The following is a 45,805-nucleotide window of genomic DNA, read 5'->3' as shown; positions in this document are numbered from 1 at the left end:
GGGGGGTGCGCTGGCGTGCATGATCACGGACGGCGGGGGGTGCGCTGGCGTGCATGATCACGGGCGGGAGGGGCGCCGGTGCATCAAGGGCGGCCCACGGCGTGCCGATGATCAGACGTGGCCTCGCCCGACCTCGCACCGGCTCCCTCCTCGGCGACGGTGCTCGCTGCACGGAGCATGGTCGTCATCGGGGTGCTGTCGGGTGTCGCGACGTGGGGAACGTCGTTCGTGCCCTACCCCTCCGGCTTCGACGCCGCAGCCGTGCGCGCCGTGGGCCTGGGCACCGTCGCCGCCTCGCTGCTCGTGCTGCTCGTGCCGTGGCGCCGGCTGCCGCTGCGCGCCACCCTCGTGCTCGTGCCGGTGGCCCTCACCCTGATCAGCCTGCACAACACGGTGAGCAGCGGGGACGCCTACCGCTACGGCACCTTCTTCCTCGTGCTCTTCATGTGGATCGGCATCTGGCACCGGCGGGGCACCTCGCTGATGGTGTCGCCGTTCGCGGCCGCCGCGTACGTCGTCCCGCTGCTCATCACCCACCAGCCCACCTACGCCAGCTGGACCGTGCTCTACGCGCTGCCCGTCTTCGTGGTCGGCGGGGAGGTGCTGGCCTGGCGCTCGCAGGCCCTGGCCAGCGCGTTGGAGCGCGTCCGGACGGCGGCCGTCACCGACTCCCTCACCGGCCTGCCCGACCGCACCGTCTTCGAGCAGGCGGTGGCCGACGCCGCGGGCACGGACGCGCAGGTGCTGTTCCTCGACGTCGATGACTTCAAGGCCGTGAACGACCGCCACGGCCACGCCGCGGGTGACGCCGTGCTGGTCAAGGTGGCCGACGCCCTGCGGCGGTCGGTGCGCGAGGGTGACCTGGTGGCGCGCGTCGCTGGTGACGAGTTCGGTGCGGTGCTGCGCGGCCCCGTCACGCCCGAGGCCGGCGAGGCCGTGACACGCCGGCTGGCCGAGGCGCTGGCTGCGTCCGGCCCCGACGGCGCGCCCGTGCGCGTCAGCGTCGGCCTCGCGAGCACGGACGTCGGCAGCGCGCACGAGGTCGTTGCCGCCGCCGACGCCGCGATGTACCGCGAGAAGTGCGAGCGCCGGCGCGCCACCGCCTAGTCGCGGGGGAGCACCGGCATCTCCTGGGTGTCGACACCCAGGATCGCGGCCTCGTCGGGCTTGGCCGGCAGCACCGTGTGCACGTAGTCGTCGACCACCTCGCGCAGCGGGACGTCGCGCCCGCGCCGCTCTGACAGGTACCACCGGTGCTCGAGCACCTCGTGGAACACCTCGGCCGGCTCCAGCTTCTGCCCCAGCTGCTGCGGGACGGCGCGCACGACCGGCTCGAACACGTGCGCGAGCCAGTCGTGGGCCACGATCTCCTCGTCGTCGCCCTGGCGGTTGGTGGCCGCGCGGTAGGAGTCGAGGTCGTTGAGCAGCCGTCGGGCCTGGTTCTCGCCGACGTCCAGGCCGGTGAGGCGCAGCAGGCGGCGCGAGTGGTGCCCGGCGTCGACGACCTTGGGCTGGATCTGCACGGTCGCCCCCTCGATGTCGGTGACGATCGCCAGCTCGCCGACGTCGAAGCCGAGCTCGTTCAGCCGGCGGATGCGTGCGTCGACCCGCCAGCGCTCGCCCTGCTCGAACGACTCGGGCGCCGTGAGCTCGGCCCACAGGGAGCGGTAGCGGTGGATGATCCGCTCGCTCACCGCGACGGGGTCGGCCTCCTCCTCCAGCGCGCCACCGGCCTGCAGGTCCATCAGCTCGCCGGCGATGTTGACGCGCGCGATCTCGAGGTCGTGCTCGCGCTGGCCGTCGCTGAGCGTCTCGCGCAGCTCGCCGGTCTCGGCGTCGACGAGGTACGCCGCGAACGACCCGGCGTCGCGGCGGAACAGCGTGTTCGACAGCGACACGTCGCCCCAGAAGAACCCGGTGAGGTGCAGGCGTACGAGCAGCACCGCGAGGGCGTCGACGAGGCGTGCGGCGGTGTCGGGCCGCAGGGTCTGGCTGAACAGCGCGCGGTACGGCAGGGAGAACTGCAGGTGGCGCGTGACGAGCGCGGGGTCGAGCGGGTTGCCGTCGGCGTCCATGCGGCCCGTGACGACACCGACCGGCTCGACGGCCGGCACGTCGAGGCGGCGCAGCAGCCGCAGCAGGCCGTACTCGCGGCGCGCGAGGTCCTCGCCGATCTCCTTGACGGCGATCACGCGCCCCGACAGCCGCGCGAACCGCACGACGTGCCGGGAGATGCCGCGGGGCAGCGCGGCCAGCTGGCTGGCCGGCCAGTCCTCGAGCGGCAGGTCCCACGGGAGGTCGAGCAGGGCGGGGTCGGGTGAGGCCGCGGTGATCTGCAGGGACGAGTGCAGGGGTGGGGGCGGCATCAGCTTCCTCGAGGAACGTCGGGCGCAGACGCGGGCCGGGCCCGGACGCCGGGGCAGCGGGTCGAGCGCTGCGCCCGGCGTCCGGGGACGACGTCAGTCGCCGAGTCGCTCGCCGGTCTGGGTGTCGAACACGTGCACGTGGCCCGGGTTGGGCGCCAGGTACACCGTCTGACCCTTCTCGGGCGGGGTGCGGCCGTCGACGCGGGCGATGAACGGGCGCGCCTCGCCGAGCAGGTCGGGGTCCTGGTGCTGGTGCGCGGCGACCTCACCGTAGATGTAGGCGTCGGCGCCGAGCTCCTCGACGACGTCGACCGTGACGGGCAGGCCCTGGCCCTCGCCGGTGAGGGTGAGGTCCTCGGGGCGGATGCCGACGGTGACCGAGTCACCCGTGCCCGCGAGGTGCTCGCGCTCGACCGGGTAGGTGGTGCCTCCGAACTTCACGCCGCCCTCGGCCACCGGCAGGTCGAGCAGGTTCATCGCGGGCGAGCCGATGAAGCCGGCGACGAAGACGTTGTTCGGGTGGTCGTACATGCGCCGGGGGGTGTCGACCTGCTGCAGCAGACCGTCCTTGAGCACCGCCACGCGGTCACCCATCGTCATGGCCTCGACCTGGTCGTGGGTGACGTAGACGGTGGTGATGCCGAGGCGGCGCTGCAGCGAGGCGATCTGGGTGCGGGTCTGCACGCGCAGCTTCGCGTCGAGGTTCGACAGCGGCTCGTCCATGAGGAACACCTGCGGCTGGCGGACGATCGCGCGGCCCATGGCGACGCGCTGGCGCTGGCCACCGGAGAGCGCCTTGGGCTTGCGGTCGAGGTACTGCTCGAGGTCGAGGATCTTGGCCGCCTCCTCGACGCGCTGGCGGATCTCGGTCTTGTTGACGCCGGCGATCTTGAGCGCGAAGCCCATGTTGTCGGCCACCGTCATGTGCGGGTAGAGCGCGTAGTTCTGGAAGACCATCGCGATGTCGCGGTCCTTGGGCGCCTCGTGGGTGACGTCGCGGTCACCGATGAGGATGCGTCCTTCGTTGACGTCCTCCAGGCCGGCCAGCATGCGCAGCGAGGTCGTCTTGCCGCAGCCGGAGGGGCCGACCAGAACCAGGAACTCGCCGTCCTGGATGTCGAGGTTGAGCTTGTCGACCGCGGGCTTGTCGCCGCCGGGGTAGATCCGCGTGGCGTTGTCGTAGGTCACGGTGGCCATGAGGGTGTTCCTTCCACCGGCAGGTACGTGCCGGACGATCCGTTGTGGGAGGTGCTCTGTCGGTCGTGCTCTTCAGTTGTGCGCGCCGCTGGGTCAGCCGACCCGGTAGACGTGCGCCGCCGGCCCGCTGGAGGGGAAGGTGGCCTGCCCATCCTCGCTGACGATCGGCTCGCCGTACAGGGTCTGCACCGAATCGGGTCGATTTGTGCCCAGTGCCGAGAGCGGCACGGTGACCTGGGCGTGCGGCGTGCGTGCTGCGTGGACGACGACCGGGCCGTCGGGGTGGTCGCGCACGAAGGTCAGCGCGTCGGGCGTGATCGACAGCCAGCGCAGTCCGCCCCGGCGCAGCGCGACCTCGCTGCGGCGCAGGGCGAGCAGGCGCTGGTAGGCGCTGAGCGTCGTGGCGTCCCAGGCCTCTCGCCGCTGCCAGGGGAACGGCGTGCGGGCGTGCTCGCCGTCCAGCGCCTCGAGGCCGATCTCGTCGCCTGCGAAGAGCTGGGGGACGCCGGGGGAGGTCGCGAGCAGGGCGGCGGCCACGAGCTGCTTGGCGGCGCCGACGACCGTGCGGACGCGGGGGGTGTCGTGCGAGCCGAGCAGGTTGACGCTGCGCTCGCGGGCGCGCCACGGCATCGACGCCGTGAACTCGCGCATGGTGGCGGCGGTGGCCTGCCCGGTGAACGTCGGCACCTCGATCGGGATGCCCAGGTAGGTGCGTCCGTGTCCGGGGGTGTTGAGCCACGTCCACACCGGGCGGGTGAAGGCGGCGTAGGCCATGGTGCCGTCCCAGCCGTGGCCCATGAGGTCGCCGGAGGCGTCATGGCCGTGCTCGGCGAGCAGCCACGCGTCGGGTTCGACGTCGGTCATCGTGGAGCGGACGGCGCGTGCCACCTCGTGCGCGAGGTCGAGGTCGGCGTGCCGGCCGGTCATGTTCGCGACGTCGACGCGCCAGCCGTCGAGGCCGTGCGGCGGCCGCAGCCACTGCGCCACTACGGAGTCTGGGGCGGCGTAGAACCGTTGCCGCAGAGCAGCACTGCGGTGGTCGAGCTTGGGCAGCGAGGGCACGTCGAGCCACATCGCGTAGTCGCTCGGGTGCTCGCGGAAGTGGAAGTACGACGCCTCGTCCGACGTCGCGTCGCGCTGCGCGGCCTGGAACCACTCGTGCGTCACGCCGACGTGGTTGGTGGTGAGGTCGCCGATGACGCGGATGCCGTGACCGTGCGCGGTGTCGACGAGCCGAGCCAGCCCCTCGTCGCCACCGAGCACGGGGTCGACGTGGTCGAAGGTCTGGGCGTCGTAGCGGTGGTTGCTACCCGCGGGCCAGATGGGGGTGAGGTACAGGACGTCGGCGCTCAGCGAGGTGAGGTGGTCGAGGTGCTCGGCGATGCCCGGCAGGTCGCCGCCGTACCACTGGCGCTGCACGAGCGGCCCCTGGTGCACGACGGGGTCGTCCCAGTCGCAGCGCACGGCCCAGTCGGGTGTCTCGCGGCCCGCGTAGGCCTGCGAGCGCGCGAAGCGGTCGGGGAAGACCTGGTAGACCACGGCGTCCGCCGGCCAGTCCGGGGACGTGGGGTCGGCGACGACGCGGAAGTCACTCGCGTCCGTGACGTCCCGCGCGTGCAGGCCGGTGCCGTTGAGCCAGCCGACCGATCCGTCGTGCTGCTGCACGAGGAACCGGTAGGACGTCGTCGGGTTGCTGACGAGAAGGTCGGCACGCCACCAGACGGCGTGCTGGTCGTCGCGGTCGACACGCGCTGGGGCGACGAGCGGCTCGCCGTCCCGCACGCTGCGCAACCAGATGCCTTGCACGCCAGCGGCTCTCGGGGCGCGCACGAGCACCGGGACGACGTCGCCGAGGGCTGGCTCCTGCACCGGGACGTAGGTGACCGACCCGTCATGGTGCGGGAGGTCGTGCTGTGGCAGGTCGTGCAGCGCCGGACTCATCATCCCTTGACCGCGCCGGACGTCAGGCCGCCGACGATGAAGCGCTGCAGGAACTGGAAGAGCAGCACGATGGGCAGCGCCGTGAGCAGGGCGCCTGCGGCGAAGACGCCGAGGTTGTTGCTGCGGTCGCCGTCGATGATGCCGAACAGCCCCACCGCCAGCGTCTTGGAGTCTCCGGAGGTCAGGAAGATGTTGCCGATGATGAACTCGTTGACCACGCCCACGAAGGTCAGCAGGCCGGTCACCGCGAGGATCGGCACGATGAGCGGCAGCAGGATCCGGAAGAACACCGTGCTGGGCGAGCAGCCGTCGATGATGGCGGCCTCGTCGAGCTCGCGCGGCACGGAGTCGAAGAAGCCCTTGATGAGCCACACCTGACCGAGGGAGCCGCCGAGCAGGATGAGGGCGTAGCCGGGGATCGTCGAGAGCCCGATCCACGGGAACACGTCGCCGATCCGGCTGAACATGGCGAACAGCGCGATGATCGCCAGGAACTGCGGGAACATCTGGATCAGCAGGACGGCGAGCAGGCCGCCGCGGCGGCCGGCGAACCGGAAGCGCGAGAAGGCGTAGGCGGCGAAGGCGCTGAACAGCACCTGCAGCGCCGCGATGCCGACGGCCAGCCCGAGGGTGTTGACGTACCAGCGGCCGAAGGGTCGGTTGGGGTTCGCCAGCAGCTTGGAGAAGTTCTCGAGGCTCAGGTGCTGCGGGATGAGCCCGGTGCTGGCCACGGTGCCGAGCGGGTTGAACGCCGCGCTCACGATGTAGAGCGCGGGGAAGACCGCGAACACCACGGCCACGATGCCGACGGCGTGCCGCCAGCCGACCTCCTTCCACCATCGTGCGCCGGTGGGGCGCTCGATGCCGTCCTTGGTCGCCACGTCAGCTCACCTCCTCGAGCACTCGGGTCTGGCGGAACTGCGCGGCCGCGATCAGTCCGGTGAGGATGAAGAGCAGCACGGACACCGCGGCGGCGAAGCCGAACTGGGCACCCGAGCCGCCGAACGCCAACCGGAAGATGTAGCTGATGAGGATGTCGGTCGAGCCTGCCGTCGGGTTGTCAGCAGGGAAGGGCGAGCCGTCGGTGAGCAGCCGGATCGCGTTGAAGTTGTTGAAGTTGAAGGCGAAGGACGCGACCAGCAGCGGTGCGACGGCCACGAGCAGCAGCGGGAACACCACGCGCCGGAAGGCCGCGAACCCGCTGGCGCCGTCCATCGCGGCCGCCTCGCGCAGCTCGGACGGGATCGCCTGCAGCGCTCCGGTGCACACGAGCATCATGTACGGGAAGCCCATCCACAGGTTGGTCAGCAGGATCGCGCCGCGGGCGAACCACGGGTCACCGAACCAGTTGATGTGGATGTGCAGGATCTGGTTGATCAGCCCGAAGTCCCGGTTGTAGAAGCCGCGCCACACCAGCAGCGAGATGAAGCCCGGGATGGCGTACGGCAGGAGCAGCAGCGACCGGTAGACCTTGCGACCGCGCACGTGCGGGTCGTTGAGGACGTAGGCCAGTCCGAGGCCGAGCAGGAACGTCGTGGCCACCGACAGGAACGCGAAGGCGAGGGTCCAGGCGAAGATGCCGAGGAACCGTGAGCGGATCACGGGGTCGGTGAGCGCGCGCTCGTAGTTCGCCAGCCCCACGCCCTCCTTCCAGCCCTGGTCGAAGGCGCGCGTGCCGTCGTCCTTCACGAAGTACGAGCTCGAGCCGGTCTTGGCCACGTGGTACGTCTCGCCGGTGGCGGTGTTGCGGATCGTGTCGCTGCGCGCGTCGTACGCCAGCACCCGGCGTCCCTCGAACGCCGAGCCGACGCCCAGCGCGCGGATCGCGCCGCCGTCGACCGGCACGGCGACGTCGCGCACCGCCTTGGCGGCGTTGACCTGCTTGGCGTTCAGGACGGTGTAGCCGTCGGCGGCGCGGACGCGGTTGTTCTCGACGGTCACTGAGCCCGCGTCGACCGGCTGCAACCCGTCGGTGTCGCCGAGCTTGACGTCACCGGTGGGGTCGACGAGGAAGAACACGAACGGGCCCTGGGTGATCGACCCCTTGGTGGCCACGGTGAGGTTGTAGCGCTTGGAGTCCGGCACCTGCTGCACGGAGTTGTTGATGATCGTCTCGACGGTGTCCTGCTTGCTCGAGCGGTGACCGTCGCCGTAGTTCGTGGTGCTGATCGAGACGAGGAACAGGATCGGGTAGACCACGAACGACAGCAGGAAGACCGTGCCCGGCAGCAGGTACTTGGCCGGCTGGAACCGCGACGTCGAGTAGACCACCAGCAGCGCGGCCTCGATGAGCCACACCGCAACCAGGCCGGTCCACGCCTTCGCCTCGACCAGCGGCGGCGTCAGCGCGATCGCCACCGCGAGGCTCAGCCCCAGCAGCAGGATCTTCACGACCAGGCCCAGCGGCGTGGTGCTGGCGCCGTCCCGGGTGCGCGTCGTTCGGTGCACGGGTCTCCCTCAGCAGATGGTGCTCGCCGGCCCGGCGGGCTCGAGGCAGCGCCGGGCCGGCGAGGTCCTACTTGATCGACGAGCGGATCGTCTTGCCCGCGTTCTCGATCGTGGTGGTGGGGTTGGCGCCACCGATGATGGCGGCCTCCGCCTTGCCCAGCGGGTCCCACACGGCGGCCATGGCCGGGATCGCCGGCAGGATCTGGCCGTTCTTGCCCGCCGCAGCGAGCTTCTGGATGTCGGGGTCGCTCGCTGACACGCTCTGCAGGACCTGCGTCATGGCCGGCGGCCGCGGCTCGGCGTCGAAGAGCGCCTTCATCGTGTCGGGCGTGTTGACGGCGTTGAGAACGAACTCCTGCGCCAGCGAGGCGTTCTTGGCCTTGGACGCGATGTAGAAGGCCTGCACGCCGATGAACGGAGCGGCCGGCTTGCCACCCGCGAACGGCGGCACGGGCGAGATGTCGTACTTGATGCCGGCCTTCTTGATGTCGGCGATGGCCCACGGGCCCGACACCAGGTACGCGGCCTTCTTCTGCGTGAAGAGCGCGATGGAGTTGTCGCCGCTGATCGAGCGCTTGAGGACCTTGCTGCCCTTCTCGCCGAGGGCGGCGATCTTCTTCATGGCCGCTACCGACCCGGGCTTGCCCACCCCGACGTCGGTCGGGTCGTAGTCGCCGTTCGCCTTGGTGCCGAACAGGTAGCCGCCGCCGGAGGTGTAGAGCGGCTCCAGGTGGTACGCGTCGCCGTTCTGGCCGACCTGCAGGTTGAGGACGCCGGAGACCTTGCCGGCCTTGACCGCGGCCTGGCCGTCCTTGACCAGCTGCTCGATCGTCGCCGGGGCCTTCGGGGCGGCGTCGGTGTTGCGGAAGAGCGCGATGTTCTCGACCGCGTAGGGCAGGCCGTAGATCTGGCCGTTGTAGGTGACGCCCTTGATCGCGATGGGGGAGTACTTCGCCTGGTCGGCCTGCGACAGGGGCAGCGGCGAGATGGCGCCGTTCTGCACCATGTTGCCGATCCAGTCGTGGGCGCCGACGACGACGTCCGGGCCGTTGCCGGCCGCGTTCGCGGTGACGAAGTTGGTCTGCAGGTCCGTGGCGACGGTCTGCACCGCCACGGTGATGCCGTTGTCCTGGGCGAACTTGTCGGCCACGGCCTTCAGGGCGGTGGCGCGCTTCTCGTCGGCCCAGATCACCAGGTCGGCCTTGGCGTCGCGCACCGGCTTGGTCTCGGTGGGCGAGGCGGTGGCTGACGGCGTGGCGGTGGTGGTGGACGACGAGGTGGTGGTCGACGCGGACGTCGACGACCCGCCGCCGCCGCACGCGCCCATCAGCAGGGTGGCGCCGGCGACGCCGGCGACGACCAGTGGGCTCCTGCGCATGAGGGTCCTTTCGGCGAAGAGAGAGCTTCGTCCCGGGTCGTCCCGGCGACGTTGCGGGGTTGCTGCAAGGAACGTAGCAACATTTCTGCAAGTCGCCTAGATGGTTGCTGCATGATCTTGCAGCCGATAGCGTCTGCGCAGACCACTCGCGCACTCGGACGCCGGTGGCCCAGCACAGGAGGTCCGATGGCAGTGGCGCGGTTGGCTGACATCGCCCGTCAAGCAGGCGTCAGCGAGGCCACCGTCAGTCGGGTGCTCAACGGCAAGCCTGGCGTCGCCGACAGCACGCGCCAGGCGGTGCTGACGGCCCTCGACGTGCTGGGTTACGAGCGGCCGACGCGGCTGCGGCGCAAGAGCGCGGGCCTGGTCGGCCTGATCGTGCCCGAGCTGACGAACCCGATCTTCCCGGCCTTCGCGCAGGTGATCGAGACGGCCCTGTCGCGGCACGGCTTCACGCCGGTGCTCTGCACGCAGACGCCCGGCGGCGTGCACGAGGACGACTACACGCAGATGCTGCTCGAGCGCAGCGTCAGCGGCATCATCTTCGTCTCAGGCCTGCACGCGGACAGCCTCGCCGACCACGAGCGGTACCGCCAGCTCATCAAGCGTGGCTTGCCCATCGTGCTCGTCAACGGCTACGCCGACGACGTCGAGGCGCCGTATGTGTCGTGCGACGACATCGCCTCGAGCGAGCTGGCCGTGGCGCACCTCGTGGCGCTGGGGCACACCCGGATCGGACTCGCCGTGGGGCCTGAGCGGTTCGTGCCCGCGATCCGCAAGATCGCCGGCTTCCGGCAGGCCATGGCGTCCATCGCCCGCGCCGACGACGTCGAGGACCTCATCGAGCGCTCGCTGTTCACCGTCGAGGGCGGCCAGGCCGCCGCGCTGCGGTTGGTCGACAAGGGCTGCACGGCGCTGGTCTGCGGCTCGGACCTCATGGCACTCGGCGCGGTTCGCGCCGTCCGGTCACTCGGCCTGCGCGTGCCGGACGACGTGTCGATCGTGGGTTACGACGACTCCCCGCTCATCGCGTTCACCGACCCGCCGCTGACGACGCTGCGCCAGTCGGTGCAGTCGATGGGGGAGGCCGCCGTCCGGGCGCTCATCGACGAGATCTCCGGCCAGCCGGCTCCGCGGGCGGAGTACGTGTTCCGGCCTGAGCTCGTCGTCCGCGGCTCCACCGGCGCCGTCCCGCAGCACGTGCGCCGCCCCCGCCGCTGAGCACTGCCGCCCCCTCCGGAAGTTGATCACGTTATGTGGGCGACACTCCGCTTCTCGAGGGTTGCAAGCCTCGGGAAGCGGAGTGTCACCCCCCTAACGTGATCAACTTCGCGGGGGCCGGGAGAGGTGGGTGGCGAGGTGGCGCAGCAGGTCGCGCACGGCCTCGGGGTCGTCGACGCGTTGGGCCGCAGCGGTTTCGCCGTCACCCACCTTGATGCCGAGGTCAGTCTCGTCCAGCGAGCGGAAGACGGTCTCGTCGGTGACGTCGTCGCCGAGGTAGAGCACCGCGCGGGCGCCGACCTGGTCACGCAGCCACGCCAGCGCGGCGCCCTTGCTCGTCTCGATGACGGCCGCCTCGACGACCTCCTTGCCCCGGGTGACGTGCACGTCAGGAACCTCGGCCAGCGTCGCAAGTGCCTGTGCCGCAACGGTTTGCGAGTTGCCACTGACGAGCTGACGCGTGTGCAGGACGGCGGCCGTGGGCTTGTGCTCGACGTGCGAGCCAGGGTGCGCGGCGGCGACCGCCTCGAGCCGCGCCTGCACCTGCGCGAGTCGCTCGCGCGCGTCGTCGTCCAGCGCCGGGGGGTCGTCGCGCTCACCCTCCCGCGGCCAGCGGGGCCGCTCGGCGCCGTGGCTCCCGATCACGAGCACGTCGCCGTGGGGGTCGAGAGACGTCAGCGCGAGCAGGTCGTCGCGCGCGCGTCCGGACACCAGCACCACGGTGACGCCCGGCGCGGCCGCCAGGTCGCGCACGGCGTCCAGCGTGCCGGGCAGCGCGCGCGCGTCACCGGGCCGTTCGACGATGGGCGCGAGCACGCCGTCGAAATCCAAACCGATCAGCAACGGCCGCTGCGCCGCAACGGTTTCCGCCGCCGCCCAGGCCGCGTCGCGGCCGATCGACCCGGTCACGGGCGCTCGGGGGCCGCGGCGAGCGCCTGCAGGAAGTGGTCGGCCCAGCGCTGCACGTCGTATTCGCGCACCCGGCGGCGCATGGTGCGCATGCGCCGGGACTTCTCCCGCGGGTCGGTGTCGATGGCCTCGCGGATCGTCAGCTTGAGGCCGTCGATGTCGTGTGGGTTGCAGATGAACGCGCGGTCGAGCTCACCGGACGCGCCCGTGAACTCCGAGAGCACCAGTGCGCCGCCCTGGTCGTACCGGCAGGTGACGTACTCCTTGGCCACGAGGTTCATGCCGTCGCGCAGGGGCGTCACGAGCATAACGTCGGCGGCGAGGAACATCGCCGCCATCTCCTCTCGGGGGAACGACTGGTGCAGGTAGTGGATCGCGGGCTGACCCAGCTGCCCGTAGTCGCCGTTGGCGCGCCCGACGGTGACCTCGACCTGCTCGCGCAGCTGCTGATAGGCCTGCACGCGCTCGCGGCTGGGCGTCGCCACCTGCACGAGCACCGCCTTCGGGGGCGCCAGGACGCCGTCGGCCAGCAGCTCCTCGTACGCCTTGAGCCGGTGCCGGATGCCCTTGGTGTAGTCGAGGCGGTCGACGCCGAGCAGCACGATGTCCGGGTCGCCGAGATCGCGGCGGATCTGCCGGGCGCGCTCCAGCGTCTCGGGACGCCGGGCGAGCTCCTCCAGGCCGGCCGAGTCGATGGAGATCGGGAACGACGTCGCGCGCACGACGCGCTCACCGCCGTCGTGGTTGCGCACGGTCACCGTGTCGCCGCGGGTCTGCAGCGCCAGCAACCGGCGGCAGACGCGCAGGAAGTTCTCGGCGTCGGCGCGGCGCTGGAAGCCGAGCAGGTCGGCGCCCAGCAGGCCCTCGATGATCGCCCGCCGCCACGGCAGCTGGGCGAACAGCTCGACCGGGGGGAACGGGATGTGGTTGAACCACCCGATCCGCACGTCCGGCCGCAGGGCGCGCAGCATGGCGGGCACGAGCTGCAGCTGGTAGTCGTGCACCCACACGGTCGCGCCCGGCGCGGCCAGCCGCGCGGCCGCCTGGGCGAAGCGGCGGTTGACCGTGCGATAACCGTCGAACCAGCGCCGGCGGAACCGCGGCGGCACGATCACGTCGTGGTAGAGCGGCCAGAGGGTGTCGTTGCTCATGCCCTCGTAGTGGTCCTCGATCTCCTGGCGCGTGAGCCCCACGGCGTGCAGGTGCAGGCCATCGGCGTCGAACGGCTCGGGTGCCTCGCCCGGATCGCCCGACCAGCCCACCCACGCGCCGTCGCCGCCGGTCATCACCGACTGCATCGCGGTCACCAGGCCGCCGGGGCTCTGCTGCCAGGTCTCGTTGCCCTCGGCGTCGGTGGTGCGATCGACAGGCAGCCGGTTGGCCACGACGACGAGGTCGTACGTCGCCTGGTCGGGCGTCGGCTCGATCGTCAGCTCGTCGTCCGATGACGTGGGGGTGGCGGTGCTGCTCGGTGACGATGCGGCCGACGGGCTCACAGAGGGTCGCTCCTTGCGCTCGGGTGACGTTTCCCACCCTAAGGGGGGCTCGCGAACCTGTCGCCGCGACGATCGCTGCACTACGGTGAAGCGGGCGAGGACACTCCACGCGGCACCTCGATCGGGAGGCGATGTCATGCGGATCTCCGACGTCATCAGGCGCAAGGGCGCTGAGGTCGTGACCATCAAGCCGGACGACACCGTGCGCCAGCTGCTCGACCTGCTGGCCCAGCACCGGATCGGCGCCCTCGTGGTGTCACCCGACGGCAGCGCGGTGGCCGGCATCGTGAGCGAGCGCGACGTCGTCCGTCACCTCCAGAGGGCGGGCGCCGACGTCCTCGACTCGCCGGTGGCGCAGATCATGACCGCCGAGGTCACCACGTGCGGGCCGGACGACGGCGTCGAGCACCTCATGCGGCTCATGACCGACCAGCGCGTGCGGCACATCCCCGTGGTGATCGACGGCGTCCTGCACGGCATCGTGAGCATCGGGGACGTCGTCAAGCACCGCATCGACGAGCTGCAGTCCGAGCGCGACCAGCTCGTCGGTTACATCAACCAGTAGGGCTCGTCGCGTACCGTCTGGTGGCATGACCGCGATGGGGGGCCACGCCGAAGAGCTCACCGCGCTCGGGCCCTACCGGCTGCGCGGCAAGCTCGGCGAGGGCGGCATGGGTGTCGTGCACCTCGGGCTGGACGGCGCGGGCCGGGCCGTAGCGGTGAAGGTGCTGCGCGCCCACATCGCCCACGACCCCGAGGCCCGCGCGCGGCTCGCTCGCGAGGTCACGACCCTGCGACGCGTGCAGCACCCGCTCGTGGCCGAGGTGATCGACGCGGACGTCGACGGCGACCAGCCGTACATCGTGACGCGGTTCGTGCCGGGGCCCGGGCTCGACGAGGTCGTGCGCACCAAGGGAGCCCTGGCGCCGCCTGACCTGTTGCGCCTCGGACGCGGCCTGTCCGGTGCGCTGCAGGCGATCCACGCCGTGCACGTGGTGCACCGCGATCTCAAGCCCGCCAACGTGTTGCTCGCCGACGGCGACCCCGTCGTCATCGACTTCGGTATCGCGCACGTCGCGGACGACGTCCGGCTCACGTCGACGGGGCTGGTCATGGGCACGCCCGGCTACCTGTCGCCGGAGGTCATCGACGGCGGCCGGGTCAGCGAGGCCACTGACTGGTGGGGTTGGGCGGCGACGCTGGCCTTCGCTGCGAGCGGGCGGGCGCCGTTCGGGCGCGGGCCGATGGACGTCGTGATCGACCGGGTGCGGCGTGGTCAGTGCGACCTCGACGGCGTCGACGCGCGGTTGCGCCCGCTGCTGCTCGCGGCGCTCGCCGTCGACCCGCGCGGCCGGCCGGGCACGGGCGAGATCCTCGACGCGCTCGACCGCTACGCGCAGGGCGACCCGGCCACCGTGACCATCCCGGTGCAGCCGCTGGCGACCCGGGCCCTGCCGGCCGGGCGGTCGGTGCGCGCACCGGAGGGGGAGGCGTTCACGCCGTACTCGCCGGCGCGGGCGTACGCGCCGCCGCCGCAGGCGGACGAGGTGCCCGTGGCGTACGCGGCGCCGCTGGTGCAGTACGTGCCGATGGAGGAGCTGCTGCCGACGCCCGAGCCGGAGGACGTCCGACCGGCGCGCCCTGGGCGGCGCTCGGGCGTGGTGTGCGGCGTCCTGCTCGCGCTGGTGGCCGGGGCGCTCGCCTTCCCGGTCGTGGCAGCGGCGGTGGCGCTCGTGCTGGCGGTGGTGGCACGCACCGTCGACCGCAACCGGGTGGCGCTGGCCCGACGCCGCTTCGAGCGCGGGCCGCGGCGCAGCGACGGGTTCGTCGCGACGCTGAGCGCTCCGTGGCACCTGCTGTCGGCGGTGCTCGGCACGGCGCTGGCTGCGGTGCTGCCGCTCCTGCTCGGGCTGGCCACGGCGTTCTGCGCAGGGCTGCTCGTCCCCTCGGCGGACGGGTCGCCGTCGCCGGGGTCGCTGCCCGCCGTCGGTGCGGGCGCGTTCGTGGCCCTGCTCGCCGGGTGGTGGGGCGTGGGCGGCGGTTCGCTGCGCCGCGGTGCTCGCACGGTGCTGCGGCGTGCGGTGCCGGCGTCCCACCAGCTCACGTGGGTGCTGCTGCTCCTGCTCGTGGCGGTCGGTCTGGCCGCTTGGGCGGTGCGCACCGGCGCGCCGCAGTGGTGGCCGTTGCGGCAGCTGCCCTTCGGCCTGCCCGTCTGACCGCACCCGCGCAGATACCCGCATACTTCCGGCGGATCGGGGCCCGAATCCCCGGATTCGACCGGAAGAAGGCGGGTATCTGCGCGAAGAGGTCAGGGGTCAGGGGAGGCCGAGGAAGCGCAGGACGGCGGTTCCGTCGGCCTCGAGCGCGTCGGTGACGTCGTCGGCCAGCGGCTCGAGCGGGTCGATCGTGAGCGCTCCTGCCGCCAGCCGCCACGTGGCCACGACGCGCCCACCGGCCAGGGCGCACGCCCGGAACAGCCCGTTCGACGTCACCACGCCCTGGTGCGCGCCGACCAGCGGCGTGCGGTCGGCCCAGCCGTGCAGCACGGGGTCGAACGGCCCGAGCAGCCGCGGCGGCGGCAACGGCGCGGCGGCCTCGCGATCACGCAGGTCGACCAGCTCGGGCCCCTCACCCGCGACCGGCTCGATGACGTCACCCGCGGCGGTCAAGCCCTCGCGCGCCGCGCCCAGCGTGATGCCCGCCCACTTCGCCAGGTCGGTGGCGGACGCCGGCCCGTGCCCCTCGAGGTACCGGACGGCGAGTCGCGCCAGCGCCTGCGAACGCGCGATCGGCGGGGGTGGCGGCCCGAGCCACTGCGCGGCCGACACGAAGGCCTGCTGCCCGTCGACCACAGGGCCGCGCACGAGGTCGCCGTGGAGCGAGGCCGCCAGCAGCACGTGCACGAGCGCCTGCCGTGCGGTGGGGACGCCGGCGTCGTCGAGCCGCGCCCGCAGCTCCTCGCGGGTGCGCGGGCCGTGCGCCACGGCGTCCAGCACCACCTGCACGCCGTGCGCGGCGTGCACCTCGTCGACCCCCTCCTGGCGCAGCCGCCGCTGGTTGCTCGTGTGCAGCTGCGGGGTGGTGAGCGGGTGCAGCCACCAGTAGTCGTCGGCCCGGACCAGGTGCAGCGTGCCGCGTTGCAGCCAGCCCACGACGAGTGAACGGCGCTCGGTGAGCGCGGCGTCGACGTCCGCGGCGGTGAGTCCCGTGCTGCGACTGCGGACGGCGAGCCGGAAGCCGCGCGGATCCTGGGCCTGGACGGCGAGCAGCCGGGTGACCACGTCGTCAGCGGACGTGGCAGGGGGCCCGGCCAGCCGCTGCGCCGTCAGGCGCGCAGCGGTGGCACGGGCCCCCACGAGATCGGTCAGCGCCGCTTGCCGCCGCGCCCTGCAGCCTGCGGCTGCTCGACCTCGACGGTCTGCTGTGCCTCGGCCTGCTCACCTTCGGTCTGCTCACCCTCAGCCGGCTGCGCCTCGGTCTGCTCGCCCTCGGCCGGCTGCGCCTCGGTCTGCTCGCCCTCGGCCGGCTGCGCCTCGGCGGTGTCAGCGGTCTGCTCAGCCGCCTCAGCCGCCTCAGCCGGCGCGGCCTCGCCCGCGGGCTCGCCGTCACCACCCAGGTGCGCGAACGCCGCAGGCGAGGTGCCCGACAGCGTCGCGAGCATCTGCCGGACGTTGGTGAGCTGGGCGTTGATGCTGTCGCGGCGCTGCGTGGCGGCTGCGAGCTCGCGCTCGGACTCGGTGCGAATCCGCGCGGCCCGAGCCTCGGCCTCGGTGACGATCTCGGCGGCCTTGCGTCGGGCCTCCTCGAGCTCCTGACCGGCGCGCGCCGCGGCTTCGCGCTGGGCCCGCTCGGACTCCTGGCGCAGCTGCTCGGTGCGCTCCTGCAGTGCCTCGAGCTCGCGCTCGGCCGCGGTGGAGCGGTCCATGAACTCCTTCTCGGCCCGCTGCCGGCGCTGGGCGAGCGTGGTCTCGAAGTCCGCGGCGGCCTTGGCGGCGTTGGCGCGCTGGTTCTCGTAGACGGCCTCGGCCTCGCCGCGACGGGCGGTGGCCTCGCGGTCGGCGTCGTCGAGCATCTCGTCGGCCTTGCGCTTGGCGTCCTCGAGGATCCGCTGGGCTTCGGCGTCGGCGGCGCTGCGGCGCTCCTCGGCGTACCGGTCGGCCTCCTGGCGCAGCGACTCGGTGGAGGCGTGCACCGCCTTCTTGTGCTCCTCGGCGTCGCTGTGCGCCTTGGCGCGCAGCTCGGCGGCCTCCTCGTCGGCGAGGCCCAGGATCTGCGCCACCCGGGCGCCGAGCTTCTCGAACGTCGGCTCGGACTCCACCTGCGCGGGCGGCTCGGCTGCCTTGGCCTCGGCCTGCGCCTCCAGGACGCGCACCCGGCCGGCCAGCTCGTCGGCGCGAGCCTGGGCCTGAGCGGCCTGGTTCGCGGCCTCGCGGGTGCGGGCGAGCTGCTCGCGCAGGTCGCGGAAGGTCGCGTCGACCTCCGCGGGCTCGTAGCCGCGCAGGACGGTCCGGAACTGGGGGGTGTCGCTCATGTCCGTCTCTTACCTCTGTGTGGGGAGTGGGTGGTGCAGGAGGGGGTAGGCAGGTTCAGCTCTCGTCAGGCGGTGACTCGGCGGCCGGGTCGCCCGGATCCTCGGCCTGAGCGCTCAGCTGCTCGACCGACTCAGGGACGGCGAGCGCCTCGATGACGCCGGACAGGTTGCCGAGTTCCTTCTCGATCGCCGCGCGACGCTCGGCCAGGGCGGCCACCTCGGCGCGGGAGTCGGCGAGCAGGCGGCGCGCCTCGGCCCGCAGCTGGTCGGCCTCGGCCCGAGCGGAGGCGACGAGCTGCGTGGACTCGGCGCGGGCGTCGCGGCGCAGCGTGTGCGCCTCGAGCTGGGCCTTCGACAGGTTGTCGGCGGCGCGCTCGCGCAGGCTGCGCGCCCCGGCCTCGGCCTCGTCGAGGCGCCGCTGGGCTCGCTCGGCGGCGCGCTTCTCGTCGTCTGCGGCCTGGGCGGTGAGCCGCTCGGCCTCGCGGGCGAGCTCGTCGTGGTGGGCCCGGGCCTGGGCGCGGATCCGCTCGGTCTCAGCCTGTGCCTCGGCCGCGGCGCGGGCCAGCTGCTCGTCGTGCTCGCGCTGGCGGGCCTCGCGCTCGGTGGCGGCGTCGGCGAGCAGCTTCTCGGTGCGCTGGCGGGTGGCCTCGAGGTGCTCGGCTGCGGCGGCCTGGCCCTGCTCTCGGGCGCGCTGGGCCTCGGCCTCGGCGGTCGCGAGCAGCTCCTCGACCGTGCGCTTGGTCCAGGCCAGCTGCTCCTCGGCCTCGGCCATGCGAGCGGCGTTGTGCTCTTCGACCTCCTGGCGCTCGCGGGCGAGGGCGGCGGAGGCCTGCTCGCGCTCGCGCGCCAGGGCCTCGTGCACCTGCTCGGCCTCGGCGGCCGCCTCGGCGCGCAACCGTTCCGCCTCGTCCCGAGCCTGCTGCAGCGATGCGGCGGCCCGCTGCTCGGCGTCGGCGAGCGTCAGTTCGGCGCTGCGGGCTGCTGCGGCCAGCTGGTCGCGCACGCGCTCGCCCACCTCGGCGAGGCGCTGCGCCGCCAGCTCGCGGCTCAGGCGCGCCACGTCGCCGGCCGAGGCCAGTGCTCGAGCCTGCTCGGCGGAGGCGCTGGTCAGCCGCTGGTCGGCTTCGGCCTGGCTGTCGGCACGCAGCCGTGCGGCCTCCTCGCGGGCTTGGGTGACCAGCTGCTCGCTGGTCGTGTCGGCAGAGGCCAGTGCCAGGGAGGCCTGCTCGGCGGCGTCCGCGACGAGGTTCTGGGCCTCCGCACGGGCCGACTCCAGCGTGCGGTCGGCCTCGGCCAGCTGGTGCTCGGCGTCCGCGGCGGCTTCCTTGGCGCGCGCGTGCAGCCGCTCGGCGTCGGCGCGCCGGGTGCCGCTCTCCGCGGTGAGCCGCTCCGCCTGCGCTCGCGCGTCGGCGAGCAGCCGGCGCACCTCGGTGTCGGCCTGCAGCCGCACCCGGTTGGCGTGCTCCTCCGCCGAGGCGGTCAGCTGGTCGGCGTGGGCCTGTGCGCGGGCCAGGATCTCGACGGCCTGCTCGGCGAACTGCGGACGACGGTCGGCGGGCTCGGGCGTGCTCGCCTGAGCCGTCTGCGCCGCCTCACCGTTCATGCCCGCATCGTGTCAGATGGGAAGGCCTTCGCGGCACCCCGGTGCGTCCGGATCGTCCGGGTTCTCGCTGGGTTCTCGCTGGGTTCTCGCCGGGTTCTCGCCGGTTCTTCGAGATGGAGCGGCCCAAGATCGTCTGCGCCTCGTCACCGCCCGGAGCGCTCGCCGTACCCGGGCATCGAGCGGCCCGACTCGTGCGCCTTCGGCGCCCGCATGTGGACCGTCATGGGCTCGGTGCCCACGGCCCCGCAGGTGACCGCCCCTGTGGTCGCCGCAGCGGCGCTGCACGGGCTCCCGCTGGGCTGGCTGTTCGTCGTGGCTGGCGTCGGCCTGGTGCTGTCCGGCGCCGTCACCGCCGTCCGGCAGCGCCGACTGCCCGACGTGCTGGCCGCCGACGAGCCGGTCGAGCAGTCGCAGCCGGCAGGTCGTCGTCCGGACCGTGCTCGGGGGACGTGAAGCTGGGCAGCGCCCCTACGCCAATCCGCGCGGCGCTCGGCGCCGAACCGTCATCATGAGCAGCCCCGTGGCCACCGACACCAGGATCCGCGACCACGTCCAGCGGCTGGGCGAGAAGCACCCGCCGATCCCCTTGGACTCCGCCGACTTCACGATGCGCGACCCCGACGCCGTGCGCGAGCGCTTCGCCGACGTCCTGTCGTACATGGCTCGCGTCGAGATGGAGGTGGAGCGCAACGTGCTCGAGCTGGCGGTGCTGCTGCCGGGGTCCAGCGACGTCGACCAGACCTTCGCGAACGACGTGTGGGGGCCCCAGGAGGAGCACCACGGCGCACTGCTCGACGAGCTGGGACGCCGCATCGGACTGCCGCCCACCGAGGCCGACCTCGACACGGTCAGCCCCAAGATCCGGCTGCTCGGCGCGATCGCGCACATCCGCCCGGTGCACGAGGTGATCCGGCTGCTCTACTACCTCACGGGCGCGGCCACCGAGCGCTCGGCGACGATCGCCTACCAGGGGTTCAGTGACGGCCTGGGCGAGATGGGTGAGACAGCGGTGCAGCGCACCGTGATCGACGCGATCAAGGCGCAGGAGCCGGGGCACTTCGCGTTCTACCGGATGAGCGCCACGCACCTCGTGGAGTCCGGGGCGCTGGCGCCGTGGCAGCTCTCGCTGGCGCGGTTCCTGCGGTCGCGCACGTTCGGTCTGGTGGGAGCCGGCAACCGCGAGCAGCGGGCCGAATACGGCGCCCTCATCGTGCAGATGGACCTCGAGAGCCAGATCGAGCACCACGTGCGTGACATCGCCCGGGTCGAGTCGCACCTGCTGTGGGCGCACCGGCAGGGGATGAAGGTGCCGACCTACGCGCTCAAGGCCTTTCGAGAGGCTGCAGACCTCTACCGCGAGCGGTACGAGAGCAGCAGGGCCCCGCTCGGCGTCGAGCGCGAGCTCGTCAGCTGCAGCTGACGGCGGTCGTCGCCGGGCTCGAACAGGCGGCGTCCACCGAAGCCGGTCGACGGCGCGACGACGAGCTGCAGCTCGTCGACCAGCCCGGCGCGCAGCAGTGACCGGGCCAGCTCGATGCTGCCGTGGACGCCGATGTCGCCGCCGGGCCGGCTCGTCAGCTCGCGCACGGAGGTCTCGAGCGGGCCGATGAGCGCCTCGGCGGGGCCCCACTGCGCCGTCAGCGGGCTCGAGGTGACGACGTACTTCTGCACGCCGTTGATGAAGCTCGCGAACGGCTCGTGGGACGCCGTCGGCCAGAACTGCGCCCACTCGTCGTACATGCCCCGGCCGAGCAGCACGGCGTCCTGCGTGGCGATCAGCCCGCGCTCGAACTCGTCCATCTCGGCGTCGAAGACCGGAACCTCGCCCGGCTCGGGGGCGAAGTACTGCTCGGGGTGGTCGACGGCGCCGTCCAGCGTCATCAGGGTGTAGAGCACGACCTTGCGCATCGGTGCAGGCTACGCGCCCTGACGCGCGCCCGCTCAGCAGCAGCCGGCCGGTTCGGCGTCCGGGACGGCGGAGCCGCAGCACGCCGGGCTGCTGTCGTCGGCGGCGAAGAAGGTCTCGCTGTCGGCCAGCACGGTGTAGACCTCCCAGCGCTCGCCGTCCGGTGCGCCCTCGACCCAGAACTTGTCCTGCTTGGCGTAGCAGCAGGTGGTGCCGCGCTCGTCGACCGAGGCGAGCCCGGCCGCAGCGAGGCGGGTCTGCTCGCCGTCGACGGCGTCGACGTCGGCCAGCTCGACGCCGAGGTGGTTGAGGGTGCCGCCCTGGCCGGGGTTCTCGATCAGCACGAGCTTCAGGGGCGGGTCGGCGACGGCGAAGTTGGCGTAGCCGGGGCGGGTCTTGGCCGGCTCGACGCCGAGCAGCCGGCGGTAGAACGCCGTGGCCGCTTCGATGTCGTCGACGTTGAGGGCGAGCTGGACTCGGGACACGGTGGGCTCCTCTGTTCCGGACGGTGATCCATTCACCGTCATCGATATGGCATGTTGCATCCATCCATCGACTGCTGTCAATATGTGATGTGTGACGAGAACAGAGCCGACGCGAGGGCTACCGGTGGTGGGGCAGCGTGGCGCCCAGGCCTGTTGTGCGCCGCTGGCGGCCGAGCCACTGGGCGAACGCGACGCCGAGACCCTGGCCCTGCAGTTCTCCGCACTCGCCGACCCGGTGCGCCTGCGTCTGGTCTCGCTGCTGGCGACGGCCGAGGGTGGTGCCGTCTGCGCCTGCGACCTCGTGGACCCGGTGGGGCGCAGCCAGCCGACGGTGAGCCACCACCTCAAGGTGCTGGCCCAAGCCGGACTCGTCACGAGCGAGCGGCGTGGGCGCAACGTCTGGTACGCCGTCGTCCCCACAGCGCTGGCCGCCCTGCGCACGGCACTGGACCCGCGATGAGTGGCCTGCCCACGACGTCCGACGGCGACGCGGCCGTCTACGCGCAGCTGTCGCGGCTCGACCGGGGCCTTCCGGTGTGGATCCTCGCCGCCATGGCTGCCGGGCTGGCTCTGGGGCGGTTGGTGCCGGGCCTCGGCGAGGCCCTCGGCGCCGTCCAGCTGGCGGGCGTCTCGCTGCCCATCGCGCTGGGACTGCTGGTGATGATGTACCCGGTGCTGGCCAAGGTGCGTTACGACCGGCTCGACACGGTGACTCGCGACCGCCGGATGCTCGTCACCTCGCTGGTGCTCAACTGGCTGGTGGGTCCGGCGCTCATGTTCTCGCTCGCCTGGTTGTTCCTCGCCGACCTGCCGGCGTTCCGCACCGGCCTCATCGTCGTCGGGCTCGCGCGCTGCATCGCCATGGTGATCATCTGGAACGACCTGGCCTGCGGTGACCGCGAGGCCGCAGCGGTGCTCGTGGCGCTGAACTCGGTGTTCCAGGTAGTCGCCTTCTCGCTGCTCGGCTGGTTCTACCTGTCGGTGCTGCCGGGCTGGCTCGGTCTCGACACCACGGGCCTCGACGTGTCGGCCTGGTCGATCGCGCGCAGCGTCCTGATCTTCCTCGGGATCCCCTTGCTCGCAGGCTTTCTCAGCCGCCGGATCGGCGAGCGGACGTCGGGCCGGGAGGCCTACGAGCAGCGCTTCCTGCCGAAGGTGGCGCCCTGGGCGCTCTACGGCCTGCTCTTCACCATCGTCATCCTGTTCGCCCTGCAGGGTGAGGCGATCACGAGCCGGCCGCTGGACGTCGCCCGCATCGCGCTGCCGCTCGGCGTGTACTTCGCGGTGATGTGGGGCGGCTCGATGCTGCTCGCGCGGCTGCTCGGGCTGCCCTACCCCCGCGCGGCCACCCTCGCGTTCACCGCCGCAGGCAACAACTTCGAGCTCGCGATCGCGGTGGCCATCGCGACGTTCGGTGCGACGTCCGGCCAGGCGCTGGCCGGTGTCGTCGGGCCGTTGATCGAGGTGCCGGTGCTCGTGGGACTGGTGTACGTCTCGCTGTGGGTCAGGCCGCGGCTCTTCCCCGAGCCCCTGACCCCCTACCCGGCTCGAGGTGAGCGATGACCAGGCCGACCGTCCTGTTCGTCTGCGTCCACAACGCAGGGCGGTCGCAGATGGCCGCCGGCTTCCTCGCGCACCTGTCGGGTGGCGCCGTCGAGGTGCTGTCTGCGGGGTCGATGCCGGCCGAGCACATCAATCCCGTTGCGGTGCAAGCGATGCGCGAGGTCGGCATCGACATCACCGCGGCGGTGCCGAAGGTGCTCACCACCGAGGCGGTGCGGGCCAGCGACGTGGTCGTCACGATGGGCTGCGGCGACGCGTGCCCCTTCTTCCCCGGCAAGCGCTACGAGGACTGGGTGCTCGACGATCCGGCCGGTCAAGGGATCGAAGCGGTGCGGCCGATCCGCGACGAGATCCGGCGTCGCGTCGAGGGGCTGCTGGGCGAGCTGACGGCGCCGCAGCGATAGGGCCCCACGAACAACTCGGGCGAACAATTCGGGCAACTCCCCATTGACGGGGCGGAACGGGAATCCTACTCTCGCTGGTCATGAGAGCGCTCTCACGACGCTCGTTCTCCTGACAGCAAGGGTGATGACCGCATGACCTCACATCTCGGGGACCACAGCGCACCAGGTAGTCCTGGGCCACGAACCATCCGTCTGTTCCACCGTCCCGCCCGGTTTCGTGCGGTGGCGGTAGCCGCCGCGTCGACGCTGGTCGCCGGGCTGCTGACCGTCGCGGCGATGGCGGTCAGCGGCACCGCGCAGGCCAGCACCGTCGGTGAGGGCAGCTACACCGAGACGCTGCCGCCCGGAGGTGTGCTGCCCCAGGGCTGCGGCAGGGTCAGCACCGACCCGCGCGTGTTCGTCACCGACGATGCGCCGAAGGGTGCGATCCCGACCAACGACTGGTGGTCGTCGCTGATCTGGAAGCGCAACAACTGCGCCACGAGCGAGAACCTCATGGCCCACCCGCTCGCCTTTCACGCGGAGAACGACGGCCTCGGGCTCTCGTACACGACCACCCCGACCATCACCGGCACCGCGACGGGCACGGGGGAGTACCACTACCCGTACGCCGAGGACGTCCGGGTCGGCGTGACCGGTCTCGCCGCGCCCGTGGTCAAGGCAGCCGACTGGACCGACTGGACCGTCACGGCTGACTGGAGCGACGGCGCACGCAGCATGCGAGCCACCATCGGTCACGGCCTGCCGTTCAGCTACTACCGGATCGCGGGCGGCAACGCGCGGATCACGGCGGCTGCCGCGCCGACGGTGTGGCTGAACGACGGAGCCACGATCGGCTTCACGGTGCACGGGCACGACTACGTGGCCTACGCACCGACCGGCTCGACCTGGACCGTCAGCGGTGCCGGCATCACCTCGACCCTGGGCCGCAAGGGCTACTTCTCGGTGGCCGTCCTGCCGGGTGGAGCCACGGACAAGGCGGCGCTGGCCGCCGAGTACGGCAGGTACGCGTACGCCCACGTCACCGGCACGAAGATGACCTACGCCTACAACCAGGCGTCGAGCACCGTGCGCACGACCTACGCGTTCACCACGAAGGCCATGGAGGGCGACGAGACCAAGACCGTGGTGGCGCTGTACCCGCACCAGTGGCGCAGCCTCGTCTCGGCGACGCCGATCAAGCCCAGCTACGTCTCCCCGCGCGGCCAGATGCGTGTGCTCACGGGCGTCTCGTCGTTCGCGACCAGCATGAAGTACACCGGCGTCCTGCCTGAGGTGCCGGCGGTCGGGGACTCGTCCGGCGCTGACCTCAGCACGATCACGAGCTACCTCAAGAACGAGCTGGCCAACCCGGAAGGCATCAGCGGCAAGGACACCTACTGGGCCGGTAAGGGCCTTGGACGGGCGGCGCGCATCGCCGAGATCGCCGACCAGCTCGGGATCACCGACGTCCGCGACGCGGCCGTGGCGGCCATGAAGAAGCGGCTCACGAACTGGCTCACCGCCAGCCCGGGTGAGACGAGCCAGCTCTTCTACTACGACAAGAACTGGGGCACGCTCATCGGCTACCCGGCGTCATACGGGTCAGACCAGGACCTCAACGACCACCACTTCCACTACGGCTACTTCGTCGCGGCCGCGGCCACGGTGGCGAAGTTCGACCCCACCTGGGCATCCACCAACCACTACGGCGGCATGGTCGACCTGCTCATCCGCGACGCGAACAACTACGACCGCACCGACACGCGCTTCCCGTACCTGCGGGACTTCGACATCTACGCCGGCCACGACTGGGCGTCCGGCCTGGCGCCGTTCTTCGCGGGCAACAACCAGGAGTCGTCGTCGGAGGGCATGAACTTCGCGAACGCCTTGATCCAGTGGGGTCAGGCCACGGGCAACACCGCCGTGCGTGACGAAGGCATCTTCATCTGGACCACCCAGTCCGCCGCGATCTCGGAGTACTGGTTCGACGTCCACGACCAGAACTTCCCGGACGCGTTCAAGCACAAGACGGTTGGCATGGTGTGGGGCGACGGCGGCGCCTACGCCACGTGGTTCTCCTCCGACCCCGAGATGATCCAGGGCATCAACATGCTGCCGATCACCGGCGGCCACTTCTACCTGGGCAACGACCCGGCGTACGTCCTGAAGAACTACGACGAGCTCGTCACCAACAACGGCGGGCCGCCAACCGTCTGGCAGGACGTCATCTGGGAGTTCCTGGCGCTCGGAGACGGGGACAAGGCGCTGCAGAACTTCCGTGCCAACAGCACGTTCACGAGTGAGGAGGGCGAGAGCAAGGCCCACACCTTCCACTGGATCCGCAACCTCGCGGCGCTGGGCAACGTCGACACGTCGGTGACCGCGAACCACCCGCTGGCCAAGGTTTTCAGCAAGGACGGTGCTCGCACCTACGTCGCGTCGAACATCACGGCCGAGCCCATCACGGTGACCTTCTCCGACGGCACGACGCTCGCCGTGCCGGCCGGCAAGACCGTGGCCAAGGGCGCGCAGACGTGGAGCGGTGGTAGCGCCACTGGCGGCGTGGACGTGCCGGGCGGCCCGACGCCGACGGACACGGCCACGCCTACGCCCACCGGCCCGACGCCGAGCCCGACCACCACCACCACCACGCCTCCCACCACGCCGCCGACGTCCACGACGACGACCACCCCGCCGTCGGAGCCGTTCAGCCGCACGCAGTACCTGCTGGCCGGTGACGCGCTGGGTGGCACGGCAGCCCCCGGCGGGAGCGCCTCCGTGGCGCAGGCGAACGGGAACCACGACGGCACGCCGACGAACGCGAAGACGTTCACCCTCACCGGCGTGACGGCGGCGTACGACGGCGGATCGACCGGGTTCGACCTCGTGGTCGACGCCGGCACCGCCGTGGGCAACGGCGTGCAGGCCCGGGTGTCGTACGACCTCACGGGGGACGGCACGTTCGACCGCGTCGAGACCTACCGCTACTACGCCACCGACCCCGTCGCCGGTGTGGAGCACTACACGTCGACCCAGGGCCTGCGGTCGTCCAGCGGCACGCTGGGGAACCTCACCGGCGGCACGGTGAAGATCGAGGTCTGGAACGCGATCGGCAGCGGTGCCACGACCCTCGGCATCGGCGACTCCTCGAAGCTGGTGCTGCCCTTCACCGGCGGCTCGGTCACCACGCCGCCGTCCGGTGGGGACTCGTCGAGCTTCGCTCCGGCGATGTACCTGCAGGGCGACACCGGGTTGTCGGGCGCGAGCGGCACCGCCGGCACGACGTCGGTCGCAGCGGCCGACGGGAGCTGGGTCGGCACGCCGCACCAGCCGGTCGTCTACGCCACCCGCGGCGTGACGGCCTCGTACACGGGTGGACGGACGAGCTTCGACCTGTGGCTCGACGCCGGCAGCAACGTCGGTGACGGCACGCAGGTGCGGGTGTCGTACGACCTCACCGGTGACGGCACCTTCGACCGGGTGGAGACCTACGACTACTTCGCGACCGACCCGGTGACCGGCTGGGAGCACTACACCGAGGGCAAGGGCCTGACGTCGGCGACGGGCGCCCTCGGTGACCTGGTCGGTGGCACGGTGAAGGTCGAGGTGTGGAACGCGATCGGCAGCACGCCGACCGCGCTCGGCATTGGTGACCGCTCGAAGGTCACGGTGCCCTTCACCGGCTGAGAACGGGGGAAACCGTGGTGGGCCGGGCAAAGCACTTGCCCGGCCCGCCACACCCGTGATGGCCTGCGGTGGTGGAACCGCTAACGCCAGAAGAGCTCAAGGCCTCGTTCGTCAACACCTCCCGCAGCCAGCTGAAGGCGCTGCCGGTGCCGACCGACCTCGCGACGCAGCCGTGGGATCAGCTCGACTACCTGGGCTGGCGCGACCCGCGCGCCGACCGCCGCGCCTTCCTCGTGGCTCCTCACCGGGGTGATCTCGTTGGGCTGGCCTTGCGCGCCCCGCAGGACTCCGGACGACGCAAGGGGACGTCGATCTGCGCCATCTGCTGGGCGGTGCGGACGTCGTCCGAGATCGACCTCTTCGTGGCCCCTCGCGCCGGCGCTGCCGGTCGCGGAGGAAACACCGTGGGCACCTACGTGTGCGCCGACCTCGCCTGCTCGGCGAACGTCCGCGGGCTGCGCAAGCTCGAGCTGCCGCAGGGCGAGAGCCTGCCGGCGCCGCAGCGCATCGAGCGGTTGCAGCAGCGGCTCGAGGCGTTCGTCGACCGCGCCGTGGCCACCTGAGCGCGGCGACTCAAGCCGGGCGCGGCACCGACCGATGACTAGCAGGTGAACCTGCGCGTCGACAGCCGACTGACCGTCCAGCTCGAGGACGGCGAGCTCGTGCTGCGCGCCCACCGGGCCGAGCTGACGCTCACCAGCGACGCCGACTGACTCACCCGCGCAGGCGCTCGCCGTCCGGTGTGGGTGCGAGGACGTTGCCGGGGGTCGGGCCGACGCGCTCGCCGGTGCGGCCCAGCACCCGGAACAGTGGACCGACCAGCACGTCGTAGACCGCGGGTAGCAGGGCGAACCCCAGCAGCATCAACGGGTTCGCGATGCCGACGTTCAGCACCCGCGGGGGCTTGTCGAACGACTCGACGATGCGCCGCGCCACGGTCGCGGGCCGGTAGACCGGCGGTGGTGGTGCGCCGACGAAGCCGGAGTAGTTCGCGGCCAGCGTGTAGATGGGCGTGTCGACGCTGCCGGGGCGCACCAGGGTGATGTGCACGCCGTGGCGGTCGCGGTTCTCCAGCTGCAGCTGGCGCGCCAGCGCGCGCACACCCCACTTGCTCACGACGTAGGCGCCCATGCCGGGTACGCCGATGCCGCCGATCACCGAGCCCACGAGGTAGAGCCGGCCATGATCGGCGGCGCGCATGGCGGGCAGGACGGCGCGCGCGACGTTCGCGGAGCCGAGCACGTTGGTGCCCACCACGCCGTCGAACACCTCGGCCGGCACTTCCTCCAGGCGCCCGTAGGCCACCACGCCTGCGCTGTGCACCACGGCATCCAGTCGGCCGTGACCGTCGACCACCGCGTCGACCGCCGCCTGCACCGCCTCGGCGTCCGTGACGTCGACCGCGTGGGTCGTGACGGACGCCGCCCCGGCCGTCCGGCACTGCGCCGCGACGTCGCGCAGCCGGTCGGCCGAGCGGGCCACGAGGGCCAGGTGCCCACCGCGCTCGGACACCTCGACCGCCACGGCCAGGCCGATGCCGCTGGTGGCTCCGGTCACCAGCACGACGTCGCGGACGACCCCAGCGGCGCCGTCCGTCACGGCTGGAGCACCACCTTCACGCAGCCATCTGCCTTGTGCTGGAACGTCTCGTAGCCCTGCGGGGCCTCCTCGAGCGGCAGGTGGTGGGTGGCCAGCGACTCGAGGCCGAGCGGGTCGCCGTCGGCGAGGGCGACCGGCAGGATGTCGTCGATCCAGCGCTTCACGTGGCACTGGCCCATGCGCAGCTGGAGGCCTCGGTCGAACATCTCCATCATCGGCATGGGGTCGAGCTCGCCGCCGTAGACGCCGCTGACCGACACCGTGCCGCCGCGCCGTGTCGCCTTGATCGCCGTGTGGAGTGCGTCGAGCCGGTCGATGGCTGCCTTGTCGGCCAACGGTTTCGCGATGGCGTCGGGCAGCATCCCGACCGCCGCGTGCGCGAGCTTGCCGCGTGGCGACCCGTGCGCCTCCATGCCGACGGCCTCCATCACGCTGTCGGGGCCCCGGCTACCGGTGAGGTCGATGAGTGCCGCTGCCACGTCGTCGACGTCGTCGAGGCTCAGGGTCTCGACACCGTGCGCGGCGGCCAGGGCCAGGCGCTCCGGCACGATGTCGACGCCGATCACGCGCTCGACGCCGAGGTGCTGCGCGACCCGTGTGGCGAGCTGGCCCACCGGTCCGAGGCCGATGACGGCGAGGGTCCCGCCCTCGGGGACGTCGGCGTACGCGACGCCCTGCCAGGCGGTGGGCAGGATGTCGGAGAGGTACAGCACGCGCTCGTCGGGGACGTCGTCCGGCACCTTGATTGGGCCGAACTGCGCCTGAGGGACGCGCAGGTACTCGGCCTGACCGCCCGGCACCGAGCCGTAGAGCGAGGTGTAGCCGAACAGCGCTGCGCCCTTGCCCTGATCGCGCACCTGCGTCGTCTCGCACTGCGCGAACAGGCCGCGCGAGCACATCCAGCAGCTGCCGCACGAGATGTTGAACGGCACGACGACGCGGTCGCCGGGTGCGATGTGGTGGACGTCGGAGCCGACCTCCTCGACGACGCCCATGGTCTCGTGGCCCAGCACGTCGCCCGGGCTGAGGAACGGCCCGAGCACCTCGTACAGGTGCAGGTCGCTGCCGCAGATCGCGGTGGACGTGACCTTGATGACGGCGTCGGTCGGCTGCTCGATGCGCGGGTCGGGGACGTCGGTGACCTGCACGTCGCGCTTGCCCTGCCAGGTGAGTGCTCGCATGCCCCAGGGTCACAAGCGCTGGCCGATCGTGCCCGATCTGCCCCGAAACGGTGCGGCTTTGACGGAACTGCTTCAACTTTCTACCGTTGAGGGAAGAGTCCTCGTGCACCACGGGTGATCTCCGCCATCCGCATCCCGTCGAGAGGAACCCATGCGCGTCAACGCGTACGCAGCACCGGCCGCCGGTGAGCCGCTGGCTCCCACCACGATCGAGCGCCGTGAGGTCGGCCCGAACGACGTCCTCATCCAGATCACTCACGCCGGCATCTGCCACTCCGACATCCACACCGTCAACGGCGACTGGGGGCCTCAGCCTTTCCCGGTCGTGCCGGGTCACGAGATCGTGGGGGTCGTCACCGAGGTGGGCAGCGACGTCACGCGGCACCAGGTCGGCGACCGCGTCGGCGTGGGCTGCATGGTCAACTCGTGCGGCGAGTGCGTGAACTGCAAGAACGGCGACGAGCAGTACTGCGTCAAGGGCATGGTCGGCACCTACGCCGCCACCGACCGCGACGGCACCACGACGCAGGGCGGCTACTCGACGCACGTCGTCGTCGACGCCGACTACGTGCTGCGCGTGCCGGAGGGCATCGACTCGGCGGCCGCCGCGCCGCTGCTGTGCGCCGGCATCACGACGTACACGCCGCTGCGCCACTGGGACGCCGGCCCCGGCAGCAAGGTCGCCGTCGTCGGCCTGGGCGGTCTGGGGCACATGGCCGTCAAGATCGCGCACGCCCTCGGCGCGCACGTCACCGTGCTGTCGCAGTCGCTGAAGAAGCAGGAGGACGGCTTGCGGCTCGGGGCGGACGCGTACTTCGCGACGTCCGACCCGACGACCTTCGAGCAGCTGGCGAACCAGTTCGACCTCATCATCAACACGGTGAGCGCACCGGTCGACCTCAACGCCTACCTGGGTCTGCTGGCCGTCGACGGCACGATGGTGAACGTCGGCGCGCCGCCCGAGCCGCTGAGCCTCGACGTCTTCTCGCTCATCGGCGCCCGGCGCTCGTTCGCCGGTTCGATGATCGGTGGCATCGCGCTCACCCAGGAGATGCTGGACTTCTGCGCCGAGAAGGGGATCGGGGCCGAGGTCGAGGTGATCCCCGCCGACAAGGTGAACGAGGCGTACGAGCGCGTGCTCGCCTCCGACGTCCGGTACCGGTTCGTCATCGACACGAGCACGCTCGAGGACGCCGCGCGATGACGTCCTGACCGCGGTGGGGTCCGGGGGTGGTCGCGAGAGCGGCCACTTCCCGGAACCCCCGCCGGTCGCGACCGCCACTAGACTCGGCTCTGTCTTCGCCGGCATGGCGCAACTGGTAGCGCACCCGACTTGTAATCGGAAGGTTGCGGGTTCAAGTCCCGCTGCCGGCTCTCGTAGATCCGGGCCCCCACGGCGGCTCGCAGGGGTAGGCACCGAAGTGCGCCGGGTCAGCTGGCGCTCAGGGGTGCAGGTCGAGCTCGCGCAGTGAGGCCGCCAGCGCGGCGGTGAAGACCGGGACCTCCCTCTCGGTGAAGGCGAGTGGGGGCCGCACCTTGAGCACGTTGCCCGCAGGGCCGGTGGTTCCGATCAGCACGCCGTGCCGCTTCATCGCGTTCTTGAGGTGCGACGCAGTGACCGGATCGGGGTCCTTGGTCACCCTGTCAGTGACGATCTCGATGCCGTTGGCCAGCCCGACTCCTCGGACGTCGCCGACGCACCCGACGTCCTGGGTGGCTTCGCGGACGGCTTCGCGAAGCGCTTCGCCCGTGGTCATGACCCGCGGCAGCACGCGCTCGTCCTCGAGGACGTCGAGCACCGCCAGTCCCGCCGCGGCAGAGACAGGGTTTCCCCCGAACGTCGAGAAGATGACGGTCTCGTCAGCGAAGTCCGCGAGGTACTCCCGCCGCGTGATGACAGCCGCGATGGGATGCCCGTTCCCCATCGGTTTGCCGAGCGTGACGAAGTCCNCCTCGTCCGCGATCCACAGCGCTCCTGCCTCGTGCGTGCGCAGGAGCAGGTCGGACACGTACTCCGGCGACAGCACCTGGACGCCGTCGCTCTGCATGACCCCGTCGAGGATCACCGCGGCCGGCGGAGCTCCTCTGGCCTCCAGGCGGCCCAGTGCCTTCACGAACTCCGCGGCGTCGAGGTGCTCGCCCCGGTAGGCGTCGGCCGGATGCCAGCGCTCGACGTGGTCGCTCTGCTGGCCGGGCCGCAGCACCTCCGGCGACAAGGGTGCGATGGCGTGTGAGATGCCGTGGTAGGCGAAGTGCGTGCAGAGCGCCCCGTGGCGGCCGGTGACGTGAGAGGCGAGCCGCCACGCCAGGTCGTTGGCCTCCGAGCCCGAGTTGACGAACAGCACGGTGTCGAGCTCAGGTGGACAGGTGGCGAGCAGCCGCTCGGCGAGCTCGACCGCCAGGGGGTGCAGGTACCGCATGTGCGTGTTGACCAGCCGCGACTGTCGAGCGATGGCCTGGGTGACGCGCGGATGCGCGTGGCCCACGCACGGGACGTTGTTGTACGCGTCGAGGAAGCGCTCACCGTCGGCGTCGTACATCCAGACGCCGGTGGCGTGGGAGACCAGCAGAGGCTGCTCGTAGCTCAGGGGCTCCATGGCCGGGCCGAAAGCCGCTTCCCGACGGCGAACCAGCTCGTCGCGCGCCGGCGTCGGGCTGATCCCGCTGACCCGCTCGGCGGCTGCGTCGAATCCGGTGTCGATCAGGTGCTGCAGGACGGCGAAGAGCCGGGTGACGTCCCGCTCGGCGAACTGCGGGTCCTCCAGCCCCTCGGCGCTACGCCAGGACGCGATGGCGATCCCGGCTGCCGCGCGAGCTGCCCAGGCGTCGCTGATCAGCAGGAGCTCGTCGTCCTCCAACGGCGTGATCCGCTGGTAACCGTCGAGCACCAGCCGCGCGATCCGGAACGGCTCGTCACCGGGCCGCTCGAGCACCAGGGAGTCGATCACCGAGGCCAGGTCGGTGATGAGCGCGGTGTGGCTCATGTCGCCGAAGTCGATGATCCCGGTGATGGTTCCGTCGTCGTCGACGATCGCGTTGTCGACGTTGAGGTCCCCGTGGACGACTTGCTGGCGCAGGCTCTCCCAACGGGGTGCGATCGTGGCGTCGTACCGGTCGAGGGTCTGTTCGACGGCGTTCCTCCACTCCGGGACGCGGATGGCCGGGACCATGCCGCGTACCGCCGGCACGGACTTCAGGTCCCAGGGCAGGAGCCGGTGGGCGCTCGGATGGCTGAACCCGCGCATCGCCCTGGCCAGGCGGGCCACGGTCTCGCCCCAGGCGATGACGGCCCGGTCGGTGAGCTCGCTGGGACTGCACCGCATCCGTCCCTCGATCACCGGATAGGCGCGGCACCAGTGATCGGTGTCGCCCGCCTGAGTCCGCGCCCGGTATGACAGCGGGTCGTCGCGGTCTTCGGCGGCCAGGTGCATCAAGGGGCGGGCCACCGGCAGCGAGGGGTCGACCCGCGCGATGTGTCGAACGACGAGTGCTTCCATGTCCAGCGTGGCGGTGCTCTCGGCGGCATTCGACACCTTCAACACCGCGACTGGGCGCCGGTCGGACGTCAGCAGGAACGTCTGGTCACGCTCGCTGCCGAGGCTGACCGCGGCGTCGGCCGTGATACCGAAGCACGCGCGCCCGATGGCCGCGCCCTCCGCCTCGGAGAATCGCGGTGGGGCTGTCGTCAAGACGGCGTCCATCGGCTCCATGGGGTCTACCGAATCACAGTGAAGGCGACGGTGAGTGCAACGACAGCCAACAGCAGGACCGCGGCCGGCGCCATCACCGCGCGGAAGATCTCGCCGACCTTGTCGCGGGCCCCTACGGCGGCGGCCCCCATCACGATCACGACGGGCGCGATGGAGTTGCCGACGTTGCCGCCACTGAGCTGCGCGGCGAGCAGCGTGCTCGCTGGTTCGTGCATCAGGTGAGCCACATTGGCCTGCAACCCCGCGAAGAGGGCGTTCGAGCTGGTGGTGCTGCCCGTCGTGAACGACCCGACGGCGCCCACGAGCCCGGCCAGCGCCGGGTAGGCCCGGCCCGTGACCTCGGAGATGCCGATCGCGATGGCCCGCACCATGCCGGCGTCCGACATGACGGTCGCCACACAGGCCAGCATCAGCACCGGCCACGAGGACCTCGTGGCCGCCCGCAGCCAGGTCGGCGCCAGCGTGCGCAGACCCGAACGGGGCCAGCGCCCCCGGAGCATCCAGAACCCGACGGAGAGCAGGGTGGCCAGCAGGATGAACGTGCCGGGATGCGCCAGCAGGGCGATGCCCTGGTAGGAGTCGACCGCCGGTGTCGACACGCCGCGTCCGGTGGTGCTGCCGGGGAACGATGGTCCCCACACCAGGTGGGACTTGACCCAGCCACGCGAGCCGGAGGGCAGCAGCACCGCCAGTACCGTCACGAGGAGCACGCCGTACGGGAGCATCACCAGCGCGAGCTGGGCGAAGGAGGATCGCGCCTCGTCCGCAGCGTCGCCGTGCCGGACGGCGGCGCCGGCCTGGTCAGCAGGAGAAGTGGCCGGACGATGGCCGCTCGCCGAGGCGAGCGCCGTGACCTCATCGGGTTCCCGCACGTCGTCGGCGCCCGGCACCTGCGAGGTGTGGTGGCGCACTGCACGCACCGCGACGACCAGCAGCCCGGCCGTGCCGCCGGCCAGTGCGCCCACCGCGGGCTCGAAGTGGACGACGAGAGCCTGGGTCACCGCCATCAGCGGGCCGGCGACGACGATCAGCCGCCAGCCCTCAGCCAGGCCCTTGCGCCCTGCGTGCATGAGGGCGACGAGCACCCCGGAGAGCATCGCGTTGGCGCCCAGCAGGACCGACGCGGTGAGGGCGTACTGATGCGTCTCCGCCGCCGAGAGTCGAGCCGTCAGCGCACCCATGTAGAACGACGAGCCGACCGAGCCGAAGCCGACCGCCCAGTTGTAACCGATCAGGGGCAGCGCTACCGCGCGCACCCTGCTCAGCCCCATGGACACCAGCAGCGGTGCGCTCACGACGATCGGCGTCCCGAAGCCCGCCACCCCTTGCACGAACGACGGGAAGATCCAGGCCGCGACGAGGACGTTCTCCGTGCCACGAGGCAGGATCGTCGCCAGCAGACCGCCCAGCGAGCCCATGCCCATGGCCTGGCACGCGGCGTGCAGCAGGAGCGCCGTCCACACGACGCCCAGGATCCACAGCCCGGTCCACAGCCCCTTGCCGAGCGCGTACGTCACCGCGGCCCCCGAGGCGCGGAAGGCGGTGGTGGCGAGTACGAGCGCCAACGCCAGCGTGAGCGCGGCGGCAGGCACGGTCTTGAGGCGCCCGCTGGCCACCAGCGACACGAGGACCACGATGGGCAGCACGGCGAGCAGCCACAGCGTCAGGTTCACGGTGGTGTCGGTCACGGGTCGGGACTTCCCCTCCGGCTGTCCGGGCGATGGACGACGAGCGCGGGCGCTCAGCCGACGATCGCGCTGCCGTCGGCTCGGGGGTCGCTGGCGCAGGCCAGGTCGCCGTCGACGACGCGCACCACCTGGAAGTGGCCGGTCCCGTCGTCGTGCGCAGGGAGCTCGCTCGCGCCGAACCCCGCCGCCTGCAGCCCAGCGAGCGCCGGTGCCGGCACGTCCTGCTCGACCTTGACGGTCAGCGACGGCGCGGGCCCGTCCACGCCGGCCTCCATGGCGCCGAGGATCCACCGGGGCATCGAGACCGCGTCCTGCGCTGAGCGCCCGGCCTCCAGGTGCATGGCGACGTGGGTGTGCACCTGCGGCTGCGCGCGACCACCCATGGTGCCGTGCGACCCGATCACCTCCCCGTCGTGGCGCACCAGCACGGGCATGAGGGTGTGCATCGGGACGCGGCCCGGTCCCAACCGGTTCGGGGAGAGGGGATCGAGGCTGAACGACGCTCCCCGGTTGTGCAGGATGATGCCGGTCTCGGGGTCGAGGATCCCGGCGCCGAAGGCGTGGAACGTGCTCTGGATGAGTGACACCCACTGGCCGCGGCCGTCGGCCACGACCACCGCGACCGTGTCGCCCGAGCGCGGACCCTGCGCGTGCGGCGCGTCCAGGACGTCGGTGCCGACGCCCGTCGGGGTGGACAGCAGCCGCTCGGCCAGGTCGTCCGCGGTGGACGGCGACAGGACCTCGTCGACCAACCCGGCACCCTGGGTGGGGTCGCCCAGCAGTCGGTCCCGGTGCCAGGCCATCGTGCTGAGCACCCGGGCGACCAGACCGGCGTCGTGAGCGAGGGGGTCGAGCAGTCGACCGAGCCGGCGCTCGAGCGCGGCGAGGGCCTGCAGGCCGCCGAGGAAGAAGATGCCTTGGCTGCTCGGGGGAGCGGTGAGGTACTCGTGGCCGCGGAACGTCGCCGACAGCGGCGCCACCACCCGCGTGCGGTGGCGCAGCAGGTCCTCAGCGCAGAGCGCAGAACCTTGCTGCCCCAACGTGTTGAGGACCGCAGCCCCGACCTGGCCGCCGTAGAACGCTGAGACGCCCTCGTCGCGAAGAAGCTGCAGAGTGCGGGCGAGCGCCGGCTGCCGCAACGGGTGACCCTCGACCAGCGGCAGGCCGTCCTGCAGGAACAGCTGGCCCAGACCGGGGTCGGCGAGCAGGCGGTCACGTTCGGCGACCAGATCGCGGGCGAGCCCGGCGGCCACGGGCACCCCGGCCTCCGCGATCGATCGCGCGGTGTCGAGCGCGTCGGCGAGGCGCCGCGTGCCCCACTGCCGCGCCATCGTGTCCCAGGCGTGCAGGACTCCAGGGACGGTGACGGCCAGCGACCCGCCCACCGGCATCTGGTCGTACCGAGCCCGGACGTCGGGCAGGTCGGTCGCGAGAGCGGCTGCGCCGCTGCCGTCCACGCAGTGGACGCTGCCGTCCGCCAGACCCACCAGGGCGATCTGGTCGCCGCCGATCGAGCACTGGTTGGGATACACCACCGTCAGGGCCGCGGCAGCGGCGAGCGCTGCGTCGACGGCGTTTCCTCCACCGCGCAGCACCTGCCCTGCCACGTCACTCGCTGCGCCGTGCGGGGTCGCGACCGCCCACCGGGGGCTGGTCTCCGTGCTCGTCACGCGTGCTCCTCGTCGTGGCCGGTCGTCGGCGCCGTCCAGGCAGCGTCGGCATGACCATCGCTGGTGATGATCTTGAGGATGTCGTCCAGGTGGAGCGTCATCATGATGTTCGCCTGGTGCGCGTCCCGTCGGCGGACGGCGTCGAAGATCTGCCGATGGGCGGCGATGGAGCGCTGCACGCGGCGTTCGGTCTGCAGCGTCCGGTTGCGGCTGGGCCCCATCCACTCGTTCGTGATGGTCAACAGCCGCTCGAGCATCTCGTTCTGCGTCATGCGGGCGAGCGCGGTGTGGAACGCGATGTCGAGCGCGATGAACGACTCGACCGAGGCCTCGGCCTCGGACTGCAGTGCTTCGGCTTGGTCGACCAGGGCGCCGAGCGCCTTGATCTGGGACGACGTGCCGCGCGCTGCCGCCCGCTCGGCGATGGGGGGCTCGACGACGGCGCGCAGGTCCATCACCTCGCGAAGGACGCGGCCAGAGGCGCTCATGCTGCCGAGCATCGCCGCGCCGAGCTCGGGGCGCTCGATGCTCACGACCACCGTTCCCCGTCCGCGGCGGCGATCGACCATCCCGCGCATCTCCAGGTGCCGCAGCGCCTCGCGCACGGAGGTGCGTGAGACACCGACCAGCGCCGAGAGCTCGCGCTCGCTGGGGATGCGGTCGCCGTGATGCAGCTGGCCGTCAGCGATCAGGCGCACCAGCTGCTCGGCCACGCGCTCGGACACCGAGAGCTCGGACTCGCCGAGGGAGGACCAGTTCACTGCCACAGGCACCCCCAGATCACTCGTGGTCCGACCAACGGATTCAGAATAGCCAGCGCCGACTTGCTGTCAAGGTGCCGCCGAAAGATGCGCCTAAGCGACGGAATCCGTGGCGGTGACCCTTGACATCCGCCAGCCCCGACTGCAATGGTCGCGATTGGTCCGACCAACAGGCGACCGGTTTGCCGAGCTGTGAGAAGGGTGTGGGACATGCGGGCACCACGTCGATTCAGCCGTCCGACGACACGTCGGCGGGGAGCAGTCCTCCTGGGAGCCGCCCTGGTGGCCGGACTCGCGCTCACGGGTTGCGGCGGCTCCGGCCAGGACGGCTCGGCCGCGGGCACGGCGTCGGCCTCGGGACCGGCCGGCAGCCTCCCGGACGGCACGCTCGTGAAGGCCGGGGAGCTGTCCTTCTGCGCCGACATCAGCGCCCCCCCGTTGACCTTCTACGACCCCTCGCAGAAGCCGGTGGGCGCTGAGATCGAGCTCGGCGACGCGCTCGCCAAGTCGCTCGGGCTGACCGCGGCGTGGAAGAACACCGCGTTCGCCGGCATCATCCCTGCGCTGCAGGGCAAGCAGTGCGACGCCATCTTGTCGCAGCTGTTCATCAAGCCCGAGCGCGAGAAGGTCGTCGACTTCGTGCCGTACATGTACTCCAGCGGCGCGCTCATGGTGAAGGCAGCCGACGACAAGGGCATCGGCGGCCTGGACACGACCTGCGGGCACCGGGTGGCCGCGCAGACCGGCACCACCGTGGCCAGCTTCCTGCAGGAGGCGAGCAAGACCTGCACCTCGCAGGGCAAGCAGAAGGTCGACATCCGCCTGTTCGCCAAGGACAGCGACGCCTTGCAGCAGCTGAGCGTCGGGCTCGTCGACGCCTACGGGACCACCGTCGAGACCGCTGGCTACGTCATGACGCAGAAGCCAGGCGAGTACAAGACCGTCGGCAAGCCCTACGGCCAGATCAAGACGGGCATCGCGACCATCAAGGGCAACACCGCCCTGCACGACGCGATCGCCAAGGCCCTCGCGTCGGTGCACCAGGACGGCACGTACGACAGCATCCTGAAGAAGTGGAACCTGACGGACGACGCCCTGTCGTCCTAGTCCGCCCAGCAGACCCGGGAGCCCCATCTCATGACGATGCCTGCCGAGCTGGTCGCGTCCGTGACCCAGCCGGTGTTCGACTGGTCGTTCTTCACGAACGCGGTCATCCACCCGTCCGGCCAGTTCATGACCGGGTTGTGGCGCACCATCTACATCTCGGTGGTGGCCCAGGCGCTCGGCGTGGTGTTCGGTTTCGTGATCGCCCTGATGCGCCGCAGCAGGTTCGCCGGCTTCCGCGCGGCGGGCGCCGGATACGTGTGGCTCGTGCGCGGCACGCCGCTGCTGGTGCAGCTCGTCGTGGTCTACAACGGGCTCGCGGCCACCGGGCTCTATCGGTTCGAGGACTCCAGGGTCGGCCCGTGGATCATCATGGGCGTCATCAAGGCAGCGATCCTCACGCTGGCTGCCAACGAGGCCGCCTACATGAGCGAGATCTTCCGGGCCGCCCTGGACTCGATCGACGTCGGCCAGAGCGAGGCGGCCAAGGCGCTCGGCATGACGCCGGCGCTGAGCATGCGTGTCGTCCTTCTGCCGCAAGCCTTTCGCATCACGATCCCGCCGCTCGGTAACGAGTTCAACCTGATGATGAAGTCGACCTCGTTGCTCAGCGTCATCGGCGTGCAGGAGATGTTCCTGACCGCGCAGTCGATCAACTCCGCGACGTTCAAGACGTTCGAGATCTTCCTGGCCGCGGCGGTCTACTACCTGCTGCTGACCGGCGCCTGGACGATCATCCAGCGCTGGATCGAGCACCGGTTCAACAAGGGCATCAGGCCGGCCACGTCGTCCGACTCGCTGCGCAGCCGGTTCATGGGGTCCGTTCGCGACAACCGCCTGGTGGGAGGGGCCCGATGAGCGCGTCCGAGACGCAACCGCCGACCAACGCGACCGACGCGACCCACGCGACCGACGCGGTGGACGTGCCGGTGCTCGAAGCAGTGGGGATCACCAAGAGCTTCGGGGACTTCCGGGTGCTGGACGGTGTCTCGCTCTCGGTGCAGCAGCAGGAGGCCGTGGTGATCATCGGGCCGTCGGGGTCGGGCAAGACGACCTTCCTGCGGTGCCTGAACCACCTCGAGTCGATCGACGACGGCGAGATCCGCGTGCTCGGCACGTCGGTCGGCTACCGCAAGGCGGGCGACCGGCTGGTCGAGGACAGCCCGCGCAACATCGCCCGTCGTCGCCGCGCCATCGGCTTCGTGTTCCAGCGCTTCAACCTGTTTCCGCATCTCACCGCGCTGCAGAACATCGTCGCCGCGCCCACCAAGGTGCTGAAGGTGCCGAAGGACCAGGCCATGAGCGAGGGCCGCGCCCTGCTCGCGCGCGTCGGCCTGGCCGACAAGGAGGCCGCCTACCCGGCCGCGCTCTCGGGCGGACAGCAGCAGCGCGTCGCGATCGCACGGGCGCTGGCCATGAAGCCGGCGCTCATGCTGTTCGACGAGCCCACCAGCGCGCTCGACCCCGAGATGGTGGGCGAGGTCGTCGCGGTGATGCGCGAGCTGGCCGAGGACGGTATGACGATGGTGGTGGTGAGCCACGAGATGGCGTTCGCGCGCTCCGCTGCCGACCGGGTCGTCATGTTCGACGGCGGCCGCATCATCGAGCAGGGCCCGCCCGACAAGCTGTTCGCAGATGCCGACAGTCCTCGCACGCGGGCGTTCCTGTCCAAGATCGCCCACTGAGCCGGGAGACTGAGCCGCCGGACCGCGCTACCGGCTCGGCCAGGCGATCACCTCACGTGACCGCCTGATCGACGCAGGTGCTCTGCCGGACGACGAGCCGCACCGGCACGTCGACGACCTGGCCGGGCTCACTGCGTCCCTCGACCAGGTCAGCGAGCAGGCGGGTCGCCTCGTGGCCCATCTCGCGCGGGTGGATCTCCACGGCGGTGATCGGCACCGGCATCGAGGCCAGCGCGAGGCTGTCGACGTAGCTGGCCAGCAGCAGGTCGTCGGGCACCCGGCGCCCGGACGCCAGGATCGCCTGCAGGGCCGGCGCCACACCGCCGTCGGGGACGACGACCACGGCCTGCGGTGACGGCTGCCGCGACAGGGCGCGCCGCACGGCAGCGGCCACGTCGCCCGGCGTCACCGCGAACGGCACGTCGTAGACCAGGTGCTCCACGCCGCGCTCCGCGCACCACTGCTCGTGGGCGCGCCGGATGTCAGCCGTGAAGGAGGTGTCGTCGCCCGGGCAGAGCACGGCGATCCGCTGGGCTCCTTGCTCGGCGAGGTGGTCGAGCAGCAGGCGGGCGCCGCGACCGTGGTCTCCCTGGGCGCGGGCGGCGTGCTGGGCGCCCGGGGTCATGTCGCGCTCGCAGGTGACGACCGGCACCCCGAGCGCCGCCAGCCGGGCCAGCATCGGGTCCCCGCGCACCGGGTCGGAGACGACCACGCCGTCCAGGTGCAGCGAGGGCCCGGTCGGCCCGTGCCAGGTCGGCACCAGGGTGAGGGCCAGGCCGTGGGCGAACGCCTCGTCGGCCGCCCCCAGCGCGAGGCGCATGTAGTACTCCAGCCCCACGGTGCTCTCCGGCACGTAGAGCCCGAGGGCACCGGTGCGGCCCGAGCGCAGCCAGCGGGCGTTCGGGTGGGGCGTGTAGCCCAGGTCCGCGGCCACGCTGGCCACGCGGTCGCGCGTGGACTGCGACAGCCGCCCCCGCCCGCTCAAGGCGTCGGAGACCGTCGTCGTCGAGACCCCAGCGGCCCGCGCGACTTCTCGGATGCTGATCCGCCCGTTTCGACCCATGACACCGCGAAGGCTACCGCCAAGGATCACCGCAGACCCTTGCAGAAACGTTCCTGTATGTGGTTCGCTCGCCCGCAGCCGGCAGCACCACGCCACTGGCTGGAAAGAAGGCGGGTATGCATCTCACCCCCACCGAGCGCGACCGGTTGCTGATCTTCAGCGCCGCCGAGCTCGCGCGTGCGCGCCGTCGGCGGGGCTTGCTGCTCAACGTGCCCGAGGCCATCGCGCTCGTGGCCGACGCCGTCGCCGAGGCGGCCCGCGACGGCGCGCGACTGGCTGAGGCGGTGGAGCGCGGGCGGGGTGTCCTGCGCCCGGACGAGGTGCTGCCCGGTGTGGCGGACGTCGTCCGCGACGTGAAGGTCGAGGCGGTCTTCGACGACGGCACCCGACTGGTCGTCGTGCCCGACCCGTTCGGGCCGGCCACCTCCACGCTGCTCTCCCCGGGCGCGGTGCTCGCAGCCGACGACCCCGCGCAGCCGACCCGGCCCGACCTCGCCGGCCTGACGGACCTGGTCGAGGTGGTGGTCGTCAACGAGGCGCCCGTGCCGATCAGCGTGACGTCCCACTTCCACTTCTTCGAGGTCAACCCCCGGCTGCGATTCGACCGGGCCGCGGCCTGGGGGCGCCGGCTCGCCGTACCGGCTGGCGCCGTCGAGCGCTTCGACCCGGGCGCTGAGGTCGTCGTGCAGCTCCGGCCGTTCGGCGGCGACCGCGTGCTGATCGGCTTCGCGGGACTGGTCGACGGCCCGCTCGACGAGCCGGGCGCCCTCGAGCGGGCGCTCGAGCGAGCCAGCGCCTGCGGCTACCTCGGCGCGGACCCAGGGGAGCGGCCGTGAGCGCCCCGACGCGCGGCGGCACCGGCAGCGGCTCCGCGGACCGCGGCTCCAGCATCTACGGGCCGACGACCGGAGACCGCGTCGTCCTGGCCGACACCGGGCTCGTCATCGAGGTCGAGCACGACGCGCAGCTGCCCGGCGACGAGCTGCTGGCCGGCTTCGCCCGCACCGCGCGCGACGGGATGCACCTGAGGGCCGCGACAGTGCGCGACACCTGCGACCTGGTGATCAGCAACGTGCTGCTGGTCGACGCGGTGCAGGGTGTGCGCAAGGTCTCGATCGGTGTGCGGCAGGGCCGGATCAGCGGAATCGGTCGCGCCGGGAACCCCGACACGATGGACGGCGTCGACGTGGTGATCGGAACGGGCACCAGCATCGTCAGCGGTGAAGGGCTCATCGCCACCGCCGGAGCCATCGACACCCACGTCCACACCATGAGCCCGCGCATCATGGAGGCCTCGCTGTCGTCCGGCGTCACGACGATCATCGGCCAGGAGTTCGGCCCGGTGTGGGGGGTCGGCGTGAACTCCCCGTGGGCGCTGCGCACCGCCTTCGCGTCCTTCGACGCGTGGCCGGTCAACATCGGCTTCCTGGCCCGCGGCTCGTCCTCACGGCCAGGGCCGCTGGTCGAGGCGCTCGTCGAGGGTGGCGCGTGCGGCTTCAAGGTGCACGAGGACATGGGGGCCCACGCCCGGGCCCTCGACACGGCCCTGCGCGTCGCCGAGGACCACGACGTGCAGGTGGCGGTCCACACCGACGGCCTGAACGAGAGCCTGCTCGTGCGCGACACGCTCGCCGCCCTCGACGGCCGCACCGTCCACGCGTTCCACGTCGAGGGGTGCGGCGGCGGCCACACCCCCGACGTGCTGAGCCTCGCGGGCGTCCCGCACGTCATCGGCTCCTCGACCAACCCGACGCTGCCGTTCGGTCGCGACGCCGTCGCCGAGCACCTCGACATGATCATGGCCGTGCACGGGCTGTCGTGCGAGGTCCCCAGTGACCTGGCCATCACCCGAGACCGGATCCGGGCCCGCACCATGGGCGCCGAGAACGTGCTGCACGACCTCGGAGTCATCCCGATCACGTCGTCCGACGCCCAGGGCATGGGCCGCGCCGGCGAGACCGTCCGGCGCACGTTCGCCCTGGCGTCCACCATGAAGCGGCTGCGCGGTGCGGACCCGGACGGCGTCCAGGGCCACGAGCGGCACGACAACGAGCGCGTCCTGCGGTACCTCGCCAAGCTGACGATCAACCCGGCGGTCGCTCACGGCCTGTCGCACGAGGTCGGCTCGGTCGAGGTCGGCAAGCTGGCCGACATCGTCCTGTGGGACCCGGCGCGCTTCGGGGCGGTGCCGCAGCTGGTGCTCAAGGCGGGCTTCCCGGCGTGGGGGGTCACGGGCGACCCCAACGCCGCCGTCGAGGACGCCCAGCCCCTGGTCCTCGGCCCCCAGTACGGGGGGCACGGCGGGGCCGCCGCCGAGCTGTCGGTCGCGTTCGTGAGCGGGTCGGCGCGCGACAGCGGCGAGGACCGGCTGCCCACCAGGCGGCGGCGGGTCGCGGTCACGGGCACCCGCGGCATCGGCCTGGCCCAGATGAACCGCACCCGGCCGTCCGCCGACGTCCAGGTCGCGCCGGACGGCGTCGTGACGCTGGACGACGCCCTCGTGCACAGCGACCCCGTCGACTCCGTCCCCTTGTCCCGGCTCTACTNNCCTGGTGGTCACCGGCGCCGACGTCTGGACGGCCGACGCCGCCCGCAGCTGGAGCGATGCCGTGGCCGTGCGGGGCGACCGCATCGTGGCGCTCGGCGCCGCCCACGTCGCCGACCTCGTCGGCCCGCGGACGCGCGTCGTGCACCGCCCCGGCGCGATGGTGGTGCCCGGCTTCCAGGACGCGCACGTCCACGCCCCGTTCGCCGGCCGCAACCGCCTGCACGTCTGGCTCAACGACCTCGAGGGCCGGCAGGCCTACCTTGACCACATCGCGGCCTACGCGGCCGCCCACCCCGACCAGCCCTGGATCATCGGCGGCGGCTGGGCGATGGAGTACTTCCCCGGCGGCACCCCCCGCAAGGAGGACCTCGACGCGATCGTGCCCGACCGGCCCGTGTTCATCATGAACCGCGACGTGCACGGGGCCTGGGCCAACTCCAAGGCGCTCGAGGTCGCCGGCATCACCAAGGACACCCCGGACCCCTCCGACGGGCGCATCGAGCGAGACCCCGAGACCGGCGAGCCGACGGGCACGCTGCACGAGGGCGCGGCCTACAGCTTCCAGGACCGCTTCCTGCCGGCGCCGAGCCGGGAGGACTGGGAGGAGGCCATCCTCGAGGGGCAACGGCACCTGCACTCGCTGGGCATCACCGGCTGGCAGGACGCCTGGGTGACGCCGGACACCCTCGAGGCCTACCGCTCGCTCAGCGAATCCGGCGGGCTCACCGCCCGCGTCGTCGGTGCGCTGTGGTGGGAGCGCAAGCGCGAGCTCGACCAGATCAGCGAGTTCCTCACCCAGCGCGAGGCCGGCGCGTCACACCCCGAAGGCCGCGGCGGCTTCCACCCCACGTCCATCAAGATCATGACGGACGGCGTGCTGGAGAACTACACCGGAGCACTGCTGGAGCCCTACTGCGACGGCTGTGGCGGCCACACCGACAACCACGGGCTCTCGTACGTCGAGCGCGACCTGCTCACCGCCGCCGTCACCGAGCTCGACCGGCTCGGCTTCCAGGTGCACATGCACGCCATCGGCGACCGTGCGGTCCGCAACGCCCTGGACGCGGTGCAGGGCGCTCGCGCGGCGAACGGCGCGAGCGACCGGCGCCACCACATCGCGCACGTCCAGGTCGTCCAGCCCGAGGACGTCCTGAGGTTCCGCGAGCTCGGGGTCGTGGTGAACGCCCAGCCGTACTGGGCGCAGATGGAGCCCCAGATGGAAGAGCTGACGCTGCCGTTCCTCGGCCGCGACCGCGCCGACCTGCAGTACCCCTTCGGGGACCTGATGCGGTCCGGCGCGACGCTCGCCATGGGCAGCGACTGGTCGGTCACCACTGCCAACCCACTCGAAGAGATCGAGGTGGCCGTCACACGCGTCGACCCCGAGAACCGGCAGAACGCACCCTTCCTGCCCGAGCAGGCGCTGCCGCTGCAGGTGGCGCTCGCGGCCTTCACCGCCGGGTCGGCCTACGTCAACCACGACGCGGACGGCGGCTCGCTCGCGGTCGGTCAGCGAGCCGATCTCGCCCTCATCGACCGCAACCTGTTCGCCGTGCCGTCCGGTCACGTCTCCGACGCGCGGGTCGAGATGACCGTCGCCAGCGGGCGCGTCGTCCACGAGTCCGACAGCTGATCACCGCGCCCCACCCACCCCGCCCCACCCCGCCCCCACCCCCACC

The 45,805-nt window shown here is 71.8% G+C and carries 36 protein-coding genes, 1 tRNA gene and 3 pseudogenes; 19 read left to right on the top strand and 21 right to left on the bottom strand.

What is annotated here, in order from left to right:
• The first annotated feature begins 117 nt into the window (after positions 1 to 117).
• On the top strand, positions 118 to 1,107 hold the full coding sequence (locus ASD06_RS14940; protein ID WP_056679457.1) for a diguanylate cyclase: 990 nt from the start codon (positions 118 to 120) through the stop codon (positions 1,105 to 1,107).
• On the opposite strand, the gene ASD06_RS14935 is transcribed toward ASD06_RS14940, so the two are convergent.
• The 6 genes from ASD06_RS14935 to ASD06_RS14910 all read right to left on the bottom strand — a co-directional run bounded on the left by ASD06_RS14935 (position 1,104) and on the right by ASD06_RS14910 (position 9,330).
• A complete protein-coding gene (locus ASD06_RS14935) occupies positions 1,104 to 2,366 on the bottom strand; it encodes a DUF4032 domain-containing protein (RefSeq protein WP_056679456.1) in 1,263 nt (420 codons plus the stop codon). The two genes, ASD06_RS14940 and ASD06_RS14935, sit on opposite strands and share 4 nt — an antisense overlap.
• A gap of 93 nt (positions 2,367 to 2,459) precedes the next feature.
• The gene (locus ASD06_RS14930) at positions 2,460 to 3,563 is read right to left on the bottom strand and encodes an ABC transporter ATP-binding protein (protein WP_056679454.1); all 1,104 of its coding nucleotides are present in this window, start codon (positions 3,561 to 3,563) and stop codon (positions 2,460 to 2,462) included.
• 93 nt (positions 3,564 to 3,656) lie between these two features.
• Entirely contained in the window at positions 3,657 to 5,507 is a 1,851-nt protein-coding gene (locus tag ASD06_RS14925; protein WP_200942238.1) for a glycoside hydrolase family 13 protein, read from the bottom strand.
• Complete coding sequence (locus tag ASD06_RS14920) at positions 5,504 to 6,385, bottom strand: sugar ABC transporter permease (RefSeq protein ID WP_056679448.1); 882 nt, start codon at positions 6,383 to 6,385, stop codon at positions 5,504 to 5,506. The genes ASD06_RS14925 and ASD06_RS14920 overlap by 4 nt, the downstream gene beginning before the upstream one ends.
• 1 nt (position 6,386) lies before the next feature.
• Complete coding sequence (locus ASD06_RS14915; RefSeq protein WP_056679445.1) at positions 6,387 to 7,952, bottom strand: ABC transporter permease subunit; 1,566 nt, start codon at positions 7,950 to 7,952, stop codon at positions 6,387 to 6,389.
• A gap of 67 nt (positions 7,953 to 8,019) precedes the next feature.
• On the bottom strand, positions 8,020 to 9,330 hold the full coding sequence (locus ASD06_RS14910) for a maltose ABC transporter substrate-binding protein (RefSeq protein ID WP_056679443.1): 1,311 nt from the start codon (positions 9,328 to 9,330) through the stop codon (positions 8,020 to 8,022).
• A gap of 186 nt (positions 9,331 to 9,516) precedes the next feature.
• Between ASD06_RS14910 and ASD06_RS14905 the strand changes: the two genes are divergently transcribed.
• Positions 9,517 to 10,551 carry a LacI family DNA-binding transcriptional regulator gene (locus tag ASD06_RS14905; protein WP_056679441.1) on the top strand — a complete coding sequence of 345 codons (1,035 nt, stop codon included), beginning with the start codon at positions 9,517 to 9,519 and terminating at the stop codon, positions 10,549 to 10,551.
• Between the two features lie 102 nt (positions 10,552 to 10,653).
• Here the strand turns inward: ASD06_RS14905 and otsB are convergent, their stop codons facing one another.
• Both otsB and ASD06_RS14895 read right to left on the bottom strand, forming a co-directional pair.
• Complete coding sequence (otsB, locus tag ASD06_RS14900) at positions 10,654 to 11,460, bottom strand: trehalose-phosphatase (RefSeq protein ID WP_056679438.1); 807 nt, start codon at positions 11,458 to 11,460, stop codon at positions 10,654 to 10,656.
• Complete coding sequence (locus tag ASD06_RS14895; protein ID WP_235502386.1) at positions 11,457 to 12,893, bottom strand: trehalose-6-phosphate synthase; 1,437 nt, start codon at positions 12,891 to 12,893, stop codon at positions 11,457 to 11,459. Before ASD06_RS14895 ends, otsB begins: the two co-directional genes overlap by 4 nt.
• 199 nt (positions 12,894 to 13,092) lie before the next feature.
• On the opposite strand from ASD06_RS14895, the gene ASD06_RS14890 reads away from it, so the two are divergent.
• Positions 13,093 to 13,521, top strand: a complete 429-nt coding sequence (locus tag ASD06_RS14890; RefSeq protein ID WP_056679435.1) for a CBS domain-containing protein — start codon at positions 13,093 to 13,095, stop codon at positions 13,519 to 13,521.
• A gap of 25 nt (positions 13,522 to 13,546) precedes the next feature.
• Positions 13,547 to 15,172 (top strand): serine/threonine-protein kinase, encoded by a 1,626-nt coding sequence (locus ASD06_RS14885; RefSeq protein ID WP_056679431.1) that lies wholly within the window; start codon positions 13,547 to 13,549, stop codon positions 15,170 to 15,172.
• Positions 15,173 to 15,271: 99 nt separating this feature from the next.
• On the opposite strand, the gene ASD06_RS14880 is transcribed toward ASD06_RS14885, so the two are convergent.
• From ASD06_RS14880 to ASD06_RS14870, 3 genes are all read right to left on the bottom strand, one after another.
• Positions 15,272 to 16,237: a winged helix DNA-binding domain-containing protein gene (locus ASD06_RS14880; protein ID WP_200942237.1), complete on the bottom strand. Its 966-nt coding sequence runs from the start codon at positions 16,235 to 16,237 to the stop codon at positions 15,272 to 15,274.
• Positions 16,238 to 16,320: 83 nt separating this feature from the next.
• The gene (locus tag ASD06_RS14875; protein ID WP_056679426.1) at positions 16,321 to 17,487 is read right to left on the bottom strand and encodes a hypothetical protein; all 1,167 of its coding nucleotides are present in this window, start codon (positions 17,485 to 17,487) and stop codon (positions 16,321 to 16,323) included.
• 55 nt (positions 17,488 to 17,542) lie between these two features.
• A complete protein-coding gene (locus tag ASD06_RS14870; protein ID WP_056679423.1) occupies positions 17,543 to 19,090 on the bottom strand; it encodes a hypothetical protein in 1,548 nt (515 codons plus the stop codon).
• A 249-nt stretch (positions 19,091 to 19,339) separates the two neighbouring features.
• Between ASD06_RS14870 and ASD06_RS14865 the strand changes: the two genes are divergently transcribed.
• Positions 19,340 to 19,543, top strand: a complete 204-nt coding sequence (locus ASD06_RS14865; RefSeq protein ID WP_157371741.1) for a hypothetical protein — start codon at positions 19,340 to 19,342, stop codon at positions 19,541 to 19,543.
• Between the two features lie 55 nt (positions 19,544 to 19,598).
• The gene (locus ASD06_RS14860; RefSeq protein ID WP_056679417.1) at positions 19,599 to 20,510 is read left to right on the top strand and encodes a hypothetical protein; all 912 of its coding nucleotides are present in this window, start codon (positions 19,599 to 19,601) and stop codon (positions 20,508 to 20,510) included.
• Here the strand turns inward: ASD06_RS14860 and ASD06_RS14855 are convergent.
• Entirely contained in the window at positions 20,441 to 20,998 is a 558-nt protein-coding gene (locus ASD06_RS14855; protein WP_056679414.1) for a dihydrofolate reductase family protein, read from the bottom strand. The genes ASD06_RS14860 and ASD06_RS14855 overlap by 70 nt on opposite strands.
• Positions 20,999 to 21,031: 33 nt before the next feature.
• Positions 21,032 to 21,481, bottom strand: coding sequence for an ArsI/CadI family heavy metal resistance metalloenzyme (locus ASD06_RS14850; RefSeq protein ID WP_056679410.1), 450 nt, complete (start codon positions 21,479 to 21,481; stop codon positions 21,032 to 21,034).
• A 124-nt stretch (positions 21,482 to 21,605) separates the two neighbouring features.
• Between ASD06_RS14850 and ASD06_RS14845 the strand changes: the two genes are divergently transcribed.
• From ASD06_RS14845 to ASD06_RS14825, 5 genes and pseudogenes are all read left to right on the top strand, one after another.
• On the top strand, positions 21,606 to 21,941 hold the full coding sequence (locus ASD06_RS14845) for a metalloregulator ArsR/SmtB family transcription factor (RefSeq protein WP_235502359.1): 336 nt from the start codon (positions 21,606 to 21,608) through the stop codon (positions 21,939 to 21,941).
• Positions 21,938 to 23,044 carry an ACR3 family arsenite efflux transporter gene (arsB, locus tag ASD06_RS14840; protein WP_056679404.1) on the top strand — a complete coding sequence of 369 codons (1,107 nt, stop codon included), beginning with the start codon at positions 21,938 to 21,940 and terminating at the stop codon, positions 23,042 to 23,044. The genes ASD06_RS14845 and arsB overlap by 4 nt, the downstream gene beginning before the upstream one ends.
• The gene (locus ASD06_RS14835; RefSeq protein ID WP_056679401.1) at positions 23,041 to 23,448 is read left to right on the top strand and encodes an arsenate reductase ArsC; all 408 of its coding nucleotides are present in this window, start codon (positions 23,041 to 23,043) and stop codon (positions 23,446 to 23,448) included. Before arsB ends, ASD06_RS14835 begins: the two co-directional genes overlap by 4 nt.
• Before the next feature lie 132 nt (positions 23,449 to 23,580).
• Positions 23,581 to 26,598, top strand: a pseudogene (locus ASD06_RS14830) (glycosyl hydrolase); the annotation flags it as partial.
• Between the two features lie 587 nt (positions 26,599 to 27,185).
• Positions 27,186 to 27,680: an FBP domain-containing protein gene (locus ASD06_RS14825; protein WP_235502358.1), complete on the top strand. Its 495-nt coding sequence runs from the start codon at positions 27,186 to 27,188 to the stop codon at positions 27,678 to 27,680.
• Positions 27,681 to 27,831: 151 nt separating this feature from the next.
• Here the strand turns inward: ASD06_RS14825 and ASD06_RS14820 are convergent, their stop codons facing one another.
• Together ASD06_RS14820 and ASD06_RS14815 are read right to left on the bottom strand one after the other, a co-directional pair.
• Complete coding sequence (locus ASD06_RS14820) at positions 27,832 to 28,716, bottom strand: SDR family oxidoreductase (protein ID WP_056679398.1); 885 nt, start codon at positions 28,714 to 28,716, stop codon at positions 27,832 to 27,834.
• Positions 28,713 to 29,897, bottom strand: coding sequence for a zinc-dependent alcohol dehydrogenase (locus ASD06_RS14815; protein WP_056679395.1), 1,185 nt, complete (start codon positions 29,895 to 29,897; stop codon positions 28,713 to 28,715). Before ASD06_RS14815 ends, ASD06_RS14820 begins: the two co-directional genes overlap by 4 nt.
• 151 nt (positions 29,898 to 30,048) lie before the next feature.
• On the opposite strand from ASD06_RS14815, the gene ASD06_RS14810 reads away from it, so the two are divergent.
• Positions 30,049 to 31,101 carry an NAD(P)-dependent alcohol dehydrogenase gene (locus tag ASD06_RS14810; RefSeq protein ID WP_056679390.1) on the top strand — a complete coding sequence of 351 codons (1,053 nt, stop codon included), beginning with the start codon at positions 30,049 to 30,051 and terminating at the stop codon, positions 31,099 to 31,101.
• A 97-nt stretch (positions 31,102 to 31,198) separates the two neighbouring features.
• Positions 31,199 to 31,271: transfer RNA gene (locus ASD06_RS14805), tRNA-Thr, on the top strand.
• Positions 31,272 to 31,339: 68 nt separating this feature from the next.
• On the opposite strand, the pseudogene ASD06_RS20055 reads toward ASD06_RS14805, so the two are convergent.
• The 5 genes and pseudogenes from ASD06_RS20055 to ASD06_RS14785 all read right to left on the bottom strand — a co-directional run.
• A pseudogene (locus ASD06_RS20055) lies at positions 31,340 to 31,847 on the bottom strand (aminotransferase class III-fold pyridoxal phosphate-dependent enzyme); the annotation flags it as partial.
• A 1-nt stretch (position 31,848) separates the two neighbouring features.
• The coding region (locus ASD06_RS20050) for an aminotransferase class III-fold pyridoxal phosphate-dependent enzyme (RefSeq protein WP_369853765.1) at positions 31,849 to 33,598 on the bottom strand (1,750 nt) is incomplete at its 3' end.
• Positions 33,599 to 33,612: 14 nt separating this feature from the next.
• A complete protein-coding gene (locus tag ASD06_RS14795; RefSeq protein WP_056679388.1) occupies positions 33,613 to 35,295 on the bottom strand; it encodes an L-lactate permease in 1,683 nt (560 codons plus the stop codon).
• A 53-nt stretch (positions 35,296 to 35,348) separates the two neighbouring features.
• Entirely contained in the window at positions 35,349 to 36,965 is a 1,617-nt protein-coding gene (locus ASD06_RS14790; RefSeq protein ID WP_056679385.1) for a gamma-glutamyltransferase family protein, read from the bottom strand.
• Complete coding sequence (locus ASD06_RS14785) at positions 36,962 to 37,726, bottom strand: FadR/GntR family transcriptional regulator (RefSeq protein WP_056679382.1); 765 nt, start codon at positions 37,724 to 37,726, stop codon at positions 36,962 to 36,964. The genes ASD06_RS14790 and ASD06_RS14785 overlap by 4 nt, the downstream gene beginning before the upstream one ends.
• Positions 37,727 to 38,008: 282 nt before the next feature.
• On the opposite strand from ASD06_RS14785, the gene ASD06_RS14780 reads away from it, so the two are divergent.
• Genes ASD06_RS14780 through ASD06_RS14770 form a run of 3 tightly spaced genes read left to right on the top strand, consistent with a single transcriptional unit; the run spans position 38,009 to position 40,515 of the window.
• Positions 38,009 to 38,833 (top strand): ABC transporter substrate-binding protein, encoded by an 825-nt coding sequence (locus ASD06_RS14780; RefSeq protein ID WP_200942235.1) that lies wholly within the window; start codon positions 38,009 to 38,011, stop codon positions 38,831 to 38,833.
• A 30-nt stretch (positions 38,834 to 38,863) separates the two neighbouring features.
• Positions 38,864 to 39,688 carry an amino acid ABC transporter permease gene (locus ASD06_RS14775; protein WP_200942234.1) on the top strand — a complete coding sequence of 275 codons (825 nt, stop codon included), beginning with the start codon at positions 38,864 to 38,866 and terminating at the stop codon, positions 39,686 to 39,688.
• The gene (locus tag ASD06_RS14770) at positions 39,685 to 40,515 is read left to right on the top strand and encodes an amino acid ABC transporter ATP-binding protein (RefSeq protein WP_082538096.1); all 831 of its coding nucleotides are present in this window, start codon (positions 39,685 to 39,687) and stop codon (positions 40,513 to 40,515) included. Before ASD06_RS14775 ends, ASD06_RS14770 begins: the two co-directional genes overlap by 4 nt.
• A 52-nt stretch (positions 40,516 to 40,567) precedes the next feature.
• Here ASD06_RS14770 and ASD06_RS14765 read toward each other — a convergent pair whose 3' ends face one another.
• Positions 40,568 to 41,578 carry a LacI family DNA-binding transcriptional regulator gene (locus ASD06_RS14765; RefSeq protein ID WP_082538095.1) on the bottom strand — a complete coding sequence of 337 codons (1,011 nt, stop codon included), beginning with the start codon at positions 41,576 to 41,578 and terminating at the stop codon, positions 40,568 to 40,570.
• 116 nt (positions 41,579 to 41,694) lie between these two features.
• Here ASD06_RS14765 and ureA point away from each other — a divergent pair, with 116 nt between their 5' ends.
• The 3 genes and pseudogenes from ureA (at position 41,695) to ASD06_RS20045 (ending at position 45,759) form a co-directional block, all read left to right on the top strand.
• On the top strand, positions 41,695 to 42,414 hold the full coding sequence (ureA, locus tag ASD06_RS14760) for an urease subunit gamma (protein WP_056679376.1): 720 nt from the start codon (positions 41,695 to 41,697) through the stop codon (positions 42,412 to 42,414).
• 53 nt (positions 42,415 to 42,467) lie between these two features.
• Positions 42,468 to 44,124: pseudogene (locus ASD06_RS14755) on the top strand (urease subunit alpha); the annotation flags it as partial.
• A 159-nt stretch (positions 44,125 to 44,283) separates the two neighbouring features.
• A complete protein-coding gene (locus ASD06_RS20045; RefSeq protein ID WP_369853775.1) occupies positions 44,284 to 45,759 on the top strand; it encodes an amidohydrolase in 1,476 nt (491 codons plus the stop codon).
• Positions 45,760 to 45,805 lie beyond the last annotated feature (46 nt).

Origin of the sequence: Angustibacter sp. Root456 (assembly GCF_001426435.1) — a bacterium.
Classification (GTDB): domain Bacteria; phylum Actinomycetota; class Actinomycetes; order Actinomycetales; family Angustibacteraceae; genus Angustibacter.
This window is presented reverse-complemented; position numbering and strand designations above follow the sequence as displayed.

Bases quoted from the DNA above. Each gene is read 5' to 3' on its own strand.
- arsB (WP_056679404.1), top strand. From the start codon at position 21,938: ATGAGTGGCCTGCCCACGACGTCCGACGGCGACGCGGCCGTCTACGCG.
- ASD06_RS14770 (WP_082538096.1), top strand. From the start codon at position 39,685: ATGAGCGCGTCCGAGACGCAACCGCCGACCAACGCGACCGACGCGACC.
- ASD06_RS14765 (WP_082538095.1), bottom strand. From the start codon at position 41,578: ATGGGTCGAAACGGGCGGATCAGCATCCGAGAAGTCGCGCGGGCCGCT.
- ASD06_RS14870 (WP_056679423.1), bottom strand. From the start codon at position 19,090: ATGAACGGTGAGGCGGCGCAGACGGCTCAGGCGAGCACGCCCGAGCCC.
- ASD06_RS14905 (WP_056679441.1), top strand. From the start codon at position 9,517: ATGGCAGTGGCGCGGTTGGCTGACATCGCCCGTCAAGCAGGCGTCAGC.
- ASD06_RS20045 (WP_369853775.1), top strand. From the start codon at position 44,284: ATGGTGGTGCCCGGCTTCCAGGACGCGCACGTCCACGCCCCGTTCGCC.
- ASD06_RS14810 (WP_056679390.1), top strand. From the start codon at position 30,049: ATGCGCGTCAACGCGTACGCAGCACCGGCCGCCGGTGAGCCGCTGGCT.
- ASD06_RS14835 (WP_056679401.1), top strand. From the start codon at position 23,041: ATGACCAGGCCGACCGTCCTGTTCGTCTGCGTCCACAACGCAGGGCGG.
- ASD06_RS14935 (WP_056679456.1), bottom strand. From the start codon at position 2,366: ATGCCGCCCCCACCCCTGCACTCGTCCCTGCAGATCACCGCGGCCTCA.
- ASD06_RS14930 (WP_056679454.1), bottom strand. From the start codon at position 3,563: ATGGCCACCGTGACCTACGACAACGCCACGCGGATCTACCCCGGCGGC.
- ASD06_RS14815 (WP_056679395.1), bottom strand. From the start codon at position 29,897: ATGCGAGCACTCACCTGGCAGGGCAAGCGCGACGTGCAGGTCACCGAC.
- ASD06_RS14855 (WP_056679414.1), bottom strand. From the start codon at position 20,998: ATGCGCAAGGTCGTGCTCTACACCCTGATGACGCTGGACGGCGCCGTC.
- ASD06_RS14885 (WP_056679431.1), top strand. From the start codon at position 13,547: ATGACCGCGATGGGGGGCCACGCCGAAGAGCTCACCGCGCTCGGGCCC.
- ASD06_RS14775 (WP_200942234.1), top strand. From the start codon at position 38,864: ATGACGATGCCTGCCGAGCTGGTCGCGTCCGTGACCCAGCCGGTGTTC.
- ASD06_RS14910 (WP_056679443.1), bottom strand. From the start codon at position 9,330: ATGCGCAGGAGCCCACTGGTCGTCGCCGGCGTCGCCGGCGCCACCCTG.
- ASD06_RS14860 (WP_056679417.1), top strand. From the start codon at position 19,599: ATGAGCAGCCCCGTGGCCACCGACACCAGGATCCGCGACCACGTCCAG.
- ureA (WP_056679376.1), top strand. From the start codon at position 41,695: ATGCATCTCACCCCCACCGAGCGCGACCGGTTGCTGATCTTCAGCGCC.
- ASD06_RS14925 (WP_200942238.1), bottom strand. From the start codon at position 5,507: ATGATGAGTCCGGCGCTGCACGACCTGCCACAGCACGACCTCCCGCAC.
- ASD06_RS14890 (WP_056679435.1), top strand. From the start codon at position 13,093: ATGCGGATCTCCGACGTCATCAGGCGCAAGGGCGCTGAGGTCGTGACC.
- ASD06_RS14875 (WP_056679426.1), bottom strand. From the start codon at position 17,487: ATGAGCGACACCCCCCAGTTCCGGACCGTCCTGCGCGGCTACGAGCCC.